Source organism: Nocardia flavorosea (genome assembly GCF_015477805.1).
GTDB lineage: Bacteria > Actinomycetota > Actinomycetes > Mycobacteriales > Mycobacteriaceae > Nocardia > Nocardia flavorosea_A.
This window is the reverse complement of record NZ_JADLQL010000003.1, coordinates 634,388-691,179: the sequence shown is the minus strand read 5'-3', so window position 1 is coordinate 691,179 and position 56,792 is coordinate 634,388. Positions and strand designations below refer to the sequence as shown.

Genomic DNA, 56,792 nt, shown 5'->3' with positions numbered 1-56,792 from the left:
CCCGCCGGATCTCCGCCGGATCGTGATCGAGCGCGACCAGCACACCGTCGGCCAACCCGATCCGGTGCTGCTCGCCCCGGCACTCCACCAGGAACGGCCGGTCGGCCGGGCCTCCGGGCCGGGATGCTCCGGGCGGAGTCCACTCCGGCACCAGCGCGGCGGCAACCAGCGGATGTAATCTGTCCGCCGTTATCGCGCCGGCCCGGATCAGTTCCAGATCGGGCAGCGTCCACGTGGCCGCATCGGGCAGCACCGGCAGTCCGGAGACCGCGCCGCGCGGGTAGGACTCGGACAATTGCAAAGTGGGCGGGCCGGAATCGTTTCCTGACAGCTCGACGACCCACCGGTACCGCGCCCCGGCCCGTACCCGCAGTGGCCCGTTCGACAGGCCCTCGGCCTGCAACAGGATCGCCGCCTCGGCTGCCCACGTGTCCACGGCGCAACCTTCGGGCGCGGCTCCCGCCAGTCCGGGGTCGACGCGACCCGTTACTTCCGGAATCGCTGCACCGGAACGGGTTCGGAGTTCTCCGGAGCTGCGGGCATCCCACAGGTGACGGTGGAGGTCGAGCCGGAAACGCCGGTCGGGCCGGGGATACGGCTGCGGTCCGGCACGGGCCCCGTCCCACAGCCCGAGACCGACCCGCTGACCGGCATCCGCCCACGCCGGGGCGGTTCTGGCCACGAGGTACACCGAACTGCTTCCGGCACAGGCACTTCGAGGATCCGGCGGATCGTATCGGGCCAGCGCGACGGTTGTGCCGGGCCGCAGCAAACCATCCGGCGCGACCCTGGGCAGATGCCAGCGCAACAGATCGGGAGCCAGATGGCGCAGATCCGCACGGATACGCTCGGAGACCGCACGGCCGTGCCTGCGGGCCAGCGCTCGCAAATCGATATCGACATCGAAACCCGCTGCGGCACATGCCCCCGCCCAGTCGCCGACGCTTCGGCGGGCAGTCGCGGTCTCGATCATGGTGGGCGGCACGGCGTACTCACGCACGCGCAACCAGAAGGAAAGGCGGGAATCGTTCCCGATCGTGTCCGGAGTGCGCATCAGCACTCACCTGGCACGAAAGGGACCCCCAATCTTTGCTCGGAACGAGTCATCACGATCCCGATCATAACGTCACAAGGACTGCCCGGCCAGCCGTACGCTGCGCGATCGGTGACGTATGTGGACGCGGGGCGCCCGAACGCGTGAGTTCGCGCGCCGGTGTTGCCGCCGACTGGTCAGGAAACTCCACCGACCCGCGCACAGCCACCCGAACCAACACTTGCGTATACCCCCCCGGGGTATTATCGTTCTCGACGTCGATACGAGAGCACCCCAGGAGGCCCACCATGAACGCCACCGCCCGCGAACACCACACCCACGGCGAACACGTCCACCACGCCCCGGATCACCACGCCCCGGCGGCCCACGCACACCACACCGGCCACACACACCACACCGCCGGCGCCCACGGTGCACACGGCCACACCCCGGACGCCCACGCGCACCACACCCCGGACGCCCACGCCGCGCACACCGGCACGACGCCGGGCGGTTTGCAGATCACCGAAGCGGGCTACACCCTCGCGCTCGAGACCCCGATCGTCGCGGCCGGCGTGGTCGAATTCCGCTTCCGGATTCTCGGCCCGGACGGCGCGGTCGTCACCGATTTCGCCCCCATCCACGAGCGCGAACTGCACCTGATCGTGGCGCGCCGCGAACTGACCGGCTTCCAGCACGTACACCCGGTACGCGACGAGCACGGCATCTGGTCGATTCGCCTCGACCTCGCCGAACCGGGCGCCTACCGCGTATTCACCGATATCGCACCCAGCGCCCTCGGGCATACGCTCACCCTCGGCGCCGACCTCGCCGTAGCAGGGAATTACGCCCCCCGCCCCGCCCCCGTCACGGAGCGCACGATCACGGTCGACGACTACCACGTCACCGTCGAGGGCGACCTGGTTCCCGGCGCAGGCCGCACCCTGACCTTCACCCTCCACAAGGACGGTGCACCCGTCACCGACCTCGACCCTTATCTCGGCGCATACGGGCACCTCGTCGTGCTGCGAGCCGGCGATCTCGCCTACATCCATGTCCACCCCAGCGGCGAACCAGGAGACGGAATCACCCCGGCCGGCCCGGGAATCGAGTTCCACACCGTGGCGCCCGGACCGGGCACGTACCGGCTGTTTCTCGATTTCCGCCACCGCGGGACCGTGCGGACCGCGGCGTTCACCCTGAACGCGCCAGCCGCCGCCTGACCGACCCTCCGCTGATCGCCCGAGGAAATCGGCCGACCGCTCTCTCTCAATACCCTACTGGGGTAGAGTAATTAGGAACTGACAATGACAACGCAGACGCGGCCCACGACACGGAAGTGGTGGGCGCTGGCGGTGATCGCCGCCGCCCAGTTCATGGTCATCATGGACACCTCGATCATCGGCATCGCGCTCCCGCGGATGCAAGCCGACCTCGGATTCTCTCCGGAAAACCTGACCTGGGTGTTCAACGCCTACGTCATCGCCTTCGGCGGGCTGCTACTGCTCGGCGGGCGGCTCTCCGACCTCCTGGGCGCCCGCCGGATATTCGCCGCCGGCTGGGTGGTCCTGCTCGCCGGATCGATCGTCGCCGGCGCGGCCGGCACCGTAGGCGTCGAGTTGGCGGGCCGCGCGGTTCAAGGCGCCGGTGCGGCACTGATCGCACCGGCGGCACTCACCCTGCTGATGACGCTGTTCGGCTCCTCCCCACAGGAGTTGACGAAAGCGCTGGCCGTGTACGGTGCCGCGGCACCCGCCGGGGGTACCGCCGGGGTGTTCCTCGGCGGTGTGCTCACCGAGTACCTCAGCTGGCCGTGGGTCTTCTACATCAATGTCCCGATCGCAATCCTGGCCTTGATCGCAGTTCCGGCTCTGATGCCCATCGCACCCGCCCGGGCGGGATCGGTGGACCTGCTCGGGGCGGCCACCGCCACCGCAGGTCTCGCCACCGCCGTGTACGGCATCGTCCGGGCGCCCGAGGCCGGCTGGGCCTCGGCACAGACCTGGGCCGTGCTCGGCGCCGCCGCCGCGCTGCTCGCCGGGTTCGTACTGTTGCAGGCGCGCCGCCGCGAACCGCTGATGCCCCTGGGTATCTTCCGCGCCCCCGATCTGGCCGCGGCCAACCTCGCACAGCTGCTGCTGGGCGCGGCCTGGGTGCCCATGTGGTTCTTCCTGAACCTGTACCTGCAGCAGGTTCTCGGTTACAGCGCCTTCCCGTCCGGCGCGGCACTGATTCCGATGACCACCCTGATCATGCTCGGCATGATCGTGTTCGCACCCCGGGCAATGCAACGGTTCGGCGCCAAACCGATGATCGTGACCGGTCTGGCCGTCCTCGGGCTCGGCTTGGGCCTGATGTCGCTGGTCCGGCCGACCGGCAGCTTCTGGATCGACGTCCTGCCCGCCTCACTGGTCGCCGCCGGCGGGATGTCGCTGGCCTTCATCCCCTCACTGGGAACCGCCATCGGCGCGGCGCGGCCGGAAGAGGGCGGACTCGCCTCCGGCATCGTCAATGTCAGTTACCAGATCGGGTCGGCGATCGGCCTGGCCGCGATGACCGCCCTGGCCACCGCATTCGGCGCCGACCGGCTCACCGATCTACCGCAACTCACCGACGGCTACTCGGCCGCGTTCCTCGGAGCCGGCGCCATCGCCCTCCTGGGCGCCGGGCTCACCGCCGTCACCATGTCGTCACCGAAGGCCACCGCCGCCCGCTGACGGCGCCGGCACCACCGAAGAATCACTGGAGTAGGAGAGATCATGACCACCACCGTCGTCACCGCTTCCGGAATGACCTGCGGATGCTGCGTCACCTCGGTGCGCACAGAGGTCGAGCGAATCCCCGGTGTCACCACCGTCGCCGTCGACCTCGGCACCGGAGCAGTCAGCATCGACAGCACCACCGCTATCCGCCCCGATCTGATCGCCGCAGCGATCGGCCGGGCCGGATACACCGTCACCGAATAACACCCGCCGCGACAGCACCACGCGGGCGGACCCTCCACGGAGGGCCCGCCCGCACCGCCGGTCTCACACACCGAGGCCCCGTGGTGAGCGGCACGAGGCCCCCGGAGGACCCGATGATCACCTCACTGTTCGCTCACCGTGACTACCTACGACTCTTCATCGCTCAGAGTTCGGCGCTGTTCGGCACCGGACTGACCACTGTGGCACTGGGACTGCTCGCCTACGAGCTCGCCGGCGCCGATGCGGCGGCCATACTGGGGATCGCGCTCACCGTCAAGATGGTCGTCTACGTCACGGTGGCACCCGTCGTGGGCGCCTACGCGGATCGCGTTCCGCGCCGGATCTTCCTGGTGAGCCTCAACGTGATCCGGGCGGGCGTGGTTTCGGCGCTGCCGTTCGTCGACCAGATCTGGCATATCTACGTATTGATCGCGGTACTGCAAACCGCCTCGGCCGCCTTCACACCCACCTATCAGGCCGTCATCCCCGATATCCTTCCCGACGAACGCGACTACACGCGCGCGCTGTCGGCCGCGCAACTGGCCGCGACCATGGAGACCCTGCTCAGTCCGATGCTGGCCGCGGCCGCGCTGGCCCTCATCAGTTTCCACTGGTTGTTCGTGGGCACCGCGATCGGTTTCGTCGTATCGGCCGCTCTCGTGATGAGTACCCGCATCCCGAATGCCGGCGCCGCGGCGGATGGATCCCTCGGTGAACGCATCGCGGTAGGACTGCGGATCTTCCTGGCCACGCCCCGGCTGCGCGGATTGCTCGCCCTCAACCTCGTCATCGCGGCTGCGGGGTCGATCGTCATGGTCAATACCGTGAACTTCGCCCGCGACACCCTGGGGGGCGATCAGGCCGATGTGGCGAAACTGCTGGCGGCCAACGGTTTCGGGACCATGGTGGTTGCCCTGGTCCTACCCCGCATCCTCGACCGAATCGATGCCCGTCCGGTCATGCTCACCGGCGCGACCACCCTGCTCACGGGCCTGGCGGCCGCCGTCGCCCTATCCATGACCGACGCCGGGGACTGGCACCGGATCGCCGCGACTGCCGTCTGGGCGATCATCGGTGCGGGCACCGCGGCCGTACTGACCCCGACCGGCCAGGTTCTGCGCCGCTCATCACATCCGGCGGACCGTCCGGCCCTCTTCGCCGCTCAGTTCTCGCTGTCCCATCTCGCCTGGCTGGTCACCTACCCGCTCACCGGTTGGCTCACCACCAGCGCGGGGCTCACCGCGACCTGGGCCACCCTCGCCGTCCTCGCCACCGGCGCGGCCGCCGGCGCAATTCGCCTGTGGCCCCGCCACGATCCCGCCGAACTGACCCATCTCCACGAAATCGGCACCGTCGACCCCGCCCGCCTCACCGACGCCGTCCGCCTGAACGATGGCCTCTACCAGCACACCCACGTGTACGTCATCGACGCCGAACACCCCCGCTGGCCGGCCCGGAGCCATCTCCCGGCCGCATGATGCCGCCGGCCTTCACCAGCGGTTCCGCGTCTCCTCCGCCCAGCCGACCGCACCGTCGAGGTCCAGCCAGCGACCGTCGTCGGTGCGGGCGCGGCCGTGGAAATTCCCGAAACACTGGTGAACATCGTTGGCCAATACCAGCAGATCGGTTTTGGCCGTGCGCGTATGGAACGGCCGGAATTCGGCTTCGACCCGCTCACCGGTGATATGCCAGGGCCGCAGCCAGTTCTCGCGGTCGTAGTCCCACCGCAATTCGTCGCTGATCTTGTGCACCCGGCCGTCCACGACGAGGGCGTTCTCGGTGCTGCCGGTGCCCTCGGTCCATTTACCACCGAACTGGACCCCGAGCCCGGGCCGGTAACCGGCGGCCCAGTTCCAGCTGATGGCGTACGGCCATTTCCCGCGACCGTGATCCAGCACCGCGAAGGCGTGGTCGAATACGTACTCCCGTGAGCCCAGCATCAGCGTCCCGGAGGCCGGCCGGCCCACATCCTTGACCGTGTACTGGAAACGCCGCGCACTCCACGGCACAACCACCCCCAGCGACTCGTGGCCGGGCGGCAGCTCCGCCCGGACCGATAACCGCACATCTGCCGCACGGGCTTCGATCACGGTTGCGGTCGCGTCGTTCGACAACTCGATATCGACACCGCCACCGCGTACCGAATTCACCCCCTCCCCACTGCGCTCCCCCAGCACCGCTCCCCGCCCGAACGGCACCATCGCGTCCCGCACGGTCTCCTGCCCTGTCTCCCGGTCCAGCACGTAGATCCCGTGCACCCCGGCGTAATCGAGCGTGGACGCGACGATCCCCACGATATGTTCCGGGGTGACGACGCCCCAGTACTCCCAGCGTTTCCGGCGGCCCCACCCGCGCAGGTTCGCCCGGTGCAGGGGCCGGCGCGTCCACCCGACGGCGGCGGGGTCCAGCCGGCCGTCCGGGCGGCACAGGTCTACGGGTTCGGTGATCTCGCGTTCCGTTGCCATACCCGTCCGCAGCTCCTCGTCACTCGGCATCACATCGCAGCAGAGGACACTACTCGGCCGGGTGCGCCGAACCCGCGGACAGCAACTCCGCCAGGGCCGACGCCGTGTCCGGATGGTCCGCGAGCAACGCGCTCGCTGCCGGATACGGTGCGTCCCCGAGCTCTTGCCATTCGCCGTCGTGGCCCAGCAGCGCGGCGTAGGCGTCGCAGGCCGCGGGATGCGCGCGCAACAGGCCGGCCGCCGGGCCACCCGCCGCCGCGGCCGGTGCGGTACCGGCGGACCGGCGCGGTGGCCGGGCCCACGGCGGGACGAAGGATTCGATACCTGCCCCGTCGCCGGGGAAGGTCCGGCCGGCCTCCCTGGTCAAGGCCGGAATCAGCTCGCCCGCCTGGCCGCGCAGGGTGGTGATCAGGCTCGGCAGCCAAGGCAACAGGATCGCGTCGGGCAGCCGGCCGAAGGCCTTGGACAACAGCTCGACCACGAACGATTTGATCGACGGAACCGGGTCCATCGCCTGGATGAACCCCGACAGGTACTGCGGGAACGCCGGGACCACCAGCGGGTTCGCGAGCATCTCGTCACAACGTTGCCGCAGCTCGGGCAGGGTCAGCATGCCGAGCTGCAGCCGGGTGGCCCAGAGCAGCGCGACCTTGGCCGGGGCCTGCGGATGCGACTGCTGCACGGCCAGCTCGAGCTGACTGTGATCACAGCCCAGCGACAACGCCAGATTCTCCATGCCGAACAGGAAACCCAGCATGGCCGCGACGGGCCGGACACCGGTGCCGTCGTCGGTGAACGCGGTGGGCAGCAGGGTGCAGTAATGGGCGTAACCGGCGGTGACGAAACGACCGCACCAGGCAGGCAGACCGCTTTCGGTCGCGCGGTAGTAGTCGATCAGCGCCCTGATCCGGCGCAGCACCTCCGGCGCGCCGTCGACGGTCCGTTCGGCGGTGAGCAACTCCACCGCGCGGCCGCCGAGCTCGTCGGCCAGGCGTACCGATTTCAGGTACACCAGCGCGTCCTCGACCGCGGCCAGCGCACCTGCCGCCGAGGCTTGCGGGCCGTTGACCACCGTTCGCAGGCGCTGCTCGAGCACCTGCTCGAGAGTGACGCCCTCGTAGCCCAGCTCCACCAGGTCGCGTTGGTATTTACCGATCGCGACGTCCCAGCTTTCCTGGATGGACCGCTCACCGAGCCCGCGCGAGCCCATGATCGGGCGCACCGCCCCGCCGGGCAACAGTGTGCGCAGCATCCACAGCAGGTCCGAACCCGGGCGTAACTGCGGGTCGGCGTCCAGATCGAGCAGGGTGCGCTGGACCCGGGTATCGGTCGGGTCGATACCGAGTGCGGTCAGCCGGTCGTAGACATTCCGGGCGAGCGGCGGCAGGGCGTCGTAGCCGACCCGGCCGATCCGGTCACCGCCGAGCAGGATCTCGCACAGCCGGCGCACGTCGCGGCGGCCCGGCACCCGGTCCTTCTCGATACAGGTGATGGCCGCGTCCTGGAAGTCGTACGGCGTGGGCCGGGCCCGGCCGCGCATACCCGCCAGCAGGATTGCGGTCTCGTAGATCGCGATGGCGTCGGCGGTGCTGGCGAGATAGCCGTTACGGCGGGCCGAACGCACGATATCGACCGACCACTCCAGCAGTTCCGCCTCGTCGACCGTATCCAGACGTGGCGGGGTGGACAGGAAACCGGACAACTGATCCACGACAGCGGCCGATTCACCACCCGGCGGGGGCGACGCGAGCTTCGCAACACTCTTGTTCGCAGCCCCCTTCTTCGCAGCCCCCTTCTTCGCCGCGCCCGGGCCGGTAGCGAGGGCGAACGGGCGAAGACGCCCGCGTTTCACTCCCTTCGACCAGGTCGCGGCCGCGATCGAGACCGAACCTGCGGCCAGCCCGAACTGTGCCTCGATGGCCGAATGACTCGACGGGATCAGGCCGTACTGCCACGTGGTCCCGGTCCGGGGCTCGATCTCGAATGGGGCCCGGGACTCCAGGCCGAACTGCTCGACCCGGCTCGCGGCGTGGAATGCCCCGCACACATACAGGCAGGTGCCCGGGTCCGCACCGGTCTCGCTCAGGTGTTCACGCATCCGCGTCCACATATAGCGTTCGCGGTCCTCGTCGCGGTCGGTTCCGCTGGTCCGCAACCGCCGGAACAGGCTGCCGATGAGCACCATGACCTGCCGGTAGGTGTCGTAGTCGGCGGTCGACAGCGGCTGCTCCACGTACTGGTCCCACCACTCCGACCAGTGCCGCACCTTCCCGTGATGCAGCAGATGCGCCTCGAGATCGGCGAACTGCGGTCGGAGATCGCCGATCTCGATACCCACGGCCTCACCGTGCAGCTTCGTTTCCGCGGCCGTGGCCGCGGGCTCGGCGGCTTCCCGACCGGCAGCCGGCGATTCCGGCTCGGCCGCTACCGGCTCATCGTCTCGGGGCGACCATTGAAAGACGTGATCGGTGGAGCGGTCCACGCAGACCAGCTCCACCCCCGGTGTGGTCAGCGCATACGAGATGGCCTGGTACTCGGCCGAAGCCTCGGTGATCGGCGCGACCACCGACAGCGGTGCCCAGGTGACCGGAAAACCGTCGAGCTCGCCGGCCCACGCCTGCACCGCCACGGGGAGGGTGCAGTTACGCAGCTCGTCGAGCATCGGGCGCATATCCTCGCAGAGTTCGAGGTAGATCACCTTCGGCTGCTTCTCCCGCAGGCGGCGCACCATCGCCAGTCCGGAGGCGGGCGAATGGTGGCAGACCGGAAAGATCTCCAGCTTCTCCCGCAAGGCCCGGTCGACATCGTCGACCATGCCGGTGAGGATCTCCGCGATCGCTGCCGGCCCACCGGCGAACTCTTCCGCCGCGGTTCTCAGCTGCTCCCGCAGCGGCGCGAACGGAGTCACGAAAGCCTCGCGATGGCTTCGCGGCCGCCCTCCAGGAAGGGTTGCCAATCGCCGCCGAGGTCCTTACTGCGCGGCTCGACCACGCCGTGCCAGAACTTGTTGAGGATGGCCAGATCCTCCGGCGCACGGCGGACCAGCGAACCCACCAGCGACCCGGCCAGGATCTCCGGCCGCAGCGCGGCGTCGCCGAAGAACTGGCTGTGCAGGATGGCGTCCTCGAGTACGCCGATCTGCTCGGCGGTCGACAGCGCCGATTCCAGCTTCTCGTCGTCGCTACCGGCCGCGGCGGCCGCGGCACGCAGATCGGCGAAACTGTCGAGCAGGATATCGAGCAGGGTGGGCGGCAATTCCAGCTCGATCCGATGACGGCGCAACAGTTCCGCCGTACGGAAGCGCACGATCTCCGCTTCGCTGCGTTTGCTCGTGACCACCGGTATCCGCACGAAGTTGAAGCGCCGCTTCAACGCCGAGGACAGATCGTTCACGCCGCGGTCGCGGCTGTTGGCGGTGGCGATGATGGAGAAGCCCGGTTTGGCGAAGACGATATTGTCGGAATCGAGTTCGGGGATGGACACGTACTTCTCGGACAGGATCGAGATCAGTGCATCCTGCACATCGCTGGTGGAGCGGGTGAGCTCCTCGAAACGCCCGATCACGCCCTGCTCCATCGCGGTCATGATGGGCGAGGGGATCATCGATTCGCGCGACTGGCCCTTGGCGATCACCATCGAGATGTTCCACGAGTACTTGATGTGGTCCTCGGTGGTGCCCGCGGTGCCCTGTACGACCAGGGTGGAGTTGCGGCTGATGGCCGCCGAGAGCAGTTCGGCCAGCCAGCTCTTCCCGGTACCCGGATCGCCGATCAGCAGCAGTCCGCGGTCGGAGGCCAGGGTGACGATACTGCGTTCGACGAAACTGCGGTCCCCGAACCATTTCTGGTCGATCGTGCGGTCGAGGCCGTCGGCGCGTTCGGAACCGAGAATGAACAGCCGGACCATCTTCGGGCTCAGCCGCCACGCGAACGGTTTGGGCCCGGTATCGATGGATTCCAGCCAGTCCAGCTCCTCGGCGTATTTGATTTCGGCGGGAGCGCGCAGGGTGGTGTCTGTCATGGTGCGGAGGTCTCCTAGTCGAGAAAGTTCTTGAGTTCGTTGACGAGCTTCTGGATGCGGCCGGAGATCACCGGAGTGCCCATCGCCTTGAACCGTTCGCGGAACCAGGGGTTGACGCTCTGGTGCCCGGAGCTGTTGACGGAACCGACGGGGATGAATTTCACCCCGCTGCGGTGCACCGCCTGGATGCCCTCGAACAATGGCTGGGAACGGTCGAACTCGTAGAAGTCCGAGATCCACACCATCACGGTGTTGGCGGGATCGGCGATCTTGGGTTGTGCCATCGCCATCGCGACCGGCCCGTCGTTACCGCCGCCGAGTTTGGTGCGCAGCAGCACCTCGAACGGGTCGTGGATCCACGGCGTGAGGTCCAAGGCGCGGGTATCGAAGGCGATCAGGTGCACGTCGACCTTCGGCAGTCCGGCGAAGATGGAGGCGAGGATGGTGCAGTTGACCATCGAATCGACCATCGATCCCGACTGGTCGACCACCACGATCATCCGCGCGGGCACCGTCCGCTTGGCGGTCTGCCGGTAGAACAACCGGTCGACGTAGAGGCGTTCGTCCTCGGGGTTCCAGTTGGTGAGATTTTTCCAGATCGTGCGGTCCACATCGAGATTGCGCAGGATCCGCTTCGGCGGCACCGACCGGTCGACGGTGCCGGCCGAACTCTGCTGCACCTGGGTGCGGAGCACCTCGGCCACCTCGTCGACGTAGCGGCGGATCAGCCGCTTGGCATTGGCGAGCGCCACACCGGAAAGATTCGCCTTGTCGCGCAGCAACTGTTCGATCAGCGACATGCTCGGGGTGAGCTGCGCCGAGAGCACCGGGTCGGCGAGGACCTCGCGCAGATGCATCCGGGCCACGAGTTCGCCCTCGACCTTGCCGAGCGCGGCCTGGATATCACTGCCACCGTTACCGGAGCCGGCCAGCAGGGCACGCAGATGGCAGGCGTCGGCCTGCCAGTTCGCGAGCTGGGTGGCATCGACCGTGCCCGAACCGGTGGCGAACACGTTGAGCAGGAGTTTCGATATCAAGGCGGCATTGCGTACCTCGAGCTCGCGATTCCCGGTGGGTTCCGGCGCGTGGTCGTCGGGGCCGGAGACGGATACGTCCGCTTCGGGTCGGCGGGTCGTATCACCGGCTCCGCGGTCCGGGCCACCGGAGGCCGGATCCGGCGCAGCAGATCCGACTCCGGCCGCAGGAGGATCCGGGAGGGCGGCGGCCGAGTCCGCGACAGTTGCTCGCAGCCTGTCGAATTCACTCCTGAGCTCGGGGAACCGCTGGATCACCGTATCGACGGAGATGCCCGGATCCAGCAACGCGGCAGGTAATCCGAGGTCGTCGACGATCGAGATGCCGGCCGAGTCCAGGGTCGGCGGCGGTTCGGAGTCGAAGATTCCGGCGAGCAGACGCCAGTACAGGATCTGCCGCTGGGTTTCGCGGATATCGGGTTGCGCAGGGCCGGCCTGCTCGTGGGCTGTGGTCATTTGCGCAGCAACCGTCCCGCGCGTTCGCGCAGTACCTCCACCGCGTCACCGGATTTGGCCAGCGCTTTGGCGACCTTCGGATCGGTCGGGCCCTGCGCCCAGTCACCGGTGTGTGCGGAGGTCGTCGCTTTCTTGAACACGTACTCGACCGCGAGTGGGCGCAGCCGCCACTGTCCACCATCCCAGCGCACGAGCCCCAGGCAGGCTGTGGACTTGGTGACGAGGGCGGCAGTGAGCGGGCCGCTGCGAGGCAAACGGTCGAGTTCGACGCTCAGGCGATGACCGTCGATGAGGAAGGCGCCGTCTTCGAAGCGGTAGTTCTCCAGCAGCACCGGTTCCCCCAGGTGGACCGGGTGGCGGTCCAGTGGCGCGGCCGCGGCCGCGACGGCCTTCGGAAGCTGGATGCGGGCGGTGGTGAACGGATCGGCCGGTTCGCCGAGTTCGGCGTGCGCGTCCACCCACAGGAGATCGCCGGTTGTGTTGAGCGCCATGTCCGCGACCGTGATCGTCCGGCGTTCGGCCAGCGCCTGCAGCAGGTGCGGGTGCGCACCGAGAACTTGCCAGACGGCCGGGCCGACAATGGTATCGACCTTGGCCGCACCGATGCTCACGCGCACCAGCCGGGCCGGTCCGGCTCCGGTTTCGAGGACGGCGTGCACCTGTGCCTGCACCGCCGTACCGTGCTCGTGCACGTCGACGCCGATCGGCAGCAGCCGTCCCGATACGGTCTCGGCGGCTATTTCCTGCTCGCCCCGCCAGGTCAGCAGCAGGGCCTGCGACCACAGGTCGGCCCAGCGCCGCACCGGAATCCGGTCCAGTGTCGCGATCGGCGCGCCGGCGCGCAGTTCGGCGGCGAATCCGTCGAGCAGAACGGCCGGCCGACGCAGTTCGGGCGCGGCCCACAGTGCTTCGATCGTCCGATCGGCGGCGGAAACCAGTTCGTGGTCGACCCCGCGCCAGCCGTTGATCGCCAATTCCTGCAGCCAGGCCCGGCACCCCTGGACCGCACCGCCCGGTGCGGCGGCGGGCGGCGTAGTCGCCGCCGCGGTTTCGCGTTCCCGCCCGATCGCCGAATCGAAGCGGCGCAGCAGCGCATCGTGCACGGCGCCCAGCAGGGCTGCGCGGCCGGCGGCCAGCGCGCCGAGCTTCGCGGGTTCGATCGAACCCGTATCGAGCGCGGCGACGGCCTCGGCGACCGCCGCTGCCAGCGGCGATCCGGCCACGGCGGCGCTCAGGCCCGCAAGCGCGTCCCCGGCCTCCGCGCCGATTCGGCCGAAGCCGTCGAGAAGAGCGGTATCGAAACCGTCGATCACATCCAGTGCTTCGGTGACTCCGGGATCCGGTGCGGCGGTCAGCGCCGCCAACTGCATTCCGAGCATCAGGCCGGTGCCCCCGCCGCCGGGAACCAGTGCAATTCGGGTACCGGGGTCGTGGATCCGGGCTGTTCCAGATAGCTGAGGTGCCGCAGGAATCTGCTGAACACGACAGCCGCCGGGGTGGACGCACCGGACGTATCCAGACGGCCGAGAATATCGCCGTCCGCGGGCACGTCCACACCGAGGAACCGAGCAACCCGATCGATCCCGTATTGCAGCACCGCTTCGGCCAGCAGCGACCGAATATGCTTGCACGCATACCCGCCGGAGTGCCCGCCGCACGGCCTGTTGTTGTTGGTGCTGCAACTGAGCCCGTGCTCGCGCGCGGAAATCGACGATACGTAGACGCGCGCGATATCCGATCCGCTCGACACCACCCCCTGCAGTCGCCCGTCGGCCATCTCCACGAACGGCACCTTCGCAAGCTTGCGCGGCGCGACCACCGGCAGCATCTGCACCACCGAATAATGTTCCCGCGCTTGGTCATCGGAGCCCATGGGATCCCCTCCCGTCTGTCATCACACCGATCAACCTAAGCCACCCCACCGACAGAGATATCGGTCCCCGGTTCCCGAGGCCGCCACCGAGCTGGGCAACCACCACCCGGCCGGCGCGGTCAAGGCTTGGCGGCCTCCACCAGGGTCCGGGCGGAGTACGCGACAAAGGGCCCTTGCCGCTGTATCCGGTCGTGTAACCGGCGCAGGGTGTCGCGGTAGGTGTCGACGGTGAAACCGGGAACCAGCCAGATCACCTTTCGCAGGAAGTACACCACCGCGCCGATGTCGTGGAACTCCATCCGCAAGCGTTCGGTGCGCAGATCGGTGATCTCCAGACCGGCCGCCCGGGCGGCGGCGGACTCGTCGCGCGGATCCCGGGCCCGCCGGGCTTGCGGCTGTGGGCCGAGAAAGTATTCGACCAGTTCGAATACGCTCGCCGGCCCGACATGCTGGGCGAGGTAGGTTCCGCCCGATTGCAGCACCCGGGCGATCTCCTCCCACCGGACGGTCGCCGGATGCCGACATACGACCAGGTCGAACGCCGAATCGGCGAACGGCAGCGGAGCCTCGTCGGGTGTCGCGACGACGACAGCGCCCCGCGGGTGCAGCAGGGCGGTGGCCTTCGCTACGTTCGGTGGCCAGGATTCGGTGGCAACCATGGTCGGCGGGAAGATCGCGGCGCCGGCGAGGACCTCACCGCCACCGGTCTGGATATCCAGTGCCGCGGTGGCGGTTTCCAGCCGGGCACTCATGAGCCGCTGGTAACCCCACGACGGCCGCGCTTCGGTGGCCCGGCCGTCGAGCCACGAGAAATCCCAGCCCTCCACCGATACCGCCGCAGCCTCCCGCACCAGGTCCGCAAATGCCCGTTCCATAGGAGACCACCCTGGCATCCGCACCGGCCGGGGTCGACCGATTTCCCGGAGTCCCCCCATCCGATCGGGCTGCCGCCTCCTGCTCGGGGCTCGAAAGCCCCGGTACTCGGTCGGCGGCCCCTTTGCGCTTTATCCGGAAGTGCGGGAATTCCGGCTTCTCCCGCGCAGTACTGCTGGAATGCGAAATGGAAGTCAAGACTACCGTTTACGAATTATCTCAATACACTGGAATCCGCCGGGCGGCGATGGTTTCCGGCGTATCTCTGCGCACTATGTGTTCAGTTGCCGAGCAGCGTGAAAGGGCCGAGATGGACAGTGAACTCGACGAGAAAGCAACCCGGTTCCTCCGGAATCTGGAAATTCTCGATTTCGATTCCATGCGGGCGATGTGTACCGATACCGCCGTCGTATGGCACAACGACGGCACCGGAGATCAGCCGATCGCCGAGAAATTGAGCCGGCTCGAATCGCTTTCCGGGCAGGTGCTGTCACTGGAATACGAGATAGTCAGGCAGTTTTGCCGTCCACCGGAAGTACTGCAACAGAATATACTCCGGCTACGCCTCGAAGGCGGCACCGCCAGCGAAATTCATTCGGCGACGTATTTCCGATTCGACGGCTCGCTCATCGACCGGATGGAAGAATATACGTATACCGTTCCATCCACCGGCCGTAGGAGCGGCGCGGACAGTGGGCCAGGTGAGAGCCGGCCATGAGGGAGGGAAGAACAGCCGTCCCCGGCGGCACTGTCTGGTACCGGCGAGCAGGCCACGGCGGCGTACCGCTGCTCCTTGTCCACGGCGGCCCGGGCTACCCCAGCGATTTGTTGTTCGAAGCCTTCGAACCGCTGACCGCCGAACGGGAAGTCATCTGGTACGACCAGCTCGGAGTAGGGCGTTCGGATCCGATCGACGACACCGGACTGCTCACGGTGCCGCGTTTCCTGGACGAACTCGCGGCGGTGATCGACGGTCTCGGACTGCGGTTCCCGCATGTCTACGGCCACTCGTGGGGTGCGATGCTCGGGCTCCAGTTCGCCGCCCAGCGGGCACCCGAGTGGACGAGCCTGATCTGCGCCAACGGTTTGGCGAGCGTGCCCCGGTTCGAGAAGGAGGTCCGCGGCCTGCTGGCAGAGTTACCGGGCCGTGTTCTGGAGCGAACCTACGGACGTGAGCTCGATGCCACCGTGGACGATCCCGATTACCGGATAGCCCAGGAGGAATATCTGCGGGCACATATCGTCCGCACGGCGACGGTACGACTGGATCCGGAAAAAATGTGCCCGCTGACATTCCGGACAATGATCGGCGATGCGGACTACCACGTGACCGGAACCCTGGCCGATTGGGACATATTCGACATACTCGATCGAATCCGGGTCCCCACTCTGGTACTCGGCGGCGAATACGACGAGTGCGTCCCCACCCATCTGGCCGATATCGCCAGCCGCATACCCGATTCCGAGCACATCACCCAGCCCGGCGCGGCGCATATGGGCTTCCTCGAAGAGGAGCCCCTGCGCAGTGAGTACATTTCGATTATCCGTGACTACCTGCTGCGAGTAGAAATGCGCTCGTCACCGCGGTCCGGATCCTGATCGGCTCCGCGCGCCGCCCCACAGCCGTCCGGGCCGATGCTGCCGCAGGACACGGGCCGATCCGTTCGGAGCCGCCGATTCCGGCGTCGGCGGCCCGGACGGGCGGCGAGTAGGCTGGTCGGCACTGTGCTCCGTCGACCGAAGGAGTGCGAACGATGGAGTGGTTCCTGATCGCCGCGGCGATCGTCCTGGCGGCGCTTTTCCTCGTGTGGCGGTCCCGCCGGCGCGAACAACGCGCACTCGAGTTGACCGACGCACTGGCCGACGCCCGCCGCACCAACGAACGACTGGGCGGGCAGATCTACAATCTGACCGGCACAAACACCGCCGCGAAGCAGGCATTGGCCGACGCCGCCGAACGCCATACCGCCGCCGGCGGCCAGCTCGACCAGGCCGCCAGTACTGTCCAGGCTCACCTGGCGAAACAAACCGCGGTCGAGGGCCTGTATTACATCCGCGCCGCCCGAATCGCCATGGACATGGATCCCGGCCCCGCGGTGCCCGAACTCGCGGGCCGGGCGAGCGCGGGCGAAGTCAGCGAAGACCGGGAAATCGACTTCGAGAACCGGCGGATCGCCGCTTCACCGCACCCCTCGTCCGAAACACCGAACTACTACCCCGGCGGACGGGTGGCGGGGCGGCCGGTACCGGCCGGCTGGTACTCCGAACCGTGGTGGCGGCCCGCCTTGGTCGCCGGCGCCTGGGGAATCGGCTCGACGCTGCTGTTCACGTCGCTGTTCACCGGTATGGCGGGCGTCGGCTACGGCGCCCAGGGTTTCGAGAGTGGCTACGGCGAGGGTTTCCAGGACGGGCTATCGGCCGGTGAACAGGGCATGGGCGCCGGCGCGGAGGACGGCTGGGGCGACGGCGGCGACGACCGGGGCGGATTCGACTTCGGCGGATTCGACTTCTGAACTGCCGCCCGGAGTACCTGCCGTCCCGTCCGGCGGCCGGAGTCCGCCCATGGTGGCGGCCCGGTCACCGCCGTAGAATTGTGGCACAGAACAGCGCATCGGACCGGCCACCCGGAAGGCAGGTACACCAATGACGCATCACCATGACCCCCTCGCCGCCGGCACCCATACGGCCCATATCTGGCTCCGTGCCGTCGCCGACGATCTGGGCACCGAAGATCTCACGTTCGCCCTGCGCGCACTACGCGCCTGGATGCACACCGTCCGCGATCGGATAAGCGTGGCCAATTCCGCCCATCTCACCGCTCAGCTACCGGATTTCCTGCGCGGCATCTGGTACGAGGGCTGGGTACCGAGCCGGGTACCGGGCTCCCACGGTATCGCGGATTTCGTCGAAGAGTTCGCCGAGCGCAGCGGTATCCCGGTGGGCGATGTCCCGTTCACGGCGGGCTGTGTGACCTCCGCGCTCGACCGGATGATGTCGCCCGGCCAGATGAACCACGTATTCGCCGTGTTCCCGGATCGCTTGACCAGCGTGCTGCGCGGTGAGGAATTGCTGGCCGGAGCCTGAAACACGCCGGCGGCGATCGATACGCGCAGGTCGCCACCTGGTGCACGGCCGAACCGAGCGGTATGCACCACACAACGCCTGATACGCACTGACAGGCGGCGGACGCGTCGGCGACTTCCCGATTCACCCGGCACAGGCGTGCCCTGCCCTGGAGCCGTGTGATCGCGCTGGGGCACTTCTGGCTGCACCGCCGGGTTCCGCATCGCCCGGAATGGGAGAACGCCGAGGACGGTAACCATATGAAAGCTGACTGCCGGCCGAAGAAGATATAATCTCTGGTCGGGGCTTCTATTCAGCGGATTGCAGGCTTACTCTCTCTCAGGACGAATCCGCCGATATGCGACAGAGGACCCTCCGGCGACCCGGAACAGTTTTCCGTAATTAACTATCCACAGCGGATATTCAATAACGGATAACGATATTCCAGAAGCACGGATATCGATGTTTTCGACCACGGAATGATGAGAACCGGCTATATTTTAAAAATCCATTTCGGAGGGTTCGACATCCAGTCGTACCGTTGCTCGACATTTCTTGGAGATAGCCATGAGACCCACCTCATCCATGCTTCGTGCCGGCATTCTTCTTCCGGCGGCCGTCGCCACCGCATTTTGTTTGGCCGCACCGGCGAACGCCGCCGCAGTCGACGTGAACTGGGACTGCCGGGGCACGATCTTCGGCATAGGCCAAACCTCGACCATGGCCACCTCGGTCACCGGCACCGCGCCGAGCTCGGCGGCGGCGGGGTCCGCGGTGGCCATCACCATCACACCGGGCAGCTCGTCGGTTCCCAGTTCGGCCTCCGGCTTCACCGTGAACAACATCAGCGATCTGGAGATGACCATTCCGACTCCGGCGAATTCGACATTGGTCTCGGCTACCGCCTCCGGAGGCACCGTGCCCGGCACCGTCTCCACGTCGGGTGGAAATATCGTTCTGACCGTACCGGGCCCGATCGCCGGCGGCACCAGCTTCACTCCGCCGGCGGTGACGATCAACGTCACCGCCGGCGCCGCCGGAACACCGATAACCAGCAAGTACGCGGGTACCAGCTACACCAGTCCCGGCATGACCATGACGACCAACGTCGCATTGGTCGGCAATGTCGCGACTTCGTGCTACCCGGATCCGTCCCCGACCCTCACCACCACGACTGTCAGCTGAGCCTGCGGACAGTCGCCACGGCGTATCGACCGGCGCCCGGCGGTGAACACACCCGGACCGAGCTGCCCCAGCAGCCCGGTCCGGGTCCCGTCACCTCCGGGCAGCGACGCGCACTCGACAGTGATTGCCCCACTTGGCGTTTGATGCAGCGGCAAGCACTTCGACCGAATAATGAGATGCACCGTATCGCATCGGCCGCTGTGTCGTACAGTGCATATCCGACACAGCGACGGTTGCTTCGGTGGCCGGCGCGGTGCCCGCTTTCGTGATGATCGCCAGCCGCGGTTCGGGCCGGCGGTCAATCGATCGACAGGAGCCCCCATGCCCGCTTCACACGCCCGGCGGCGCTTCCTATCGCACGCAGGGAAGACAACGGCGCACACCCGTCGTTCCCCGGCTCCCCTCGATCCGCGCCGCGTCACCGCGGCCTCCGGTATTCACCGATCCCATCGATCTCCCTGACTCCGAACGGAATCGCACTCTCGACAAGGGATCGCCCCCTGTGTGGCGACCTCTGCCGAATGATTTTCATGTTTCGATTGATCGAGGGAAATGTCTATGTGCCCGAAAACAACCGAACCCGCCCGGATCTCGGTCGAGCTCAAAACGGCCTTGGAGTTCTATCACGGAACCGTCGAGGACCTGATCCGCGAATTGATCAGAGTGCTGGGTGTGAACGAAACCGACCGGCGGGCATTGGAAATCCTGCTGCTCGAGGACGAGAAGACTACGACGCCGGGAATGCTGGCCGAACGGCTCGGGCTCACCCCTGCCGGTGTGACGATCATGCTCAACCGGCTGGAGAAGCAGGGGTACATCACCCGGTCACTGCACCCGACCGATCGCCGGCGCGTGATCGTGATGGCCACCGAACTAGCCGGCCGCCGCGTCCAAGAACTCGTCGTACCCATGATCGTCGAGAATTACAAGATGCTGCTGAGTTCGTACAACTCCGCCGAACTCGACATAATCGCCGACTTTCTCGCCCGCGCGGGCGAACTACACCAACTCCACTGGAAACGGCTACGTGATCTGGCCCCGTATCTTCCCGCAGGGACTACGGCGCGAGGACCTTCAGCGCCGCGGGCCGCACAGTCACGGTAGTGGGCAGCAATCCGAGGTCCTCGCCGTCGGCGCCGACCGGGATGGGACGGTCGGTGGCGACGGATGCCGAGACACCGCGTACGCGGGTGACATCGGAGCGCTGCAGATGGGAACCGTGTCCGAGTTGGCTCTGGAAACGCAGGAAGTGACGCTTCTTCGTCGCGCGCACGATCAGTACGTCGAGCAGCCCGTCGTCGACAACGGCGCCGGGCACGATATCGAGGCCATGGCCGTAGGTGCCCGAGTTGGCTACTACGACCATATGAGCGAGGGTTGTGATCGTTTCGCCGTCGACGGTGACCGTGAACGTCGGTGGTTTCCAGCCGAGGAAAGTCTCGACCGGCGTGAGTCGGTAGTTCAGTTTGCCCGGGAGCCGACGGCGCGCGTTGATTCGCAGGGTTGCCACCGAATCCAACCCGGCGTAGACGTTTCCGGGTACGATGGTGCCGCCGGCGTCGAGCACATCGATCGCGCGCGGTTCACCGGTGATCAGCAGGTTCGCCAATGCCCGGGGATCGGAAGGTATTCCGAGCTTGCGGGCCAGGTCGTTGCCGCGTCCCGCCGGGGCGATACCCAGCACACCTGCCCCGGCCGCGACCACACCCGCGCACGCGGCCAGCACCAGACCGTCACCGCCCACGGCGACCACGACGTCCCCGTTGGCTGCTGCCGCCGCGGCGATCTCGGTGGCATGCTCACTGCTGCGCGTCAACTCCACCGAGACCTGCGCGCCCGCGGCCGTGGCGATTTCGGCCAGCTCCCGCCACCGATCGGCGGCGACACCGGCACCGGAGATCGGATTGACCAGCGCGGTGAAATGCCGGCTCATTGCGGCCGCCCCGGCGCGACCGGCTCGGCGCGCTCACCGCCGATCCCGGCGGCTTTGCACAACAGCGCTTCGGCGCCCGCGGCAAGTGATCCGTCATGGCCGTCTGTGCCCTGCCCCCACCAACGCGTGCAGCTCATCCAGCGTCTCCTTCGCAGCCCGGCCTATCTGATCCGTAGTCGTATCAGTTTGTATTCGATACTGCCCGGTGTCAACATCGAGTTGTGCCACCTTCCACTCGCTCTTACCGAGGAGCCTCAGCCGACCAGCGCAGAGCCGAGCGACGCGAACGGTTGATCCAGGCGGCCATAGAAGTCTTCGGCACTGCCGGTTACCGCGGCGCCACCATAGAATCGGTGAGTTCGGAAGCCGGCCTGATCAAGCGCTACTTCTACGAGTCCTTCGACGACCTCGAATCGCTGCTCTGCGCCGTCTACGAGCCGATCGTGCAGGAACTACGCGACGAAGTCATCGGCCGCGCCGCGCAAGCCGCCACCGTATCCGGCCTCGTCACCGCCGCCCTGACGGGATTCCTCGACTTCACCGCTCGCGACACCCGCAAATCGCGCATCCATCTCGTCGAAGTCCTCGGGGTCAGCCCACGCGTCGACGCCATCTATCGCGAAGCGGGCCGCGATTTCGCGACTGCCCTGGCCGGCCTCATCGTGGCCCGCCTGCCCGGCCCTCTGCCGCAGTCCCAGCAGATGATCCTGGGTTCGACGGTCGTCGGCGCCGGACTCCACCTCGCCACCCAATGGTTCCTCGACGATTTCCACCCACCCGGGGAATCCCTGATCGCCGACGCATCCAGCGTGTTCACCGTGCTCCTCGCCGGTCTCGACGAACCGGACACCACCGATATCGACCGCAGATCCGAGCGTCGGTGATCAGCAGTGCCTCACCGATCGCGCCGCACGATCGACGGTGCTGAACCAGCATCACGACACGCGACGCCCGCCGGCCATCGACCGGGAGGCGTCGCGGCGGCCTGACGATGCGGCCGGGTGACGTCCGGCGGAAGTGGCTCCCGCCGCGGGTACACGCTCGTATGTCGGTGCCCGTTGCTAACTTTCGCTCGAAACGCAACAACGAAGAGCGGGAACAGTATGACTGCGGCAACGACGACCTATCTGGAGCTGTCGGAAGAGGCAGGGTCGGCGCACAAGTTCTACGAGGTCGTCGTGGACGACACTCGGGTCACCATCCGGTACGGGCGCATCGGCGAACAAGGCCAGAGCAAGGTCAGTTCCTTCGCCGATGCACAGAAGGCGCATGCGGCGGCGCAGAAGAAGATCAACGAGAAGAAGCGGAAAGGCTACGCACCGGCCGTACCGGGTGCGCGCTCGGCCCGCCCGGTCACGCGACGCGCCATAGCCAGCCGTCGCTCCACCGCTCGTACCGCGCCGGTGCTGTGGAGCTTCGATTCCGGTGCCGCGACCTTCGGGATTTTCATCGACAGCGAACGCTGCTGGGTGGGCAACGAGAACGGGGATGTGTTCACGCTGACACCCGGTGGCGATGTGGTCGGCCGATTCCGGTTGCCGAACTCCGTGAAATGCATAGTCGCCGACGACTTCTGGATCTATGCCGGCTGCGACGACGGTCGCGTCTACGACCTGTCGGGCAAGGTCCCCCGGGCAGCCTACGATATCGCCGCGAATGTCGATATCTACTGGCTCGATATCCACGACGGCATCCTCGGTGTCTCCGACGTGGAGGGCGGACTCACCGTTATCGATCATGAGGAGGAGTCGCTGTGGAACCGCCGCAGCCACGGCGATTCCGGCTGGATGGTGCGAATCGACGACGACGGCGTCTACCACGGCCACTCGGCCGGGGTCACGAAATACGACCTGGTCGACGGAAGCCACCGATGGAACCGGGACACCGGCGGCCCCGTACTGTTCGGCTGGCAGGAGGCCGAAGCCGTATACGCGGGCACCGCACGTAACCAGGTCAGGATGGTGGACAAGGCCGGCCGGTCGGACCGGTCGTTCCAATGCGATGCAGCGGTGTACTCGTGCGCGGCCTCGCCGGACGGGCGGTACGTCTTCGCCGGCGACAACTTCTCGTCGGTCTACTGCTTCGATGCCGACGGGCGGCGCCTCTGGAAACTCGGCACCGGCTGCGGTTCGGCCTATTCGATGCAATACCACGACGCACGGCTGTACCTCGTCACCACCAGCGGCACCCTGGCCTGCCTCGATGTGAGCGAGACCGCCGTCCACGACGCCGAACAGGGCCTCCTGCCACAGACCGTTTCCGTGAAGGCGCCCCCGATGGCCGCGGTGGTACCCAGCAGCACCCTGGAGGTTGCCACCGACAGTTCCGGCGGAATAGTCGTCGAATGCGTCGACGTGGACGGACGGCTGCGTGTGCACGTCGTCTCCCCCGGCTTCCAACGAGAATGGAACGTACAGTTCCCTCGTGATATCAGGCAGGCCGGTACCCGCTATGTAGTGGACGGGGTGACCGAATCCGCTCGCGGTGGGTTCTACCGGGTGCGGGGCGATATCCGCCGATTGAGCTGATTCGAGTGAGGTCGTAGCCACAGGTCCGACAAACCGACGACGGGCGGTCAGCGTCCAGCCGGACCACGGGCTGCTCGGCCCAGCTACCTCGACCGAGTCGGAGTGGAACGCCCGCGCCACTGCCGGTCTCCCGCTCGCCGAGACCGGCGCGGACACCGATGCGACGCGGCCCGGCCTCGAGCCACATCATGTCCGCCTTCCAGTTGCGAGCCGAACACTTCCACCTCGTCAGCAGCGTTGTCCCGCAGGCGTCCACGGCCATTCGCCGCTCGGAGCGCGAAGCTGGCCCGCGTTCCAGAGTTCGGTCGTGGTGAAAAGCCTCGCGGGCCGGGCCGGAGGCTGCGACGCCCTTGCCGACCCGGCCGGTCAGCAGTCTGAGAAGCCCGGTCAGGGCAGGATGGAGTCGATGTAGCCGCCGTCCACGCGTACGGCGCCGCCAGTGGTAGCGGAGGCGTACGGCGAGGCGAGATAGACGACCAGGTTGGCGATCTCTTCGGGTTCGATGAGGCGTTGCAGCAGCGATTGCGGGCGGTAGCGGACCATGAATTCGTGCTGCGCCTGTTCCCAGGGCAGGTCATCGCCGACGAGCTCACGGACGAAGTCCTCGACGCCGCCGGTATGGGTGGGGCCCGCAAGTACGGAGTTGACGGTGACGCCGGTGCCGGCGGCGTCCTTGGCGAAGCCGCGAGCGACGGCGAGCAACGACGTCTTCGTCATCCCGTAGTGGATCATCTCGGCGGGGACCACGACGGCGGAATCGCTGGCGAGGTTCAGCACGCGACCCCAGTCCTGCTTTTTCATCCCGGGCAGGTATGCGCGAATCAGGCGTACGGCCGACAGGACGTTGACCTCGAAGTAGCGGCGCCATTCGGCGTCGTCGATCTCCAGGGGCGCGGCGGCGCCGAAGATACCGAGGTTGTTGACGAGAATATCGACCGTCGGCACGGCCGCCACCACGGCCGCCGCGCCCTCTTCCGTGGCGAGATCCCCCGCTGCGCCGGTGACCATCTCGCTGCCGGACTCGACGCGCACCGTACCGACGGCGGCTGCGACACGGTCGGCGCCGCGGCCGTTTACGACGACGTGCGCGCCGGCCTGGGCGAGTCCGATGGCGATGGCCTGGCCGATGCCCTGCGTGGAGCCGGTGACCAGCGCGGTGCGGCCGGACAGATCGATCTGCATAGCGTTCCCTTCGTCGGTGCGAGCTCAGTTGAAGATGTCCGGATCGGGCCGGTACGCAGATCCGGGTCGAGGCCCGCGAGTGCGGTCATTCTGGCGAATACGTCGGCGCGTGACGGATTTCGGAATCGCGATGGTGCGGTTCTGTAAGTGTCAGCGCAGCACGGCCTGCGCCGAGGTTACGCCATGGACCTCGGCGATCCGCACTATCACGTCGCTACTGAGAACTGCGGCGGTGATCTGGCCGAGTCCCCCCGGTCTCACGACATCGATACCGACGTTCGCGACCCATCCGATCTACAGCTTCCTGAGAAACCCGGGCCAGCGGCCCACGTCTCGAAACCTTGGCAAACGCCAATCCGGCTATGCCGTGCTCCGAGTACGGTGGAGACGCTGTGCGGGAGGACCCGGACCGCGCCCCGGAATCCTGAAGCCAGCCCGCGCTGCAAGGTAGCGATCCGCGCCCCTTCAGGCCCTGGTCTACAACAGGCCACAGTGACCGTCGAGCACCACGGTGCACAGCGGCACCCCGAGGTCTCCCCTCCAGGCCGGTCGACACGTCCCAGGTCCGTACATTTCAGGCGGGAACGACGAGGGACATCCGGGCTCAGGACTGTGACAACGTCGTCACACCCCCCGCCGCCGCGGTTCTCGGCCGCGCTCTTGCAGATGGGTAAGGAGTCGAGGGGCCACCAGACCTGGTTAATGAGTCTTTCGTCCACGCCGCCCTGTCCGCCTTGTAGGCGGGTAATGTTCTCGAGGGCGTGGTTTCGATGCGGCGGTAGCCGAAGTTGCGGTACACCTGCGTGATCGTCGACAGCACATGGTCGCGGGTGGCGACTTCCTCGGGGAGTAGGTCACGCATGCCGCGGGCGGGGATGTTGTCAACCTTCACGAAGTATGTCCTTCACATCTCGAGGGCAGCTGGGCGAATACGCGGGCGAATTCGCTCAAGGCCCCGGCGAATTCCCGCAGGCCGAACGCCTGCACCACCACGCCCACCACCTGGAAGGATGAACCCAATGGCGACCAACCTCGAAGACCTCATCACCGAAGCCGAGCGCGACGGCGTCCAGCAACTCGTCGTCGGCGCGGTCGTCGAATACGACGGGCGCGTCCTGCTGCTGCGCCGACACGGCGACGACTTCATGGGCGGCATCTGGGAACTGCCCAGCGGCAAAGTCGAACCCGGCGAAAACCTCGACCACGCACTCGCCCGTGAAGTCGAAGAGGAAACCGGCCTCCAGGTTACCGGCATCGGTCGCTACATCGACAGCTTCGACTACTGCTCCGGTAGCGGAAAACACAGCCGCCAATTCAACTTCACCGTCCACTGCGCCGTCCCCGAACCCGTCCGGCTCACCGAACACGACGCCTACACCTGGACCCCACTCACCGGAGAACCGCCCGTCACCGACGCCGTCAAACAGACTCTCACCACCTACCGAAACGCCGCCTGAACGGCGAGATCATCGTGGACGCGGGCGGCGCCGGGTGAGCGGCGACGAGCGTCCGTCCGGACGCCCGCGGCGCCTCGGTCACGATTCTGCCGGTCGGCAGCCTCGAACAGCACGGCTACCACCGACACCTCATCACCAAGGTCCCGGCGTCTTCGTGGCAGCCGAACGGACCGCGGTGCAACCCGCCTTACGACGTCGGCGTTCCTTAGGTCATATGCCGTAGGAGAATGTATCCGTCGAGAGGAGCAGCTGAGGCCCCGGTCCGGTGACCACCACACCGACAGAAAACTACCCTCACACCGGCTTTGTTGGTGTGAGGGTCACTGTCGTAGAACCCGGCAAATCGGGCATACCAAAAGAATATAATTCCTGGTGGACTTTGGGGGATCTTACTACAACCCTGAAACCGCAGGTAGAAGTAATGAAACGCAGGCTGAAACCCTGGAAAACCTGATCCAGAAGCTACCCGACACCACAGCACCGGCCCCGCCACCGGTGGAACGACCCGAACCACAGCGGGCCCGGCAACTCGACGCCGAGGAAGTCGCGGAGCTGATCACCGGCTACCAGGCCGGAGCGACCGTGTACGAACTGGCCGACCGATTCGGTATCGAACGACGCACAGTCAGCAACATCCTCCACCGACACCAGGTACCGATGCGCGCCCGCGGCCTGTCCCCCAACCAGATCGACACCGCCATCCACCTCTAGAAACTCGGCTGGTCACTGGCTCGCGTCGGCAACCATCTCAACGTCGACCACACCACTGTCCTCGCTGCACTGCGTCGGTACGGAATACCCAGACGGGATTCTCACGGGCGAGCACGAGTGTGATCAACGGCTACCCTGTCGCCTCGTGACGAGAGGGCACCGTCCTGACCAAACTCCGCGAACGTCGAGTACAGACGCGAGACACCCACCCACGGACGACGTCGCCCGTAATCAATGGGACGAGCCAACCCGACCGGTCCACAGCAACCGCCCTCCGTTGCCACCAGAGCTACCCGATTTGCCGAGTCGGCCACTCGAGCGGAAGCCTGCGCGTTTCCGATCATCTCGGCGGCGCTACTACAGCGGTGAAAACGACATCGGCAGCGACGATCTCATCTGGAGCGGCGCACCTGGCCGCAGCCGCAGACTCGACACCAGTTTGCCGTCGACTGTATTACCGGAACAGGAGCGCCCAGGGTTCAATTGCCGATGAGGTCACGAATGGCAGCGGTGACTTCGGCAGGACATTCCTCGGGGAGGAAATGCCCGCAGGGCAGGACATGGGTGCGCAGGTCAAGCGCCCAGTCGGACCATATCCGCTGAGGATCGAAGGGCAGTACGGTGTCGCCCGGATCCTGCCACATCGCCAAGGCAGGCATCGTCAACCGGCGGTCGGCGTCGCGGTCCCTGCGGTCGTGTTCTGCGTCGACGAACGCGCTGGCGCGGTAGTCCTGACAGATGGCATGGATCGCTTGCGGAGCGCGCACCGCGGCCAGGTAGACGTCCCGGATTCCGGTGGGGATCGCCTCCGCCGAGGCTGTCCAGGTATCCAGGAAATGCCCGAAGAACGTGTCCGGATCGGCGGCGATCATCCGTTCGGGCAGGTCGGATGGTTGGGCGAGGAGGTACAGATGGAACGCGAACACCCCACCGACACCGTTGAGCGCAGCCCAGTTGTCAACGGTGGGAATCACGTCGAGTACACCGACATGCTCGATGACATCTGGATGGTCGAGCGCCGCCCGGAGCGCCACCAGAGCGCCGCGGTCGTGCCCAATAACGCTGAACTGCTCGTGGCCGAGTTCGCGCATCACAGCGACCATCGTCGCCGCGGTGACCCGCTTGGCGTAATGCGCAGGGCTGTCATCCCCGGCGGGTGGGTCGCTGGCGCCGTAGCCCGGGAGGTCCGCGCACACCACTCGGTAGTCCTCGGCCAGCGACACCGCCACATGCCGCCACACGAGATGAGTTTGCGGAAAACCGTGTAGCAGCAGTACCGGATGGCCGGTACCCCCCTGAACCACATGCACGCCGGCGCCGTTCACCGACACCGTCTGCTCGACGAACCCTGGAATGCCGTTCATGCTGTAATACTCAAACTGTACAACGTCCAATTCATATTGGGCACTGTACAGTAATCGGGTGGAACGCAGTCGCGCTCCCGGCCACAGAGCCGGCCTCACCCATGCGGCCGTACTCGGCGCGGCCCGGGAAGTCTTGGCGGAGAAGGGGTTGTCGGCCTTGACGATGCGCTCCTTGGCCAAGCGACTCGACGTCGCCCCGAATGCCCTCTACAGCCACGTCGCGAACAAGACGGCACTGATCGACGATCTACTCGACGACGTGCTTGCGGCAGTCGATTCGCCGGCGCCCGACATAGAAAACCCCGTTGCCGCCCTGCACCAACTCATGGCTTCGACCTACAACGCGCTCTTGGCCCACTCCGACCTGGTGCCGTTCTACTTGGGCCGTCAGGGCGCGCGCGGCCCCAACGCACAGCGCCTCGGCGCCATCGCGATCGATGTCCTGCGCCGAGCAGATGTTCCCGAACCCGCCGCGGCCGATGCTCTGCGCGTCCTGATCGTTTACACAATCGGCTTCGCCGCGTTCACCAGCGGCCTGCCCTCGGAAAACTACACCGAACACCAGCCGACCCCCAAGGCGCTGCGGGACAACTTCGACCAAGGATTGGGCTGGCTTCTCGCCGGGATCCAGCAGAGCCAGCCACCCGACCCGCGGGCAGTGCCGCCGACTGTCCCGCGATCGACTTGACGCCGAATCTACGCCTCGGTCTTCTACGCCACGGCATCCAGTGACGTCCTCACGCCTGCCACCGACCATCGGGTCAGCGGATCAGGCCGGAAACACCTGGGCCCCCACGCATCCGCGACTTCAGGTGAGCGAGGTGTCACCGAGGAAGCGCAGCAGCGTGCGGAGCGCGTCTGCCAGCTGCTCGGTGTGCGCCCGGTCGAGAGGCTGCAGGAGGCGAGCATTGTTGGCGATGTGGTCGGCAAACAAATCGTCGATGACCTCCTTGCCGCGGGGCGAGAGCCGGATCAGAACGGTTCGCCGGTCGGTGCTAGGCGGCACTCGCGTGAGAAGCCCCTTGGCCGTCATCCGGTCGATACGTTTGGTGATGGCTCCGGAGGTGACCATCGAAGCGCGAACCAGCGCCCCGGCAGTCAGTTCGTAAGGCGCGCCGGCACGTCGGAGGGTGGTCAGGACATCAGCCTCCCCCAGGTCGAGATCGTGTTCGGCGAAGAACTCCGCGATCTCGCTGTTCCATATCCGCGCCAGGCGCGTCACGCGACTCGCGCCGGGAAGCCGAAGCCAAAGACGCGGCAGCCACGCTCGTGGCGAAAGGGTACGAAGCCTACGGGATCGAGCTCGACGTCACCGACACCCACAGCGTCGAGCACGCGGCCGAATGGGTGCGCCAGAATTTCGGCACCCTCGACCTGATCAACAATGCCGGCATCCTGCCGGAAGCCACCGACGGCGAACCACACGAATTCGCCTCGGCCCGATTGTTCCAGGAAACGTTCGCCACCAACGTCTCCGGCGCGGTCGCCATGATCGAAGCGCTCCTTCCGATGCTGCGCACGAGCTCCGCGGGACGCATCGTGAACATTTCCACCACAATGGGATCACTGAACGAGCAGCTGAATCCGGAATCCCCGTACTACGGCATGGTCGTGCCCGCCTACCAGAGCTCCAAAGCAGCACTCAACGCCGTCACGATCGCCCTGTCCAAGAAGCTACGCGACACCGACATCACAGCGACATCGGTATGCCCGGGCTTCGTACAAACCGACCTCACCCCCGTCAACCGCGAACAGGCGCCACTCACCGCCGGACACGCTCACCGACCACCGTGAACCGTCGAACCATTCTGGAGTCGATGGTGGCGGGAATCGCGGTCAGCATGTTCACAATGACCTCCGGCCGCGCTTACTTGTCAGCTCGAACGGGAAGTCCGCACCCGCGACACGGACGCACCCAGCCCTGACTCACAACAGCGAGCAGCCAGCCGACCGAACTCCTGTCCTGATCAACACCAGGAACAAACGCAAGACACCTTAAGGGAACTAGAACCCCTCACAACCAGAATTTCCCCCGCTCAGCGCCCCGTCCAGACCGAGCGTTCACTGAACAACAGTGAACTCCCATGCCTCTAACCTGGGAGTTCACCTATTGTGGAGCTAAGGGGACTCGAACCCCTGACCCCCACACTGCCAGTGTGGTGCGCTACCAGCTGCGCCATAGCCCCGGATGGTTGCTACCGGTTCCCCGGCTGCCTGAACGAAGTTACACCACCTCCACGTCAGGCACCAAATCGGCTGGATTTCGCGGGAACGGTGAGGTCAGGGGGCCACCTGCTGGACCCATTCCTGGTTCTGGGTGTCGAGCTCGGTTGCGACATCGAACACACTCGGGGTCGCGGCGTCGCCGTCGAGTGCGGCCTGGAGGTCTTCGACGGCTGCGGTGGCCTGGGTGCGCGCGTCGTCGAGGCGGGCGCCGGTGGTGATGCAGTCGCGAGCGGACTGCGGGGCGCCGGATTCGGCGGCTGTGGTGGCGAGCTCCTCGTCGGTGAGGCCGGAGCCTTCCTCCGGCTGCCGGTCAGTCAGGAGGGTGTCGTGGAACTTCGAGTAGGTGACACCGGAGCCGGTGGCCGCGACGCATTGCAGGGCGGCGGTGGCGCGGGTGGAGTAGTCGCCGCTGTCGGATTCGCTGTCGAGGAAATTCACGAAGCGGTAGCGGACGGCGAGTTTGCCCTCGTCGATTTTCTGGGCGATCTCCTGGCCGTAGAGGTGCTCGAGGCTGCCGCAGCCGGGGCATATGGGGTCTTCGTAGATTTCGAGCGTTTTCGGGGCGTCGGGCAGGCCGAGGCGGACGCCGCCGTCGCTCTGTACCGCGGCCGTCACCGCGGTGTTGCGAACCGAGCCGTAGCCGTCGTTGCGGACCTCGGCGCCACCGGTTCCCCAGCGGAAGGCGAAGAAGACGATCAGCGCGATCAGTGCCAGCGCCACCCCGCCCAGGGCGTAGGTAGTCCCGCTGGACATGGGCCGGGGGGTGTAATCGGACGGCGGTTTGCTCACGCGACCACTCTGCCGTATCCGGGCGAATCGGTCACGCGCACCCGGTGTCGCCGGAGTTCAGTGTTTCGAGTTCGCGCGATCCTCGGCTGCGGGCTCTGCGGCGCGGGCGGAGGCTGGGTGGTGGGTGTCCTCGGCGGCCTCGGCCACGGCCGGTGCCGGATGTTCGACCGTCCCCGGCGACTCCGGTTCGGGTGCGAGGCTCGCCCGCTTCATCGGTTCCGGAACGACGAACCAGGCGATAGCGGCCACGGCCAGCAGGGAGCCGGTGGCGGCGAGCCCGGCACCGTAACCCAGCTGCTGGGCGATCGCGCCGACCACGATGGGCCCGAGAACGGTGCCCAGGTCCTGAGACATCTGGAATCCGGCGAGCATGGTGCCGCCGCGCGCGCGGGAGCCGATGATATCGCCGACGGCGGCCTGCTGAGCGGGGGTGAACAGGCCCGATCCGACACCGGCCACGAACGAGGTGACCAGTAGCCACGCCAGGTTCGGGGACAGGCCGAGACCGGTGGTGCCGACCGCGCACACCAGGGCTCCGGCGATCAGCAGGGGGCGGCGGCCGTAGGTGTCGGAGAGCCGCCCGGAGAAGAACAGGACGGTCGCGTTACCGGCGGCGAAAACGGTGAGCGCCACCCCGGCCATACCGGACGGCTGCCCGAGAACCTCCACCACCAGCAGCGGAACGAGGGCCATCCGGACGCCGAACACGGCGGCCCCGTTGGCGAAGTTGGACCACAGCGCTGCACGGTATTCGGGCCGGGCCAGACCCTGCACGAAACTCACGGTGGCGGCATCGCCGGCGGATTCGGCCTCGGTGATTCGCGAATCCCGCAGATTGAAGTACACCACCGCGACGGCGAGGAGCAGTGCGATCGCGTAGATCAGGAAGGGGGCACGCAGACCGAATCCGGCCAGCGCCCCGCCGACCAGCGGCCCGGACAGTCCGCCGATCAGGAAACAGGTCGACCACAGGCCGGTGACGCGGCCGCGTTCGGTGGGCGGGGACAGCCGGATCACCAGGGCCATCGAGGACACGGTGAACATGGTCGAACCGATTCCGCCCAGCGAACGCAGCACCATCAGCTGCCAGTAGGTCTGGGCGAATGCGCTCGCGCCCGTGGAGATCGCGACGATCAACAGGCCGACCAGATAGATCCGCCGCTCCCCCAGCATCTGCACCAGCCGCCCGCTCACGGGCGCGAACAGCAGCCGCATGGCGGCGAACGCGCTGACGATCGCGGACGCCGCGGCCACCCCGACCCCGAAGCTCAGCGCGAACTGCGGCAATACCGGCGCGACCAGGCCGAACCCGATCGCGACACAGAACGCTGCGGCGATCAGCACCCAGATTTCGCTCGGCAGCGGCGGCTTGGCGGTTTTCCCGGTCGGGTGTTCGCGCCGGCGGAATCGACGCAGCACGGAGGGCCGGGCCACCGCCTCGGACCCGGCTGATCCGTTCGTACTCCCGGATCCGGGTCGATCGTTTGCTACGGCCTCACCACTCACCCAGGCATGCAACACCGCGGCGACCGTCACCATTCCCGGCCGGGCGCGTCGGCACGGCTTCCGTTCTGCGATCCGGATTCTTCGTCTGTCGGCGGCGGGCCGGCCTGCTCCGGCGTGTATCGCTCAGCCGGCGGCCAGCACTCTCCCGACCAGCTCGCGCGCCGCTTCCTGGACCTGTTCCAAATGGTCGGGTCCGTGGAAGGACTCCGCGTAGATCTTGTATTTGTTCTCGGTGCCCGACGGGCGCGCCGCGAACCAGGCGTTTTCCGTGCTCACCTTCAAGCCACCCAGCGCGGCGCCGTTGCCGCGCGCCCGGGTGGCGACCTCGGTGATCGGTTCGCCCGCGATATCGGTGGCGGTGACCTGGCCGGGGTCGAGCGCGGACAGGAGTTTCTTCTGCCCCGCGTCGGCGGGCGCGTCGATCCGGGCGTAGGCGGGGCTGCCGTGGTTGCGTTCCAGTTCGAGGTAGCGGGCCGAGGGGCTCTGGCCGGTGACGGCGGCGATCTCGGCGGCCAGCAGAGCGAGCAGGATGCCGTCCTTCTCGGTGGTCCACACGGAACCGTCCATCCGCAGGAAGGAGGCACCGGCGCTCTCCTCACCACCGAAGGCGAGGCTGCCGCTGAACAGGCCGGGTACGAACCATTTGAATCCGACCGGAACCTCGTAGACGTCACGCCCCAGCACCCGGACGACCCGGTCGATCATCGCGGAGGTCACGGCCGTCTTGCCGATCTTGGTCAGCGCGTCCCAGCGGTGCCGGTTCGCCACCAGGTAGTCGATCGCGACGGCGAGGAAATGATTCGGGTTCATCAGGCCACCGTCGGGTGTGACGATCCCGTGCCGGTCGGCGTCGGCGTCGTTACCGGTGGAGATGTCGTAGTCGTCGCGGATCGAGACCAGCGATGCCATCGCATGCGGGGACGAGGGATCCATCCGGATCTGGCCGTCGCCGTCGAGTGTCATGAAACGCCAGGTCGGGTCGACGCCGGGATTCACGACCTCGAGTTCGAGGTCGTAGCGCTGCCCGATTTCCTCCCAGTAGTCGACGCTGGCGCCGCCCATCGGGTCGGCGCCGAGGCGGATCCCCGCGCCGCGGATGGCGTCGAGGTTGAGCACCGCGGGCAGATCGGCGACGTAGTGGTCGAGGAAGTCGTAGCGGCCGACGGCGGCCATCGCCTGCGCCAGCGGGGCCCGTTTCACTCCGGCCAGGCCGCCGCGCAGCAGTTCGTTGGCGCGTTCGGCGATGGCGTCGGTGGCACCGGTATCGGCCGGGCCGCCGTGCGGCGGGTTGTATTTGATGCCGCCGTCGCGCGGTGGGTTATGCGACGGGGTGACCACGATGCCGTCGGCCTGCGGCCGGGAACTGTCGCGGTTGTGGCGGACCACGGCGTGGCTGAGTGCGGGCGTCGGGGTGTAGCGACCGCGGGAATCCACCACGGCAGCGATATCGTTGCCGGCCAGAACTTCGAGCACGGTCGTCCATGCCGGTTCGGACAGCGCATGGGTATCGCGAGCGAGGTACACCGGCCCCGCGATTCCGCGGGTGGCACGGTATTCGACGACGGCCTGCGTGATCGCCAGGATATGCGCCTCGTTGAACGTCGCATCCAGGCTCGAACCGCGGTGCCCGGAGGTTCCGAACACCACTTGCTGATCCGGTTCGCCCGGGTCGGGAACGCGACTGTAATAGGCGGTCACCAGCCCCGGTACGTCCACCAGATCGCCGGGGCGGGCGGGTCGCCCGGCTCGGTCGTGCGCCATGTTCGGAACTCCCTTCGTGGTCGGCCGTACCCGGCTGGTCATCGTGATCATCCGAATAGGCCGGCGGTAGCGGCGCCGAGATAGACCGCCGCGAGGCAGATCCCGGTGTTGAGCACGATATTGCCGAGCGCGTACCCGGCGGCGCCGCCGGAGGCCAGCCCGACCGTTTCGTAGCCGAACGTACTGAAGGTGGTGAACGCGCCGCAGAATCCGATTCCCGCGGCCGCCGCCACCGCACCGCCCACACCCGACCCGATCAGCGCACCCAGCAGCGCCGAGCCCGCAATATTAACCGCCAGCGTGCCGAGCGGAAGCCGGGAACCGGTATGGGCTGTGACGACGCGATCGAGTAGATAACGCGCCGGCGCGCCCAGCATTGCGCCCAGTACCACCCAGACCGCGGTCACCGGCCACTCCACCCGGTATCCGGCCGCCGCCGTGTGCCCGAACCCACCGAAACCGCCATCGCCCGACCCCTCTCGTTCGTCCCGTCTTACGTTCAGCTCGTGCCGTACTGCGTTGTCCCGCCGCGTCTTCCCGCGATCCACCGGGCGCCCGTCGTTCCCGCGAGGACCGCCGCCAGGCAGGCCACCACGGTTCCCCCGAGGTACCCGAGCGCCACACCGGTGGCGCCCGATTCGAGCAGTGTACGAACCTCGGCGCTGTAACTGGAAAAGGTGGTGAATCCACCGAGTACCCCGACTCCGAGGAATGGACGCACGAGCCGATGCGGCGTGCACATTTCGGTGATGATCACCATCAGGATCCCGATGGCGAGGCAGCCGAGAGTGTTGGCGAGGAAGGTGGCCCAGGGAACAGTCCCGGGCCGGACGGGAATTCGGAGCGTGAGCCAATAGCGCAGGCCCGCACCGAGCCCACCGCCGCAGGCGACGGCGGCCAGGACGAGGGCGTCGATCGGTGCGGTTTTCACGGGTTCGCTCATACTCCGGCACCTCCGGGCCGGCCGTCTCGCGGCAGCACACAGTGCGCGCGGATCGTGCCCCGCAACGATATCCGCAGGCGGGGCAGGGTTTGTGTGCGGCCGGATCGAAAGGGTTTGCGTTAATTCGTAGCTTGCTACCATTCCGGATGTGAACCTCGCCACCACTGCGCCCCGGACGCGCCGTCTCCGGGTGGATGCGGCGCGCAATCAACAGCGGATCATCGATGCGGCCCGGGAGTTGTTCGCCGACCGTGGGCTGGAGATCACGCTGGACGATGTGGCCGACCGCGCGGGGGTCGGGGTGGGCACCGTATATCGCCGGTTCGCAAACAAACGGGAACTGATTTCCGAGGTTTTCGCCGTGCACGTCCGGGAGTTCGCGGAAGCCGCGCAGGACGCGCTCGCCGCGGCGGACCCATGGGAGGGCGTGGTCCGGCTTTTCGAATACGCGTGCCGGCATATGGCGACGAATCGCGGGTTCAGTGAGGTCATGCTCGACATGCATGACGACCCCGGCCGGCTCGGCCATCCACGTGAACAGCTCGGGCCGGCGGTGGCGGCCGTGATGGAACGGGCCCGGAACGCGGGTGCGCTGCAGCCGGGGATCGAGGCCACCGATCTGTTCGCGTTGATCTATATGGTCGATTCGCTCGCCGAGTTCGCGCGTCCTGTCGATCCCGATATCTGGCGCCGCTATATGGCGATCACGCTCAACGGTATTCGGGCTCAGAACACACCCCCGCAGCCGTTGACGGTGGATGCGCTCAGTCTCGCGGACGTGGAGCGGGCGAAGGCGGCCAAACCCTGCGTCGCGCGACGCCGCTGAGCGGATCGGATTTCTCCGGATCAGGAGATTTGCCCGGCGGGCGGCGATACCATCCCCTAGAGTTGGACACGTGACCAAGTTATGGGTGAACTGGGCCGGCGATCAGCAATGCGCACCGGCCCGGCTGGCCGCGCCGCGCGATCGCGCCGAACTGGCCGATGAGCTGGGCCGGGCCGCGGCGAATGGGCACCGGGTTCGCGTCGCGGGATCGGGACATTCCTTCACCGGCGCGTGCCTGACCGACGGACTGCTGCTGGACCTGTCGCGGATGAATCGCGTACTCGAGGTGGACCGCGAGACCGGCCGGGCCAGAGTCCAGGCCGGAATGACGCTCGCCGCACTCAGCGACCGGCTCGACCAGCACGGCCTCGCCTTCCCGAACCTCGGGGACATCGACGCCCAGACCCTCGCCGGCGCCACCGCCACCGGCACCCACGGCACAGGCGCCCGACTTCCCAACCTCTCCGCGCAACTGCACGGGGTGGAGTTGATGACCGCCGACGGCAGAACAGTGGAGCTGACCGAACAGTCCGGCGCCGAGGCCTGGCGGGCGGCACGGGTCAGCGTCGGCGCGCTCGGCGTGATCACCGCCTTCACCCTCCAACTCGTCCCCTCCTTCGTGCTCGAGGGCGTGGAGCGGCCGGTACCGGTAGCGGAGATCCTGGACGATCTGGACTCCTATGTCGACGGCAACGAACATTTCGAGTTCTACATGTTCGCGCACAGCCCGATCGCGATGACCAAACGCAACAATCGCGTCGATCTGCCGCCCGCACCGCGACACAAGGCCGTCGACTGGTTCACCGATATCGCCGTATCCAATTACGCCAGCGACGCACTGTGCCGGCTGGCCCGCCGGCGACCGGCCCTGATTCCGCCGCTCCAGCGGGCTGCCGCCTACGCGTTCAGCTACCGGCGCCAAGTGGACCGCTCCTACCGAGTGTTCACCAGCCCACGGCTGTTCCGGTTCACCGAAATGGAGTACGCGATACCGCGCGAACATTCGGTCGAGGCGATCCGCGAGATCAAGGAAACCGCTCGCCGATTCGACTCACCGATGCCCATCGAAGTGCGCTGGGTCGCCGGCGACGACGCCTTCCTCTCCCCCGCGGGCGGCCGCGCGACCTGCTATATCGCGGTGCATCAGTACGAAGGAATGGATCACGAACCGTTCTTCCGCGCCTGCGAAACGGTTTTCGACCGGTACGAGGGCCGCCCACACTGGGGTAAACGCCACTACCAGACCGCAGAGACGCTCCGGGCGCGCTATCCGGACTGGGACCGTTTCGCCGCAGTGCGCCGGCACTACGATCCGGAAGGTCGTTTCGCCAACGACTACCTGGACCGGGTACTGGACCCGGTGTAGACCGGCGGGGTGCGACCGCCCCGCGCCACCTGCGACCGGCCCCGCGCCACCTGCGGCCGGCCATGATTCGAACTACGCGACAGCACCGGGATCCGGCCGGGCTCCCGGTGCCGCAAAGCACAAGACCCAGGTAGCCGAGCGCCTGTGGGCGACGGTCTCGATACGGTCTCGGTCGCCCGATGCCCCTCCAGCACTCGCCGAATCCGCAACGCCCGGGCCTTATTGTTCCAGGATCACATCGACCAGCCGGGGTAGCGCCTCGCCGATGGGTTCGCGAACGACCTGGGTGGCCATCGAATCGTACGGCGTGGGTTCGGCGTTCACGATGATCAGCGAAGCGCCCGCGGCCACCGCCCGGCCGCACAGCGAGGCGGCGGGTTCCACCTGTAGCGATGTGCCGACAGCGAGAAAGATATCCGCCGTCTCGGCTGCCAGCGATGCCTTGAGCAGGGTGCGCTGGTCCAGCGCCTGGCCGAACATGATGACGGCGGCTTTCAGGATGCCCCCGCATTCCGGGCAGGACGGGTCGGGTTCACCGGCCGCGACCCGGTCGAGGGTCTCGGCCATGGTCGCGGTGTAGGCGCAATCCACACAGACCACATCGAACATATTGCCGTGGATTTCGATCACGCGCTGCGGGTTCGAGCCGGCCCGCTGATGTAGGCGGTCGACGTTCTGGGTGACGATCGTGAGCGCACGCCCGGCCCGCTCCAGCTCCACCAGCGCCCGATGCCCCGGGTTCGGTTCGGCGCCCCAGGCCGGATTGTCCCGGCGGGCCAGCCAGGACCGTTCCCGCAGGGCGGGGTCGGAAACATAGTTGTCATAGGTCGACAGCAGTTCCGCTACCGGATCCTCGGTCCACACCCCGCGCGAGCCGCGGAAATCGGGGATCCCGCTGTCGGTGGAAATTCCCGCGCCGGTGAGCACGGCGATCCGACCCGGACGTTCGTGCCACCGGGTCACCGCAGCACCTCCGGTACCGGCCGGATTCCGCGGGGGCGGGCACTCGGCCCGGGTTCGTACCGGTATTGAATCCGCATATCGCAAGCTTAGGCAGGCCGCGCCTCGGTAATCGCCCAGCGGCCCCCCGACGCCAGACAGCTAACTTTCAGCAACCGAAAACAGGGTTCACACCGGCGCGACACCAGCGAAACAATCCTCCGGTACGGTTCTGGCGCATCGCCGAGACCTAACCCTTCTGAACTGGCATTTTTCCTGAAAGATCACGGCAACAACACGGCGCACACACCCGCCGATCCCACACACTGTGATGGTTGTCTCGAGATTTGCCATCCGGTATCCAAGCGGAAATTTGTCCGTTACGGTGAACACAGTTGCCGCACCCACACCGAGACGGAGGTTCCGCCATGGCTCGCCACCGCGCACCCCGTACGGCAGATCTGCGGGTCGAACACCTACCGGCCCAGAACTACAGCAATAACGGTTTGATAACCCAGGCAGCGGGGTACCCGAAAAACATGACAGCACTGCGTAACCGACCAACCCGGATCGCCGGTATGGAATGGGGCACCGCATTGCTGGCGCTCGCCACCTGCCTCATTTTCAGTACCGGAATCGCCGCAATCACCCAATCGTTTTCCACCGCACTGATCGCCACCGCCAGCATTCTCGTCGGCCTGGGCATCACCCTGCGGATCCTGAGAACCCCTCGCTGACCACGCGCCCCGTTCCCGAATACCTGTCCGCAGGACTAGCCTGCGAGCATGGCATCCGGGGACGGGTCCGAGGAAAGCATCGAGGGCGGGGGCCCGGGAGCACCCGCCGAACCGGTCGACGCGCCGGACCGGAGCCTCCGCACGGACCCCGCAGTGGAACACAACTGGCTGCAACGCCGCGCCCGCCGCACACACCGGCCGCGTCTTTCCACCGTGCTACTCGTCACCGCTTTTTCCGCGGTTCTGATCCTCTACCTGCTACTACAACCAGGCTGAGCGGCGGCCGGGAACAATCCGGTTGCCGCGGCGCTTTAAGGTTGTCGTCATGAAGGAGAAGGGGCGCAAGGTCATCGCGACCAACCGCCGGGCACGGCACAACTACACGATCCTCGACACCTACGAGGCCGGGATCGCGTTGGTCGGTACCGAGGTCAAGAGTCTGCGTGAGGGCAAAGCCTCTCTGGTGGACGCCTTCGCGACCGTGGACAACGGGGAAGTCTGGCTGCGTGGCCTGCACATCCCGGAATTCAGTCACGGCACCTGGACCAACCACTCGCCACGCCGGGTCCGCAAGCTACTGCTGCACAAGCGGGAGATCGAACGGCTCGTCGGCAAATCGCGAGAGGGGAACCAGACCCTGGTCCCGCTGTCGATGTACTTCTCCGACGGCAAGGTGAAGGTCGAACTGGCCCTCGCCAAAGGTAAACAGGACTACGACAAACGCCAGGACCTGGCCCGGCGCACCGCCGAACGCGAGGTCACCCGCGAACTCGGCCGGCGTATCAAAGGGATGCGCTGACCGGCGCGAACGGCACCGGCAAAACGGGAATGAACGACGGTGCCCGAAGTGTTAATATGACTGGCCCGGCAAGGTGCCGGGACGTACGGGGCTGAACGGTTTCGACTGCGTACGTAGATTCAGGGGAAGCGTGTCGGTGCAGGCAAGAGACCACCGTAAGCGTCGTTGCAACCAATTAAGCGCCGATTCTCATCAGCGCGAGTACGCTCTCGCTGCCTAAGCGATAGCGTCTCTGTCGGCCCGAGGTTCGCCCTCGGCTTCGGTGCCGGCATCAGCTAGAGGGCTCACCGCGCGACTCGGTCGCGGAGTAACGCGGGACATCCAACAGCGACTGGGATCGTCATCCCGGCTTGTTCGCGAGACCGGGAGATCCGAGTAGAGGCCCAGCGAACTGCACACGGAGAAGCCCTGAAGAAGCGGCGGAGGACCCGGGTTCGATTCCCGGCAGCTCCACAGCGGGCCCCTCACTTGCAATGCAGGTGAGGGGCCTTTTTCAATCCTCCCACCAACCCAGCTGGTGGGAGCCTGCCTGCCGCTGGCGTCGTGCGCTCGCGTGGCAGGCGATAGGTTCGAGGTCATGAGCGAGTTCGCGGGGTTTCCGATCGCCGGGCCGGACTTCTACGAGGATCTCGAGGCCGATAACTCGAGGACGTTCTGGGCCGCCAACAAGCACCTATACGACGAGGCCGTCAAACGGCCGATGACCGCGTTGGTTGCCGATCTCGAGCCCGGCTTCGGCCCCGCCAAGATTTTCCGCCCCTACCGTGACGTTCGTTTTTCCAAGGACAAGTCGCCGTACAAGACCCATCAGGGCGCGGTGGTGCATACCGCGCCGGGCGTCGGCTGGTACGTCCAGATCGGCGCACCCGGGCTGTTCGTCGCCGGTGGCCTCTACGCGGCCACGCCCGAACAGCTGACGCGGCTGCGCACTACCCTCGACGACGACGTGCGTGGCACCGAGCTGGAGAAAATCCTGGACGAACTCGTACGGGCCGACTACACCCTCGGCGGCGACAAGCTGAAGACGCGCCCGAAGGGCTACCCCATCGACCACCCCCGCATCGACCTGCTGCGGCACAGAACGCTGGTGTCGAGCCGGGAGTTCGGCACGCCCGGCTGGCTCGCCACGCCCCGGACGGCCACGGAGGTCCGCCGGTCGTGGGAAACTCTGCGCCCCCTCGTGGAGTGGCTCGGGGCCGTCGTCGGCACATGAGTCCGGGGCCGGACCGGATCCTCGCCGTATTTCACCGGGGACTTCGCGCGCCGGAAAGCACGAGAGAAGCACCCGCCACCGAGGCGGCGGCGACCACCAGAGCGAACAGCGTCACCCCGAGCGCGAACCCGACGGCATCGCTCAGCGCACCGAGACCCAAGATCGCGACCCCGGCGACGGTATAGGCGCCGATATTGAGTGCGGCATTGGCCTCGGCCAGCCGGTCGGCCGGGATATCACCGTTGAGCAGGGAGAGACCGCCGAGCATACCGGGACCATAGGCGAGGCCGGCCAGCGCGGCTGCCAGCGCGAGGCCGGGCACCGAGGAGTGGCTGACCGCGAATACCAGGGTCGCGACGCAGGCGACGGTGCTCGCCGTGGCGAGCAGCAGCAGGCGCCGCACGGGCAGACCGCGCAGCGCGAACTGGACGCCGGTGGCGACCGTGAACGTCAGGCATGCCACGGCGCCGGCGACGATCCGGTTGGTGGTGCCGAGCAGTTCGGACAGCAGCGACGGCGCCAGTGACAGCGTGAACGCGGTGGTACTCAACGCCGGACCGGCGACCATCACGCCGATGAGCAGGTGGCGGCGTTTCGGGCGGGGCACCCGCGGCAGGCGGACCCAGCCGCGCGCCTGGGTCTCGGGTGGGCGCGGCATCGGCAGTACGGCGACCAACAGCAGCGCGATCAGCAGGAACAGGGTCTCGACCAGGAAAACGGTGACCGTCGGGCCCGGCGCGACTTCCGAGAGGATCCCGCCCAGCAGTGGTCCGAGCCCGGTTCCGGCCGCGATTCCGACGGCGCCGGCCAGCGCGCCGGAACGAAGGCGCGCCGGACCCGCGAGGTCGGTAACCGCGGCGACCCCGGCGGACACCATCGCACCGCTGGCGACACCGGTGAGTGTGCGGGCGGCGAACAGCGCGAGAGTACTCGGCGCGGCGGCGAAGATCAGCGCGGCTGTGATCGCGAGTACGAGGGCGGGCACCAGGACGGTCTTGCGCCCGAGGCGGTCGGAGACAACTCCGGACACCAGCAGAGCAACCGCCATTCCGGCCATGTAGCAGCAGAAGACGGCGGTCAGCGTGCTTTTACTGAAACCGAATTCGGCCTGCCAGAGGACGTAGAGCGGGGTGGCCGCGTTCGCCAGGACGAAAACGGCGGCAATGGGCCAGGCGGCGGACCAGATTCGAAGGTTCACCGTCCGGGCGCCCGGGGCGTCCGCGTCGAGAACAGCGGATACGGCCATATCGAACTCCTGCCTCAAGTACGAGTTTTTTCGAACCGATACGAACAGAGTCGAACTTTAGCAGCCTGTACGATAATTCTCGTACTGACAGAAGGAGAGCTGTGCCGGACGACAACTCGATCCCCGACCCGAACAAGGCCATCGCAGGCGAACCGCTCCCCGAGCCCACCCGTGAAGAACTACGCCTGGAAACCGTGCTCGCCGCCCTGAGCGACCCCCTGCGACTCGGGATCGTGCGCGCCTACTACTTGGAATCGGGCGGTATCCCGAAGCCGTGCGGCTGGTTTCCGATCGACCGCCCGAAATCGACCCGTACACATCATTGGCGGGTTCTGCGCGAGGCCGGACTGATCCGGCAGTGGCAGCACGGGCTGGAGCGACGCAATGTGGTACGCGTGGCCGATCTCGACGCCCGCTTTCCCGGCTTGCTGAAACTGGTGGCCGCATGGGAGCCGCCGGACTGACACCTCGCGGAACCTCACCAGCATTGTCTGTTACTCATCGTCCCACTAATGTGTATGGTCACAAGGCCCGGCGTCCACGCATCCGCACGACCGCGTGGCCGGTACCGGTGACGATCGAGGAGGATCGATGAGGCTGTTCCGCAACCACGCCTCCGAACGCGTGGCCGACCCGGGGCAGGTCGCGCTCAACGCCCGTGACGTCCATTTCGAGTGGGCCGGCATTCCACTGCACTGGATGAAATCCGATCCGATCGCCGCACATGTTCTCAATGCCCTGAACCTGCTGCTGCCCGAAGGCGAGCGCAGCTTCCTGACGACCTTCGGCGAGGCGCTGCCCTTCGTCCACGACGCCAAGCTGCGCGAGGACATGCTCGGTTTCATCGGACAGGAATCGATGCATGCGGAAACCCACGCCGGTTCGCACGAACGGCTGTTCACCGCGAACGGCATCGACCCGCAGCCATACCTGAAACAGGCCGAGTACGTTTTTCGCAAGACCATCGGTCCCCGGCGGTCCACCGCCACGCGGGCCGGCCGGCAGCAGCTGGTGGACCGGCTAGCGGTGATCGCCGCACTGGAACATTTCTTCGCTTTCCTGGGCGATTGGGTGCTCAACAGCGAACTGGAGAAGTTCGACGCGGATCCGCGCATGCTCGATCTGTATCGCTGGCACGGCGCCGAAGAGGTCGAGCACCGCAATGTCGCCCACGACGTCGCCGAGTACTTCGGGGTCGGATACCTGCGCCGGGGCGCGGTGATGCTGCTGGTCTTCCCGTCGTTCCTGGTACTGCTGATCCGCGGGACCAAGTACCTGGTGCACCGCGACCCGGCCCTGCCCGACCTCGGATATCCACGGCTGCTGCAACAAATTCTGCGGTCGATGTGGCGCGGCGCGCTCCCCGGGATCCGGGCCCTACTGGTGAGCGCGCTGTCGACCCTCGAACCCGGATACAGTCCGGAGACGGTCGGATCGACCGCACAGGCCGTCGCGTATCTGGCGCAATCACCCGCGGCCCGGGCGGCTTCATGATCCGGGACGCGCTACCGCTGCCCGCGGACCTGTACGGGCGGCGCCGGCGGGACCGCACTCTGCGCGTACTCGACGCCGTCGTCGGCGCCCGGCTGAACTGGACGGCCCTGACCAACCGGCGCGACCTGACACCGCGTATCGACGACCGGCGAATCCCCGTTGTGGTGACCGGACGCCGGGTGGAAGCCCACGACGAAGACGTGGTGAGCCTGCGCTTGGCCGCACCCGACCGGCGTGCCCTGCCGCGGTGGCGGCCCGGAGCGCATCTCGATATCGAACTGCCGTCGGGACGCCTGCGCCAGTATTCATTGAGCGGCGACCCCGCCGACAACTGTGAATACCGGATCGCGGTGCGCCGTATCCCCGGCGGGGAGGGTTCGAGCGAAGTGCACGATGCACTGTCCGTCGGGACGGCGCTGATGGTGCGAGGGCCGCGCAACGCCTTTCCCTTCGCCGCCCCCGGTTACGGATCCCCCGCCCGGCGAGTACGGTTCGTGGCCGGCGGTATCGGCATCACCCCGATCCTGCCGATGATGCGGCTGGCCGAAACCCTCGGCGTCGCCTGGTCGATGGTGTACACCGGGCGCACCCTGGACACCCTGCCGTTCCTGGACGAGGTGCGCGAGTTCGGCGACCGCGTAACCGTGCGCACCGACGACCGGCACGGACTGCCCACCGGCGCAGAACTGCTCGGCGGAGCCGGCGCCGGAACCGCGGTGTACTGCTGCGGACCGACGCCCATGATCGCGTCCCTCGCCGAGATCGTGCGCAGAATGCCCGGTACAGAACTGCATTCGGAGCGTTTCTCGGCGCCGCCCATCGTGAACGGTCAACCGTTCCAGATCCAGTTGGGTGCCGGCGGCGAGGTGATCGACGTGCCGGCCGACCGTTGCGCACTCGACGTTCTCCTCGAACACCGGCCCGACCAGCCGTATTCGTGCCGCCAGGGCTTCTGCCGGACCTGCCGGGTCCGGGTCGCGGCCGGCGTTCCCGACCACCGCGACCACGTCCTCACCCCCGCCGAACGCGACCAGGGCGACCTGCTGGTGTGTGTATCACGCTGCGCCGGTGGACGTCTCGTCCTCGACCTCTAGTCCCCCGCCGACAGCACCAGGAGAGCAACGTGACGGTATCGATATCCGACTACCCGGCGACCGAACGAACCGTGCACCACCGTGGTTTCGACCTCGCCGTCTACGAATACGGCGATCCGGACGCCGAAACCGTCGTCCTGGTGCACGGCTGGCCCGATACCCACCACCTGTGGAACGGCGTGATCCCGCTGCTGGCCCGGCGTTTCCACGTGGTCGCCTACGATACGCGCGGGCACGGCGCCTCCACCCGGACCGCACGGGTCGCCGATTTCCGGCTCGCCGAACTGGCCGCCGATTTCTTCGCGGTCGCCGATGCGGTGAGCCCGCAGCGGCCGGTGCACGTGCTCGCCCACGACTGGGGTTCGGTACAGGTCTGGGAAGCGGTCTGCGAACCGGGGGCGAGCGCCCGGATCGCCTCGTTCACCTCGGTATCCGGCCCGAACCTCGACCATCTGGCCGCCTGGGTGCGGGCCCGGCTGAGCCGGCCCGGCCCGCGCAATATCTGGCAGCCGTTCACACAACTACTGTCCTCGGCTTATACCGGGTTCTTCATGACTCCGGGTCTGCCGCGGCTGGCGTTCGGTGTGCTCGCCACCGAACAGCGCTGGCGGCGGTTCATCCAGCTCATGAACAACACCGCGCCGTCGACGATTTTCTTCGGCCCCACCCTGAAACAGGACATGGTGAACGGCCTGCTCATCTACCGGGCCAATATCATCACGCATCTGATGCGGCCGCGAGAGCGGACCACCGATGTCCCCGTCCAATTGATCGTCGCCGGGCGCGATATCGCGGTCCGGCCGGCCGGATACGACGATTCGGCGCGGTGGGTTTCGCGACTGTGGCGCCGCGATGTCCCGGCCGGGCACTGGATGCCGTTCTCGCATCCCGGCCTGCTCGCGACCGCGACCACCGAACTGGTCGACGCGGTGACGCAGGGCGAATTCACCACCGCAGGTACCGGAATCACCGGCGAAACACTCGGGTAGGTCCGGCGACTGCCGGTCACGGACGGGCCCGGTCCGTCCGCGCTGTCAGGAGAGCGGGGCTTCCGCCGCTCAGGAAACCACCGGCGGGCGCTCACCCGGGCCGGCGTTCGCACGGCTGAACCGCTCACCCCACTCGCGGATCTGGGTAATCAGCTCCGGCGGCTCGATTACCTCGAACTCGGCCTCGAGCGACCCCAGCGCCATGGTGGGCCAGTCCAGCGAATCGGTGGTCATCGAAACCCGGCAGCGCCCGGCATCGACGGCCTGAACCGAACCCCAGCGCCCGATCCGTTCCCGGACCGCTTCGGCCGGTGCCTCGACCAGGACTTCGATGCGGTACGGACGGGAAATCCGGTCCACCCCTTCCCGGACGAACTCCGCGGCATCGGCGGTAGGCAGCTCACGCGGCCGGAAACGGGAGCCGTCGCCCACCGGTGCGGTGAGCCGGTCGATCCGGAAGCTGCGCCAATCGTGCCGGGTGAGATCGAAGGCCACCAGGTACCAGCGACGCCCCAGGGAGACCAGGCGGTGCGGTTCGATATGGCGCTCGCTACACCGGCCGCCGGCCGCGGTGTAGGTGAAGCGCAGGCGTTCGCTGTCCCGGCAGGCCAGCGCGACGGTGGTGAGCACGGCCGGATCGGGCCCCGGGTCGTTGCGGCCACCCCAATCGGCCGGAACGGTCATCGCCCGGATCGCCTCCACCCGGCGGCGCAGCCGCGGTGGCATCACCTGCACCACCTTGGCCAGCGCCCGCACCGAGGATTCGGCGACTCCTTCGACCATGCCCTGCATCGCGACCTGCAGTCCGATGACCAGCGCGACCGCCTCGTCGTCGTCGACCATCAGCGGCGGCAGCGCCGCGCCGGCCGCCAACTGGTAGCCGCCGTCGACCCCGCGTTGCGCTTCGACCGGGTAGCCGAGGTCGCGCAGGCGGTCGATATCACGCCGCAGGGTCCGCGGGGAGATCCCGAGACGTTCGGCGAGCTCGGTACCCGGCCAGTACTTGTGGGTCTGCAGCAACGACAGCAAGCGCAGGGTCCGCGTGCTCGTATTCGCCATGACTTCGATTGTGCTCGAATTGCGGCCGGTTTCTGACCGCTGGAGGTGACTAGTTGGTACTGCCGTGCATAGAGATACCCGCGATGGTGCGGGCGGTGAGCGACCCGTCCGCGTGTTTGCGACCCCATATCCACACAGGCGCGCCGATATCGATACCGGCGGGATCGCTCGCGATCAGCACGTAGAGCTTGGTCGAACTATCGGAGTACACGATCACCTCCGCACGGGTGATCTCGCTGCGCACGGTGAGAACCCCGCCATCGTTGGCCCGGACCTTGCCGAAGACGAATCCGGACCCGACCTCCGGCGATGCGGGCCGGGCCGGCTCGGGTGGGGCGGACGCGGCGGGCTCCGGCCCGGTGGCTTCGGCCTGCGGAGTCGCCGCGACGAAGGTGGTGACCGCCGGCCTCCCGGCCGTATTCGGGTCGGTGACGCGACCGAGGCAGAAACCACCGGCAGCCAGCAGTACCGCGATCCCGAGCACCAGCCCCAGCAGGGCATGACCACCCCAATACGCCGGCCTCGCGCCGCCGTCCCGGTACGGATGGCCGGCAGTCTCCGGATCCCCGGTCCGCGACGATGCCACGCTCCCGTCGCCGCGAGGCCGTTTGCCGACGGGGATTCCGGCGCCGGAGCGATCCGGACCGGGCGGGCCGGGTTCGGTGGTTTCGAGTCCCCACTCCTGACCGCCGTCCGAGTCCCGGCCCGCCACGTCGGTGATTCGCGAGTTCAGGAGGCCGAACCGGGCTACGGGCAAGTCGACACCGTGGCGTGAGCCCGACCACGGTGTGCGCTTGCTGGACATAGTGCCAGGCTAGGCGGTTTGTTCAGACCCCTATCGTCACTGGCGGGGAGAAGCGCGCGGATGAAACCTCATCGCCGAGAGCATCTTTCGCGGCACTCGCAACATTTTCACGGCACGATCATTCCGCGGCGACCACCTCCAGCACCTGCTCGCCGTAGCGGGCGAGCTTGCTCTCGCCGACACCACTCACTTCCCCGAGCGCCGGGAGATCGCCCGGTTTGCGGGCTGCGATCTCGCGCAGGGTCGCATCGTGGAACACCACATAGGCCGGGACCCCCTGCTCCTTGGCGGTATCGGCGCGCCACTGGCGCAGCCGCTCGAACAGGGAGGTATCGGCATCGGTGAGTTCGACCGGAGCCGATTTCGCGGATTTGGCACTGCGTGCCGCGCGCGCGGGTGTCGGGCGTTCGGGTTCCCGGCGCAAGCGCACCGTCCGACCGTCGAAGAGGACACTTTCACTGGCCTCGGTCAAGGTGAGGACACCGTAGTCACCGTGCACCGCGAGCAATCCCTGCGCGAGGAGCTGCCGGACGACTCCACGCCATTCGGTATCACGCAGATCGGTGCCGACACCGAACACGCTCAGCTCGTGGTGGTCGTACTGCTGGATCTTCTGGTTCTTCTTGCCGAGCAGGATATCGATGAGGTGACCCGCGCCGAAGCTCTGTCCGCGTTCGCGTTTCAGGCGCAGCACGGCCGACAGCAGCTTCTGCGCGGCGACGGTACCGTCCCACGATTCGGGCGGGCGCAGGCAGGTATCGCAATTGCCGCACGACTGCGCGCGCTGCCCGAAATAGGCGAGCAACCGCGTGCGGCGGCAGTCGACCGTCTCGCAGAGTGCCAGCATCGCGTCGAGATGTAACTGCAACTGTCTGCGGTGCGCCGCGTCCCCGTCCGAGGAATCGATCAACCGCCGCTGCTGCACCACATCCTGTAGCCCGTACACCATCCAGGCCGTCGATGGCAGGCCGTCACGGCCGGCGCGGCCGGTCTCCTGGTAGTAGCCCTCCACGGATTTGGGCAGATCCAGATGGGCGACGAAACGGACATCCGGCTTATCGATCCCCATACCGAAGGCAATGGTCGCGACGATGACGAGCCCGTCCTCGCGCAGGAAGCGGGCCTGGTTCTCGGCGCGGGTCCGATGATCGAGGCCCGCATGGTAGGGCAGCGCGCGGATCCCGTTCTCGGTGAGGAAGGCCGCGGTCTTCTCCACCGAGTTCCGCGACAGGCAGTAGACGATTCCGGCGTCACCGGGGTGCTCGGTGCGCAGGAAATCGAGCAGCTGCCGGTCGGGCCGGTTCTTCGGCTCGATCCGGTATTGGATATTGGGCCGGTCGAAACTGGCGACGAACCGGCGCGAGCCGCCGAGGTCGAGCCGGGTGATGATCTCGTCCCGCGTCTTCTCGGTGGCGGTGGCCGTCAACGCGATCCGCGGGACATCCGGCCAGTGCTCGTGCAATACCGACAGTGCCAGGTAGTCGGGCCGGAAATCGTGACCCCACTGCGAAACACAGTGCGCCTCGTCGATCGCGAACAGCGCGATCCGGCCGCGGCGCAGCAGTGCGACCGTGGATTCCATCCGCAGCCGTTCCGGCGCGAGATACAGCAGATCGAGTTCCCCGGCCGCGAACTGCGCCTCGACGGCCCGGCGTTCGTCCGGGAACTGCGTGGAGTTGAGGAACCCGGCGCGCACGCCGAGCGCGCTCAGCGCATCCACCTGGTCCTGCATGAGTGCGATGAGTGGCGAGATCACCACCCCGACGCCGTCTCGGACCAGCGCGGGAATCTGGTAACACAGCGATTTGCCACCGCCGGTGGGCATGAGCACCAGGGCGTCGCCCCCGCCGATCACCTGCTCGACGATGGCGTGCTGTTCACCACGGAAGCTGTCGTACCCGAAGACCCGGCGTAATACCTCGTGGGCGGCGTCGTCGGGGTGAGCGAGAGGTGCCACAGCGGTGTCTTCGGCGGTATCCACGCGGCCATCCTACGAGCGACGGCGAGCTCCGCACCGCGCGAAGAACGGCCGGACGGGCCGGATCGCCGGGTTCATCCCCATGTGGACAACCCGGCGGCACCCGGAAACTACGTGGCCCGCCATCCGGCCGCAGCGGGATAAACCGTGGACGACACCCTGCGGCGACTGCGGCCACCTCCTGAGGTCGATCCGGCTCCCGTCGAGGCCACCCGCTGGTAACCGGAAAATCCGGAAAATATCGGTGCCGCCGTAATTGAGGTCAAAAAATGGCCGCTATACGCCATAACGTGGTTCTCGAACACGGAATCAACCACTGCGCCCACACCGACGGAAGGCGAAGATCATGGCCGCGACCTCCACCATCGACAAGACCAACGAGACCCTCTCCCCCGAGCGCGCCGACATCCTGGCCGAACTGCACAGCGCCCGCCACTTCCTGCGCTTCACCACCCGCGATCTCACCGACGAGCAGGTCGCATCGCAGCCCGCCCCGAGCGAACTGTGCCTCGCCGGCCTGATCAAGCACGTCACCGCGGTCGAACGCGGGTGGGTGGAGTTCATCGTCGACGGCACCTCGGCCATGAAGAACTTCGACGAGCTGACCGCGGAGGATTACGCCGAACGCGACGACGAATTCCGGCTGCTGCCCGGGGAAACCCTGGCCGGGATACTCGAGGCGTATGCCGCGGTCGCGGCCCGTACCGACGAAATGATCGCGACGCTGCCCGATCTGAACGCTGCCTGGCCGCTGCCCAAGGCGCCGTGGTTCCAGGAAGGCGAATGGTCGGCACGCCGGGTGCTGATGCACATCATCGGCGAGACCGCCCAGCACGCCGGTCACGCCGATATCATTCGCGAAGCCATCGACGGGGCGAAATCAATGGGCTGATATTCCGGTCCGGCCCGTCCCGGCAGGGGCGGGCCGCATCTCACCCGGTACGACCGCCCGGAAGGCGATGCACCGGCTCGGCTCCCCGGGCGCTACCGGGCGAACCGGTCCAGAACCGGCTGATGCAGGCGCCCGTTGGTCGCCACCGCGTCGCCACCGTGGGGGCCGGGCCGGCCGTCCAGCGAAGTGAAGGTGCCACCGGCCTCACGGACCAGGATGTCCAGCGCGGCCAGATCCCACAGCGAAACCTCCGGCTCGGTGGCGATATCCACGGCCCCCTCCGCGACCAGGCAATAGTTGAGGAAATCACCGTAGCCGCGCACCCGCCAGACCTCGTCGGTGAGGTCGATGAACTGCTCGCGCACACCGCGTTCCCGCCAACCGGACAGGCTGGAGAACGCGAGACTGGCCGAATCCAGTTCGCCGACGGCGGAGACGGTGATCGGCCGAGGCGCGCCGGGATGGAATACCGACCACGCGCCCTGCCCCGCGGCGGCCCACCAGCGCCGCGCGAGCGCGGGCGCACTCACCACACCCACCACCGGCACCCCGTCCTCGAGCAGGGCGATCAGCGTGGCCCACACCGGAACTCCCCGGACGAAGTTCTTGGTGCCGTCGATCGGATCGACCACCCATTGCCGGCCGGTGAACTCGGGGCTACCGCCGAACTCCTCCCCCAGCACCGAATCCTCGGGGCGGCCGTGCCGCAGCATTCGGCGGATCGCCTCCTCCACGGCCAGATCGGCGTCGGAGACGGGGGTGAGATCGGGTTTCGCGTCGACCTTCAGGTCCAGCGCGCCGAACCGTTCACGGGTGATGGTGTCCGCCTCGTCGGCCAGGCGTAACGCGAGTTCGAGGTCAGAGGAGTGAGCAGCCACAACGGAAACCCTAGCGAGTCGGCGCCGCACGGCCACGGCGCCGTACCGAGCTTGCCCCGGGTCCGCCTATCGCCGATGACACGCCCGCACCGACCGCGGCCTACCACCTGGTAGCGCTTACTGCGCGGCAAACCGCGCGGGTTTCCGACCCGATATCACACCGTGACCGCCCGCGCCGTGACCAACGCCTCCGCCCACCAGTGCACCCGGTCCAGCATGAGCTGGGCCGCCGCTTCCGGTTCGGCGGGCGCGAGCAACTGCCCGTCCTCGCCGAACAGCAGGTAGTAGCGCGGGAACGATACGTATTCGCGGACGGTGTGCGCATCCAGTTCACTGAACACCTGCCGCAGGTGTTCGATCGCGGTGAGCCCACCGGTGGCGCCGCTGTATCCGACGAAGGCGACCGGTTTGCGCTGCCACTGGGTGAAATGCCAGTCGATCGCGGCTTTGAGCGACGCCGGGTAGCTGTGGTTGTAATCGGGGGTCACGATGACGAACGCGTCGGCGGCCGACAGCCGTTCGGTGAGGTCGTGCATTCCGGCGGGACGTTCGGGATTCGGTTCCAGTGCGGGCGATACCGCGGGCAGCACCAGCGGGATATCGGCCTCGGCCAGATCGATCACATCGATCTCGAACCGCCCGTGCGCGGCGGCCTGCGCGGCGAACCACGCGGCCACGACGGTGCCGAACCGGCCATCCCGGACACTTCCGATGATCACCGCGAGACGCAACGGGGAAACGGACATGGTGTGCTCCATCCTGTCGGGCGACCCGGCGGCCGCCGTCTGATCTCGAATCTGCCGCGCCACCGGAGCCGCAGGGAGACCGCGCGAAGAGTGGTAGTGACAGGGACACCCTCGGCGGCCCCCACGCGGATACCGTGATCAGGTGAGCGAGAACGAGATGGGGCTGTTTCTGCGCAGCCGGCGCGAGGCCGTCCGGCCCGCACAGGTCGGGCTGCCCACCGGACCGCGGCGCCGGACCCCCGGATTGCGCCGGGCGGAGCTGGCGACGCTGGCCGGGGTGAGCGTGGAGTACATCACCCGGCTGGAACAGGGACGCGATCGCAATCCGTCACCGCAGGTGCTGTCCGCGCTGGCGGACGCCCTCGGCCTGTCCACCAACGAACGGGTCCACCTGTACCGGTTGACCAAGGCCGATACCGGGTTCAGCTGCACCGGCCCGGGCGCCCCGGTCCGGGATATCCGCCCTACCGTGCGGGCGTTGCTCGACCAGCTCGAACCTGCCGCCGCGGCGGTGGTCGACAGCCGGACCGAGGTACTGGCCTGCACGGCCGGCTATCGGCGACTGATGGCACCGACCGGCGCGCTCGATACCGACCACGGCAGCAATCTCGCCCGTTTCGTCTTCACCGATCCCCGGGCCCGCACGGTATACCCGGATTGGGATCATCAGGCCGACCATATCGTCGCCATCCTCAAACAGGGCCCTTTCCGCGCCGACCCACATATCGCGGCACTGGCCGACCAGCTGACGGTCGCCGCGGGGGCGGTCTTCACCGAACGACTGGCCACGGTTCCCAACCTGCCCGCTCCCGCCGGTATCGCGCGGCTGGAGCATCCGGAGGCCGGCCCGCTCCGCCTCGCCTACGAAACACTGGCCCTGTCCGCCGACGACGATCAGCAGATCATCGTGCAACTGCCGGCGGACCAGGCAACCGCCGACGCCCTGGACGATCTCGCCGGCCGGCATCACGGCGGCCTCCGAGCAGTATCGGGTTGACGCCCGCGCAGGCCACGGGCCCGCATCGAAGCCGTACCGAGGTCGCATTCTCGTCGGCACCGATCTCGCGGTGACCTCCCGCCGGTTCCACCGCGCCGTTCCGCGATATGCCCGGCGTAGCCGTGCTCCGGACGCGCTCCCCGCACCCGGCAACCGCCCCGTGCTCTTCCGCCCGGCCTCCCCGCTCTGCGCTCTGCGCTTCCTGCTCCGGACTCCCTCCGGGCCCTGCGCCCTGGGCTGATCGTTCGGCACCCGGCGCTGCTAGTAGCCTTGAACACCGTGCATCCTGACGTTACCGCCGACCTCGCCGAACTCGACGCGACCCTGAAGACCGTGGAGTCGGTCCTCGATATCGAGGAGCTGCGCCGTCGTATCGACGAGCTGGAGCATCAGGCCGCCGATCCCGAGTTGTGGAACGACCAGGATCACGCGCAGCGGGTGACCAGTGAACTGTCGCACGCGCAGGGTGAACTGCGCCGGGTCGAGGAGTTGCGGCAGCGTCTGGAAGATCTGCCCGTGCTCTACGAGCTGGCGGAGGAGGAAGAGGGCGAGGCGCGCACGAGTGCCTTGGCCGATGCCGATGGCGAACGCGCCGCGTTGCACACCGATGTCGAAGCCCTCGAGGTACGGACACTGCTGTCCGGCGAGTACGACAAACGGGACGCGCTGGTCAATATCCGCTCGGGTGCCGGCGGCGTGGACGCGGCCGACTGGGCCGAGATGCTGATGCGCATGTATATCCGCTGGGCCGACCGGCACAAGTACTCCGTGGAGGTGTACGACACCTCCTACGCCGAAGAAGCCGGGATCAAGAGCGCCACCTTCGTGGTGAAGACCCCGTACGCCTACGGCACCCTCTCGGTGGAGATGGGCACCCACCGGCTGGTGCGGATCAGCCCCTTCGACAACCAGGGCCGCCGCCAGACCTCCTTCGCCGAGGTCGAGGTGCTGCCGGTGGTCGAGACCACCGACCATATCGACGTCCCGGAAACCGATATCCGGGTGGATGTGTACCGGTCGTCCGGCCCGGGCGGGCAGAGCGTCAACACCACCGACTCGGCTGTCCGGATCACCCATATCCCCACCGGGATCGTGGTGACCTGCCAGAACGAGAAATCGCAGCTGCAGAACAAGGTTTCGGCCATGCGAGTGCTACAGGCCAAACTGCTGGAGCGTAAACGGCAGGAGGAGCGCGCCGAGATGGATGCGCTCAAGACCAACGAGGGCGCATCCTGGGGCAATCAGATGCGGTCCTATGTGCTGCATCCGTATCAGATGGTCAAGGATCTGCGCACCAACTACGAAGTGAACAACCCGTCCGCGGTGCTCGACGGCGATATCGACGGTTTCATCGAATCCGGGATCCGCTGGCGGATGAGTACAGTTCTCCAGGAGAGCTAGCGCGCCCCGATTCCGGGGCGGCGCAAGGGATCCGGAGTGGATGCGGGAGCGGGTGGTCTGATGCGTGCGGAAGGGACCGATACCCTGGCCCTGTCCCTGGCATTGTCGTCCGATGTGACGGGCTGGCTGCGTTCGTCGGGGCTCGAAATCGTCCTGCTGATCCTCGGGGCCATGTTGTTCGCCCGCTTCGCCACCTATGTGCGCGACCGGGTGACCCAGCGCATCGATTCGGGTTTCCGTGGCGGGGATGCGCTCGTACGGTCCGAGGAGGCCAAACACCGGCATGCGCTGGCCCAGGTGCTGACCTGGGTGGTGCTGACCGTCGCCTACGTGCTGGTTGCCATGGAAGTGCTGCAGCGGCTCGGGTTCTCCATGTCGGGGCTGGTCGCACCCGCCGCGGTACTGGGTGCGGCACTCGGTTTCGGTGCGCAGCGCATCGTGCAGGACATTCTGGCCGGGTTCTTCCTCATCACCGAACGCCAATACGGTTTCGGTGATGTGGTGCGGATCGCGGTGACCGGTGTCGCGGATCCGGCCGAGGGCACGGTGGAGGATGTGACGCTGCGGGTCACCAAATTGCGCAACCCGGACGGCGAGGTGATCACCGTCCCTAACGGGCAGATCGTGAAAGTGACGAATCTGTCCAAGGATTGGGCGCGGGCGGCGATCGATGTTCCGGTCGCGGCGAGCGCCGATATCCTGCGGATCAACGAAGTGCTGCACGAGGTGGGCGGGCAGGCCTACCGCGATCCCCGTCTCGAACCGCTGCTGCTGGACGAGCCGACGGTGATGGGTGTGGAGGATCTGACCGTGGACCAGATGAACATCCGGATGGTGGCCCGGACACTGCCGGGCAAACAGTTCGAAGTCAGCCGCGAGTTGCGGGTGCGGGTGGCCGCGGCGATGCGCCGGGAGGGTCTGAATGCGCGCGCGTAGATCGACGCTGGTTCTGGCGGGGAGCTGGATCACGACCTTCGTGCTGTACTTGTTCGTCAAGCCGGACGATATCGCCCAGCACAAACCCGCCCCTGCCCCCGCTGCCCCGGTGGCCCAGGTTCCGGCGCTGGTGGTTCCCGGCCGGTAGCGGCCCGGGCACCGCCCGCCGACGGGTTCGTTATCGAATGGTTACACTGACTCCTCGTGATCACCCTGCGCGACGTCAGCAAGTCGTATCCGACCGCGACGCGAGCCGCATTGGAGAACGTCACCGTCCATATCGACAAGGGTGAGTTCGTCTTCCTCATCGGCCCCTCCGGTTCCGGTAAATCGACCTTCATGCGGATGCTCATCAAGGAGGAGATCCCGACCGGAGGCGAGATCCACGTCGCGGATTTCCGGGTGGACCGGCTGCCCGGACGGCGAGTCCCGCGGTTACGGCAACGGGTGGGCTGCGTGTTCCAGGACTTCCGGCTGCTGCAACAGCGGACTGTCACCCAGAATGTGGCGTTCGCGCTGGAGGTGATCGGTAAACGCCGCCAGTTCATCGACCGGACCGTGCCCGAGGTGTTGGAGTTGGTGGGGCTGAGCGGTAAAGCCGACCGGCTGCCCAGCGAACTGTCCGGCGGCGAGCAGCAGCGGGTCGCGATCGCGCGTGCCTTCGTGAACCGCCCGCTGGTGATGCTGGCCGACGAGCCCACCGGCAACCTCGATCCCGAGACGAGTTACGAGATCATGCTGCTGCTCGAGCACATCAACCGGATGGGTACCACCGTGCTCATGGCCACCCACGATCCCCTGATCGTGGACGGTATGCGCCGGCGGGTGGTGGAACTCTACGAGGGCCGGTTGGTCCGCGATCAGGCGACCGGCGGTTACGAGGTGGGCCGGTAATGCGCGCGGATTTCCTGTTCGGCGAGGTCTCCGAGGGCCTGCGCCGCAACGTCACCATGACGCTGGCGATGATCCTGACGACCGCGGTATCGCTGACCATGCTGGGCGGCGGCATCCTGGCGATCCGGATCGCCG

General features: G+C 67.2%; 59 protein-coding genes, 1 tRNA gene and 1 other RNA gene (2 of these 61 running past the window's edge). 34 read left to right on the top strand and 27 right to left on the bottom strand.

What is annotated here, in order from left to right:
- On the bottom strand, positions 1–1,054 hold the 5' portion of the coding sequence (locus IU448_RS18460) for a hypothetical protein (RefSeq protein ID WP_195056836.1). The gene continues 335 nt to the left of window position 1, outside the view; 1,054 of the gene's 1,389 nt are visible here — the first part of the coding sequence; the start codon lies at positions 1,052–1,054; the stop codon falls past the left edge of the window.
- Between the two features lie 287 nt (positions 1,055–1,341).
- Here IU448_RS18460 and IU448_RS18455 point away from each other — a divergent pair, with 287 nt between their 5' ends.
- From IU448_RS18455 to IU448_RS18440, 4 genes are all read left to right on the top strand, one after another.
- Positions 1,342–2,256 carry a hypothetical protein gene (locus tag IU448_RS18455; RefSeq protein ID WP_195056835.1) on the top strand — a complete coding sequence of 305 codons (915 nt, stop codon included), beginning with the start codon at positions 1,342–1,344 and terminating at the stop codon, positions 2,254–2,256.
- Positions 2,257–2,340: 84 nt separating this feature from the next.
- Positions 2,341–3,750 carry an MFS transporter gene (locus tag IU448_RS18450; RefSeq protein WP_195056834.1) on the top strand — a complete coding sequence of 470 codons (1,410 nt, stop codon included), beginning with the start codon at positions 2,341–2,343 and terminating at the stop codon, positions 3,748–3,750.
- A gap of 42 nt (positions 3,751–3,792) precedes the next feature.
- Positions 3,793–3,999 (top strand): heavy-metal-associated domain-containing protein, encoded by a 207-nt coding sequence (locus IU448_RS18445; protein ID WP_195056833.1) that lies wholly within the window; start codon positions 3,793–3,795, stop codon positions 3,997–3,999.
- Between the two features lie 113 nt (positions 4,000–4,112).
- Entirely contained in the window at positions 4,113–5,477 is a 1,365-nt protein-coding gene (locus IU448_RS18440; RefSeq protein ID WP_228813336.1) for an MFS transporter, read from the top strand.
- A 12-nt stretch (positions 5,478–5,489) separates the two neighbouring features.
- Here the strand turns inward: IU448_RS18440 and IU448_RS18435 are convergent, their stop codons facing one another.
- The 7 genes from IU448_RS18435 to IU448_RS18405 all read right to left on the bottom strand — a co-directional run bounded on the left by IU448_RS18435 (position 5,490) and on the right by IU448_RS18405 (position 14,722).
- Positions 5,490–6,464 (bottom strand): DUF2804 domain-containing protein, encoded by a 975-nt coding sequence (locus IU448_RS18435; RefSeq protein ID WP_195056832.1) that lies wholly within the window; start codon positions 6,462–6,464, stop codon positions 5,490–5,492.
- 49 nt (positions 6,465–6,513) lie between these two features.
- Positions 6,514–9,372 (bottom strand): DUF5682 family protein, encoded by a 2,859-nt coding sequence (locus IU448_RS18430; protein ID WP_195056831.1) that lies wholly within the window; start codon positions 9,370–9,372, stop codon positions 6,514–6,516.
- Positions 9,369–10,484 carry an ATP-binding protein gene (locus IU448_RS18425; protein ID WP_195056830.1) on the bottom strand — a complete coding sequence of 372 codons (1,116 nt, stop codon included), beginning with the start codon at positions 10,482–10,484 and terminating at the stop codon, positions 9,369–9,371. Before IU448_RS18425 ends, IU448_RS18430 begins: the two co-directional genes overlap by 4 nt.
- 14 nt (positions 10,485–10,498) lie before the next feature.
- Entirely contained in the window at positions 10,499–11,974 is a 1,476-nt protein-coding gene (locus IU448_RS18420) for a vWA domain-containing protein (RefSeq protein WP_195056829.1), read from the bottom strand.
- Positions 11,971–13,344, bottom strand: a complete 1,374-nt coding sequence (locus IU448_RS18415; RefSeq protein WP_228813334.1) for a hypothetical protein — start codon at positions 13,342–13,344, stop codon at positions 11,971–11,973. The genes IU448_RS18420 and IU448_RS18415 overlap by 4 nt, the downstream gene beginning before the upstream one ends.
- An 8-nt stretch (positions 13,345–13,352) precedes the next feature.
- Positions 13,353–13,847: a hypothetical protein gene (locus tag IU448_RS18410; RefSeq protein ID WP_195056827.1), complete on the bottom strand. Its 495-nt coding sequence runs from the start codon at positions 13,845–13,847 to the stop codon at positions 13,353–13,355.
- Between the two features lie 119 nt (positions 13,848–13,966).
- A complete protein-coding gene (locus IU448_RS18405; protein ID WP_195056826.1) occupies positions 13,967–14,722 on the bottom strand; it encodes a class I SAM-dependent methyltransferase in 756 nt (251 codons plus the stop codon).
- A gap of 185 nt (positions 14,723–14,907) precedes the next feature.
- Here IU448_RS18405 and IU448_RS18400 point away from each other — a divergent pair, with 185 nt between their 5' ends.
- From IU448_RS18400 to IU448_RS18385, 4 genes are all read left to right on the top strand, one after another.
- A complete protein-coding gene (locus IU448_RS18400) occupies positions 14,908–15,438 on the top strand; it encodes a nuclear transport factor 2 family protein (protein ID WP_195056825.1) in 531 nt (176 codons plus the stop codon).
- A complete protein-coding gene (locus IU448_RS18395) occupies positions 15,435–16,319 on the top strand; it encodes a proline iminopeptidase-family hydrolase (protein WP_195056824.1) in 885 nt (294 codons plus the stop codon). Before IU448_RS18400 ends, IU448_RS18395 begins: the two co-directional genes overlap by 4 nt.
- 155 nt (positions 16,320–16,474) lie before the next feature.
- Positions 16,475–17,233, top strand: coding sequence for a DUF1542 domain-containing protein (locus IU448_RS18390; RefSeq protein ID WP_195056823.1), 759 nt, complete (start codon positions 16,475–16,477; stop codon positions 17,231–17,233).
- Positions 17,234–17,363: 130 nt separating this feature from the next.
- Positions 17,364–17,804: a DUF2267 domain-containing protein gene (locus IU448_RS18385; RefSeq protein WP_195056822.1), complete on the top strand. Its 441-nt coding sequence runs from the start codon at positions 17,364–17,366 to the stop codon at positions 17,802–17,804.
- Between the two features lie 479 nt (positions 17,805–18,283).
- Here the strand turns inward: IU448_RS18385 and IU448_RS18380 are convergent, their stop codons facing one another.
- Positions 18,284–18,649 carry a hypothetical protein gene (locus IU448_RS18380; RefSeq protein WP_195056821.1) on the bottom strand — a complete coding sequence of 122 codons (366 nt, stop codon included), beginning with the start codon at positions 18,647–18,649 and terminating at the stop codon, positions 18,284–18,286.
- On the opposite strand from IU448_RS18380, the gene IU448_RS18375 reads away from it, so the two are divergent.
- Positions 18,642–18,968 (top strand): hypothetical protein, encoded by a 327-nt coding sequence (locus tag IU448_RS18375; protein WP_228813332.1) that lies wholly within the window; start codon positions 18,642–18,644, stop codon positions 18,966–18,968. The genes IU448_RS18380 and IU448_RS18375 overlap by 8 nt on opposite strands.
- A 558-nt stretch (positions 18,969–19,526) precedes the next feature.
- Positions 19,527–20,072 (top strand): MarR family winged helix-turn-helix transcriptional regulator, encoded by a 546-nt coding sequence (locus IU448_RS18370; protein ID WP_195056820.1) that lies wholly within the window; start codon positions 19,527–19,529, stop codon positions 20,070–20,072.
- On the opposite strand, the gene IU448_RS18365 is transcribed toward IU448_RS18370, so the two are convergent.
- Both IU448_RS18365 and IU448_RS18360 read right to left on the bottom strand, forming a co-directional pair.
- A complete protein-coding gene (locus IU448_RS18365) occupies positions 20,026–20,901 on the bottom strand; it encodes a diacylglycerol/lipid kinase family protein (RefSeq protein WP_195056819.1) in 876 nt (291 codons plus the stop codon). The two genes, IU448_RS18370 and IU448_RS18365, sit on opposite strands and share 47 nt — an antisense overlap.
- On the bottom strand, positions 20,898–21,038 hold the full coding sequence (locus IU448_RS18360; protein WP_195056818.1) for a hypothetical protein: 141 nt from the start codon (positions 21,036–21,038) through the stop codon (positions 20,898–20,900). The genes IU448_RS18365 and IU448_RS18360 overlap by 4 nt, the downstream gene beginning before the upstream one ends.
- Before the next feature lie 84 nt (positions 21,039–21,122).
- On the opposite strand from IU448_RS18360, the gene IU448_RS18355 reads away from it, so the two are divergent.
- Positions 21,123–21,785: a TetR/AcrR family transcriptional regulator gene (locus IU448_RS18355; protein ID WP_195056817.1), complete on the top strand. Its 663-nt coding sequence runs from the start codon at positions 21,123–21,125 to the stop codon at positions 21,783–21,785.
- Positions 21,786–22,004: 219 nt separating this feature from the next.
- Complete coding sequence (locus tag IU448_RS18350; RefSeq protein ID WP_195056816.1) at positions 22,005–23,429, top strand: WGR domain-containing protein; 1,425 nt, start codon at positions 22,005–22,007, stop codon at positions 23,427–23,429.
- Between the two features lie 387 nt (positions 23,430–23,816).
- On the opposite strand, the gene IU448_RS18345 is transcribed toward IU448_RS18350, so the two are convergent.
- On the bottom strand, positions 23,817–24,611 hold the full coding sequence (locus IU448_RS18345; protein ID WP_195056815.1) for an SDR family NAD(P)-dependent oxidoreductase: 795 nt from the start codon (positions 24,609–24,611) through the stop codon (positions 23,817–23,819).
- A gap of 1,019 nt (positions 24,612–25,630) precedes the next feature.
- Between IU448_RS18345 and IU448_RS18340 the strand changes: the two genes are divergently transcribed.
- Together IU448_RS18340 and IU448_RS29405 are read left to right on the top strand one after the other, a co-directional pair.
- The gene (locus IU448_RS18340; protein ID WP_195056814.1) at positions 25,631–26,068 is read left to right on the top strand and encodes an NUDIX domain-containing protein; all 438 of its coding nucleotides are present in this window, start codon (positions 25,631–25,633) and stop codon (positions 26,066–26,068) included.
- A gap of 372 nt (positions 26,069–26,440) precedes the next feature.
- Positions 26,441–26,779, top strand: a complete 339-nt coding sequence (locus tag IU448_RS29405) for a helix-turn-helix domain-containing protein (protein ID WP_280458154.1) — start codon at positions 26,441–26,443, stop codon at positions 26,777–26,779.
- Positions 26,780–27,258: 479 nt separating this feature from the next.
- Here IU448_RS29405 and IU448_RS18330 read toward each other — a convergent pair whose 3' ends face one another.
- The gene (locus tag IU448_RS18330; RefSeq protein ID WP_195056813.1) at positions 27,259–28,143 is read right to left on the bottom strand and encodes an alpha/beta fold hydrolase; all 885 of its coding nucleotides are present in this window, start codon (positions 28,141–28,143) and stop codon (positions 27,259–27,261) included.
- Positions 28,144–28,201: 58 nt separating this feature from the next.
- Between IU448_RS18330 and IU448_RS18325 the strand changes: the two genes are divergently transcribed.
- Entirely contained in the window at positions 28,202–28,831 is a 630-nt protein-coding gene (locus IU448_RS18325) for a TetR/AcrR family transcriptional regulator (protein WP_195056812.1), read from the top strand.
- A gap of 120 nt (positions 28,832–28,951) precedes the next feature.
- Here IU448_RS18325 and IU448_RS18320 read toward each other — a convergent pair whose 3' ends face one another.
- A complete protein-coding gene (locus IU448_RS18320; protein WP_280458153.1) occupies positions 28,952–29,365 on the bottom strand; it encodes a MarR family winged helix-turn-helix transcriptional regulator in 414 nt (137 codons plus the stop codon).
- On the opposite strand from IU448_RS18320, the gene IU448_RS18315 reads away from it, so the two are divergent.
- Entirely contained in the window at positions 29,344–29,937 is a 594-nt protein-coding gene (locus IU448_RS18315; protein ID WP_195056945.1) for an SDR family NAD(P)-dependent oxidoreductase, read from the top strand. The genes IU448_RS18320 and IU448_RS18315 overlap by 22 nt on opposite strands.
- Positions 29,938–30,256: 319 nt before the next feature.
- Here the strand turns inward: IU448_RS18315 and IU448_RS18310 are convergent.
- The 6 genes from IU448_RS18310 to crcB all read right to left on the bottom strand — a co-directional run bounded on the left by IU448_RS18310 (position 30,257) and on the right by crcB (position 35,368).
- A tRNA-Ala gene (locus tag IU448_RS18310) sits at positions 30,257–30,329 on the bottom strand.
- 94 nt (positions 30,330–30,423) lie between these two features.
- Positions 30,424–31,158 carry a DsbA family protein gene (locus IU448_RS18305; protein ID WP_280458152.1) on the bottom strand — a complete coding sequence of 245 codons (735 nt, stop codon included), beginning with the start codon at positions 31,156–31,158 and terminating at the stop codon, positions 30,424–30,426.
- Between the two features lie 57 nt (positions 31,159–31,215).
- Positions 31,216–32,577, bottom strand: a complete 1,362-nt coding sequence (locus IU448_RS18300) for an MFS transporter (protein WP_280458151.1) — start codon at positions 32,575–32,577, stop codon at positions 31,216–31,218.
- A gap of 210 nt (positions 32,578–32,787) precedes the next feature.
- Positions 32,788–34,425, bottom strand: coding sequence for a phosphoglucomutase (alpha-D-glucose-1,6-bisphosphate-dependent) (gene pgm / locus IU448_RS18295; RefSeq protein ID WP_195056810.1), 1,638 nt, complete (start codon positions 34,423–34,425; stop codon positions 32,788–32,790).
- A gap of 47 nt (positions 34,426–34,472) precedes the next feature.
- Complete coding sequence (locus tag IU448_RS18290) at positions 34,473–34,832, bottom strand: fluoride efflux transporter FluC (RefSeq protein WP_195056809.1); 360 nt, start codon at positions 34,830–34,832, stop codon at positions 34,473–34,475.
- A 92-nt stretch (positions 34,833–34,924) separates the two neighbouring features.
- Positions 34,925–35,368 carry a fluoride efflux transporter CrcB gene (gene crcB / locus IU448_RS18285; protein WP_195056808.1) on the bottom strand — a complete coding sequence of 148 codons (444 nt, stop codon included), beginning with the start codon at positions 35,366–35,368 and terminating at the stop codon, positions 34,925–34,927.
- Positions 35,369–35,516: 148 nt separating this feature from the next.
- Between crcB and IU448_RS18280 the strand changes: the two genes are divergently transcribed.
- Positions 35,517–36,194, top strand: a complete 678-nt coding sequence (locus IU448_RS18280; protein ID WP_195056807.1) for a TetR/AcrR family transcriptional regulator — start codon at positions 35,517–35,519, stop codon at positions 36,192–36,194.
- A 70-nt stretch (positions 36,195–36,264) separates the two neighbouring features.
- The gene (locus tag IU448_RS18275; protein WP_195056806.1) at positions 36,265–37,560 is read left to right on the top strand and encodes a D-arabinono-1,4-lactone oxidase; all 1,296 of its coding nucleotides are present in this window, start codon (positions 36,265–36,267) and stop codon (positions 37,558–37,560) included.
- Positions 37,561–37,779: 219 nt separating this feature from the next.
- Here the strand turns inward: IU448_RS18275 and IU448_RS18270 are convergent, their stop codons facing one another.
- Complete coding sequence (locus IU448_RS18270; protein ID WP_195056805.1) at positions 37,780–38,523, bottom strand: SIR2 family NAD-dependent protein deacylase; 744 nt, start codon at positions 38,521–38,523, stop codon at positions 37,780–37,782.
- A 404-nt stretch (positions 38,524–38,927) separates the two neighbouring features.
- Between IU448_RS18270 and IU448_RS29015 the strand changes: the two genes are divergently transcribed.
- From IU448_RS29015 to IU448_RS18245, 5 genes are all read left to right on the top strand, one after another.
- Positions 38,928–39,236: a hypothetical protein gene (locus IU448_RS29015; RefSeq protein WP_228813328.1), complete on the top strand. Its 309-nt coding sequence runs from the start codon at positions 38,928–38,930 to the stop codon at positions 39,234–39,236.
- A gap of 48 nt (positions 39,237–39,284) precedes the next feature.
- Positions 39,285–39,512: a hypothetical protein gene (locus IU448_RS18260; RefSeq protein WP_195056804.1), complete on the top strand. Its 228-nt coding sequence runs from the start codon at positions 39,285–39,287 to the stop codon at positions 39,510–39,512.
- A gap of 49 nt (positions 39,513–39,561) precedes the next feature.
- Positions 39,562–40,035, top strand: coding sequence for an SsrA-binding protein SmpB (smpB, locus tag IU448_RS18255; RefSeq protein WP_062972833.1), 474 nt, complete (start codon positions 39,562–39,564; stop codon positions 40,033–40,035).
- Between the two features lie 87 nt (positions 40,036–40,122).
- Positions 40,123–40,491: a transfer-messenger RNA gene (ssrA, locus tag IU448_RS18250) on the top strand.
- A 121-nt stretch (positions 40,492–40,612) separates the two neighbouring features.
- A complete protein-coding gene (locus tag IU448_RS18245) occupies positions 40,613–41,248 on the top strand; it encodes a DUF2461 domain-containing protein (protein ID WP_195056803.1) in 636 nt (211 codons plus the stop codon).
- Positions 41,249–41,279: 31 nt separating this feature from the next.
- On the opposite strand, the gene IU448_RS18240 is transcribed toward IU448_RS18245, so the two are convergent.
- Complete coding sequence (locus tag IU448_RS18240; protein ID WP_195056802.1) at positions 41,280–42,494, bottom strand: MFS transporter; 1,215 nt, start codon at positions 42,492–42,494, stop codon at positions 41,280–41,282.
- Positions 42,495–42,595: 101 nt separating this feature from the next.
- Between IU448_RS18240 and IU448_RS18235 the strand changes: the two genes are divergently transcribed.
- From IU448_RS18235 to IU448_RS18220, 4 genes are all read left to right on the top strand, one after another.
- The gene (locus IU448_RS18235; protein WP_228813327.1) at positions 42,596–42,958 is read left to right on the top strand and encodes an ArsR/SmtB family transcription factor; all 363 of its coding nucleotides are present in this window, start codon (positions 42,596–42,598) and stop codon (positions 42,956–42,958) included.
- A gap of 127 nt (positions 42,959–43,085) precedes the next feature.
- Positions 43,086–43,988: a metal-dependent hydrolase gene (locus IU448_RS18230; protein WP_195056801.1), complete on the top strand. Its 903-nt coding sequence runs from the start codon at positions 43,086–43,088 to the stop codon at positions 43,986–43,988.
- On the top strand, positions 43,985–45,082 hold the full coding sequence (locus IU448_RS18225; RefSeq protein ID WP_195056800.1) for a PDR/VanB family oxidoreductase: 1,098 nt from the start codon (positions 43,985–43,987) through the stop codon (positions 45,080–45,082). Before IU448_RS18230 ends, IU448_RS18225 begins: the two co-directional genes overlap by 4 nt.
- 29 nt (positions 45,083–45,111) lie before the next feature.
- Positions 45,112–46,071, top strand: a complete 960-nt coding sequence (locus tag IU448_RS18220; RefSeq protein ID WP_195056799.1) for an alpha/beta fold hydrolase — start codon at positions 45,112–45,114, stop codon at positions 46,069–46,071.
- 69 nt (positions 46,072–46,140) lie between these two features.
- On the opposite strand, the gene IU448_RS18215 is transcribed toward IU448_RS18220, so the two are convergent.
- The 3 genes from IU448_RS18215 to recQ form a co-directional block, all read right to left on the bottom strand.
- On the bottom strand, positions 46,141–47,130 hold the full coding sequence (locus IU448_RS18215) for a helix-turn-helix transcriptional regulator (RefSeq protein ID WP_195056798.1): 990 nt from the start codon (positions 47,128–47,130) through the stop codon (positions 46,141–46,143).
- A gap of 49 nt (positions 47,131–47,179) precedes the next feature.
- Positions 47,180–47,935, bottom strand: a complete 756-nt coding sequence (locus tag IU448_RS18210) for a hypothetical protein (protein WP_195056797.1) — start codon at positions 47,933–47,935, stop codon at positions 47,180–47,182.
- 118 nt (positions 47,936–48,053) lie between these two features.
- The gene (recQ, locus tag IU448_RS18205) at positions 48,054–49,916 is read right to left on the bottom strand and encodes a DNA helicase RecQ (protein ID WP_280458144.1); all 1,863 of its coding nucleotides are present in this window, start codon (positions 49,914–49,916) and stop codon (positions 48,054–48,056) included.
- Positions 49,917–50,259: 343 nt separating this feature from the next.
- Between recQ and IU448_RS18200 the strand changes: the two genes are divergently transcribed.
- A complete protein-coding gene (locus tag IU448_RS18200) occupies positions 50,260–50,805 on the top strand; it encodes a DinB family protein (protein WP_195056796.1) in 546 nt (181 codons plus the stop codon).
- Between the two features lie 92 nt (positions 50,806–50,897).
- Here the strand turns inward: IU448_RS18200 and hisN are convergent, their stop codons facing one another.
- Both hisN and IU448_RS18190 read right to left on the bottom strand, forming a co-directional pair.
- Positions 50,898–51,683, bottom strand: a complete 786-nt coding sequence (gene hisN / locus IU448_RS18195; protein ID WP_195056795.1) for a histidinol-phosphatase — start codon at positions 51,681–51,683, stop codon at positions 50,898–50,900.
- Between the two features lie 155 nt (positions 51,684–51,838).
- Positions 51,839–52,429 (bottom strand): NADPH-dependent FMN reductase, encoded by a 591-nt coding sequence (locus IU448_RS18190; RefSeq protein ID WP_195056794.1) that lies wholly within the window; start codon positions 52,427–52,429, stop codon positions 51,839–51,841.
- 142 nt (positions 52,430–52,571) lie between these two features.
- On the opposite strand from IU448_RS18190, the gene IU448_RS18185 reads away from it, so the two are divergent.
- The 6 genes from IU448_RS18185 to ftsX form a co-directional block, all read left to right on the top strand.
- On the top strand, positions 52,572–53,426 hold the full coding sequence (locus IU448_RS18185) for a helix-turn-helix domain-containing protein (RefSeq protein WP_195056793.1): 855 nt from the start codon (positions 52,572–52,574) through the stop codon (positions 53,424–53,426).
- Between the two features lie 279 nt (positions 53,427–53,705).
- Positions 53,706–54,827, top strand: coding sequence for a peptide chain release factor 2 (gene prfB, locus IU448_RS18180; RefSeq protein WP_195056792.1), 1,122 nt, complete (start codon positions 53,706–53,708; stop codon positions 54,825–54,827).
- Between the two features lie 60 nt (positions 54,828–54,887).
- Positions 54,888–55,763 (top strand): mechanosensitive ion channel family protein, encoded by an 876-nt coding sequence (locus IU448_RS18175; protein WP_195056791.1) that lies wholly within the window; start codon positions 54,888–54,890, stop codon positions 55,761–55,763.
- Positions 55,750–55,911 carry a hypothetical protein gene (locus IU448_RS18170; protein WP_195056790.1) on the top strand — a complete coding sequence of 54 codons (162 nt, stop codon included), beginning with the start codon at positions 55,750–55,752 and terminating at the stop codon, positions 55,909–55,911. Before IU448_RS18175 ends, IU448_RS18170 begins: the two co-directional genes overlap by 14 nt.
- Positions 55,912–55,967: 56 nt before the next feature.
- A complete protein-coding gene (gene ftsE, locus IU448_RS18165; protein ID WP_195056789.1) occupies positions 55,968–56,657 on the top strand; it encodes a cell division ATP-binding protein FtsE in 690 nt (229 codons plus the stop codon).
- Positions 56,657–56,792: the start of a permease-like cell division protein FtsX gene (gene ftsX, locus IU448_RS18160; protein ID WP_195056788.1), read on the top strand. 770 nt of this gene lie beyond the right edge of the window; the window shows 136 of its 906 coding nt (coding positions 1–136); its start codon is at positions 56,657–56,659; its stop codon lies off the right edge, out of view. The genes ftsE and ftsX overlap by 1 nt, the downstream gene beginning before the upstream one ends.

Coding starts and splice junctions, on each gene's coding strand:
- IU448_RS18455 (WP_195056835.1), top strand. CDS start 1,342: ATGAACGCCACCGCCCGCGAACACCACACCCACGGCGAACACGTCCAC.
- IU448_RS18450 (WP_195056834.1), top strand. CDS start 2,341: ATGACAACGCAGACGCGGCCCACGACACGGAAGTGGTGGGCGCTGGCG.
- IU448_RS18445 (WP_195056833.1), top strand. CDS start 3,793: ATGACCACCACCGTCGTCACCGCTTCCGGAATGACCTGCGGATGCTGC.
- IU448_RS18440 (WP_228813336.1), top strand. CDS start 4,113: ATGATCACCTCACTGTTCGCTCACCGTGACTACCTACGACTCTTCATC.
- IU448_RS18435 (WP_195056832.1), bottom strand. CDS start 6,464: ATGGCAACGGAACGCGAGATCACCGAACCCGTAGACCTGTGCCGCCCG.
- IU448_RS18425 (WP_195056830.1), bottom strand. CDS start 10,484: ATGACAGACACCACCCTGCGCGCTCCCGCCGAAATCAAATACGCCGAG.
- IU448_RS18420 (WP_195056829.1), bottom strand. CDS start 11,974: ATGACCACAGCCCACGAGCAGGCCGGCCCTGCGCAACCCGATATCCGC.
- IU448_RS18415 (WP_228813334.1), bottom strand. CDS start 13,344: ATGCAGTTGGCGGCGCTGACCGCCGCACCGGATCCCGGAGTCACCGAA.
- IU448_RS18410 (WP_195056827.1), bottom strand. CDS start 13,847: ATGGGCTCCGATGACCAAGCGCGGGAACATTATTCGGTGGTGCAGATG.
- IU448_RS18405 (WP_195056826.1), bottom strand. CDS start 14,722: ATGGAACGGGCATTTGCGGACCTGGTGCGGGAGGCTGCGGCGGTATCG.
- IU448_RS18400 (WP_195056825.1), top strand. CDS start 14,908: ATGGAAGTCAAGACTACCGTTTACGAATTATCTCAATACACTGGAATC.
- IU448_RS18395 (WP_195056824.1), top strand. CDS start 15,435: ATGAGGGAGGGAAGAACAGCCGTCCCCGGCGGCACTGTCTGGTACCGG.
- IU448_RS18390 (WP_195056823.1), top strand. CDS start 16,475: ATGGAGTGGTTCCTGATCGCCGCGGCGATCGTCCTGGCGGCGCTTTTC.
- IU448_RS18385 (WP_195056822.1), top strand. CDS start 17,364: ATGACGCATCACCATGACCCCCTCGCCGCCGGCACCCATACGGCCCAT.
- IU448_RS18375 (WP_228813332.1), top strand. CDS start 18,642: ATGACCATTCCGACTCCGGCGAATTCGACATTGGTCTCGGCTACCGCC.
- IU448_RS18380 (WP_195056821.1), bottom strand. CDS start 18,649: ATGGTCATCTCCAGATCGCTGATGTTGTTCACGGTGAAGCCGGAGGCC.
- IU448_RS18370 (WP_195056820.1), top strand. CDS start 19,527: ATGTGCCCGAAAACAACCGAACCCGCCCGGATCTCGGTCGAGCTCAAA.
- IU448_RS18365 (WP_195056819.1), bottom strand. CDS start 20,901: ATGAGCCGGCATTTCACCGCGCTGGTCAATCCGATCTCCGGTGCCGGT.
- IU448_RS18360 (WP_195056818.1), bottom strand. CDS start 21,038: ATGAGCTGCACGCGTTGGTGGGGGCAGGGCACAGACGGCCATGACGGA.
- IU448_RS18350 (WP_195056816.1), top strand. CDS start 22,005: ATGACTGCGGCAACGACGACCTATCTGGAGCTGTCGGAAGAGGCAGGG.
- IU448_RS18345 (WP_195056815.1), bottom strand. CDS start 24,611: ATGCAGATCGATCTGTCCGGCCGCACCGCGCTGGTCACCGGCTCCACG.
- IU448_RS18340 (WP_195056814.1), top strand. CDS start 25,631: ATGGCGACCAACCTCGAAGACCTCATCACCGAAGCCGAGCGCGACGGC.
- IU448_RS18330 (WP_195056813.1), bottom strand. CDS start 28,143: ATGAACGGCATTCCAGGGTTCGTCGAGCAGACGGTGTCGGTGAACGGC.
- pgm (WP_195056810.1), bottom strand. CDS start 34,425: ATGGCGCACGACCGAGCCGGGCGACCCGCCCGCCCCGGCGATCTGGTG.
- crcB (WP_195056808.1), bottom strand. CDS start 35,368: ATGAGCGAACCCGTGAAAACCGCACCGATCGACGCCCTCGTCCTGGCC.
- IU448_RS29015 (WP_228813328.1), top strand. CDS start 38,928: ATGGCTCGCCACCGCGCACCCCGTACGGCAGATCTGCGGGTCGAACAC.
- IU448_RS18260 (WP_195056804.1), top strand. CDS start 39,285: ATGGCATCCGGGGACGGGTCCGAGGAAAGCATCGAGGGCGGGGGCCCG.
- smpB (WP_062972833.1), top strand. CDS start 39,562: ATGAAGGAGAAGGGGCGCAAGGTCATCGCGACCAACCGCCGGGCACGG.
- IU448_RS18245 (WP_195056803.1), top strand. CDS start 40,613: ATGAGCGAGTTCGCGGGGTTTCCGATCGCCGGGCCGGACTTCTACGAG.
- IU448_RS18240 (WP_195056802.1), bottom strand. CDS start 42,494: ATGGCCGTATCCGCTGTTCTCGACGCGGACGCCCCGGGCGCCCGGACG.
- IU448_RS18230 (WP_195056801.1), top strand. CDS start 43,086: ATGAGGCTGTTCCGCAACCACGCCTCCGAACGCGTGGCCGACCCGGGG.
- IU448_RS18225 (WP_195056800.1), top strand. CDS start 43,985: ATGATCCGGGACGCGCTACCGCTGCCCGCGGACCTGTACGGGCGGCGC.
- IU448_RS18215 (WP_195056798.1), bottom strand. CDS start 47,130: ATGGCGAATACGAGCACGCGGACCCTGCGCTTGCTGTCGTTGCTGCAG.
- IU448_RS18210 (WP_195056797.1), bottom strand. CDS start 47,935: ATGTCCAGCAAGCGCACACCGTGGTCGGGCTCACGCCACGGTGTCGAC.
- IU448_RS18200 (WP_195056796.1), top strand. CDS start 50,260: ATGGCCGCGACCTCCACCATCGACAAGACCAACGAGACCCTCTCCCCC.
- IU448_RS18190 (WP_195056794.1), bottom strand. CDS start 52,429: ATGTCCGTTTCCCCGTTGCGTCTCGCGGTGATCATCGGAAGTGTCCGG.
- IU448_RS18175 (WP_195056791.1), top strand. CDS start 54,888: ATGCGTGCGGAAGGGACCGATACCCTGGCCCTGTCCCTGGCATTGTCG.
- IU448_RS18170 (WP_195056790.1), top strand. CDS start 55,750: ATGCGCGCGCGTAGATCGACGCTGGTTCTGGCGGGGAGCTGGATCACG.